Source organism: Marinovum sp. (genome assembly GCF_034669705.1).
Classification (GTDB): domain Bacteria; phylum Pseudomonadota; class Alphaproteobacteria; order Rhodobacterales; family Rhodobacteraceae; genus Marinovum.
Window position 1 is genome coordinate 1 of sequence record NZ_JAXMOR010000028.1, and the last position, 57,120, is coordinate 57,120.

At 65.5% G+C, this 57,120-nt stretch carries 47 protein-coding genes and 1 tRNA gene; 19 read left to right on the plus strand and 29 right to left on the minus strand.

Annotated elements, in window-relative coordinates; genetic code table 11:
• Positions 1–719, minus strand: a 719-nt coding sequence (locus tag VOI27_RS17245; protein ID WP_323766792.1) for a hypothetical protein, incomplete at its 3' end; no start/stop codon positions are given.
• Positions 720–771: 52 nt separating this feature from the next.
• A complete protein-coding gene (locus tag VOI27_RS17250; protein ID WP_323766794.1) occupies positions 772–1,071 on the minus strand; it encodes a metalloregulator ArsR/SmtB family transcription factor in 300 nt (99 codons plus the stop codon).
• Positions 1,072–1,166: 95 nt separating this feature from the next.
• Between VOI27_RS17250 and VOI27_RS17255 the strand changes: the two genes are divergently transcribed.
• From VOI27_RS17255 to VOI27_RS17275, 5 genes are all read left to right on the plus strand, one after another.
• Entirely contained in the window at positions 1,167–1,595 is a 429-nt protein-coding gene (locus VOI27_RS17255) for a YeeE/YedE family protein (protein WP_416374688.1), read from the plus strand.
• Between the two features lie 10 nt (positions 1,596–1,605).
• Positions 1,606–2,046, plus strand: coding sequence for a YeeE/YedE family protein (locus tag VOI27_RS17260; protein WP_323766798.1), 441 nt, complete (start codon positions 1,606–1,608; stop codon positions 2,044–2,046).
• Positions 2,043–2,960, plus strand: a complete 918-nt coding sequence (locus VOI27_RS17265; protein WP_323766800.1) for an MBL fold metallo-hydrolase — start codon at positions 2,043–2,045, stop codon at positions 2,958–2,960. Before VOI27_RS17260 ends, VOI27_RS17265 begins: the two co-directional genes overlap by 4 nt.
• Positions 2,961–3,021: 61 nt before the next feature.
• The gene (locus VOI27_RS17270) at positions 3,022–4,761 is read left to right on the plus strand and encodes a SulP family inorganic anion transporter (RefSeq protein ID WP_323766802.1); all 1,740 of its coding nucleotides are present in this window, start codon (positions 3,022–3,024) and stop codon (positions 4,759–4,761) included.
• 122 nt (positions 4,762–4,883) lie between these two features.
• Positions 4,884–6,275 (plus strand): MBL fold metallo-hydrolase, encoded by a 1,392-nt coding sequence (locus VOI27_RS17275; protein ID WP_323766804.1) that lies wholly within the window; start codon positions 4,884–4,886, stop codon positions 6,273–6,275.
• 197 nt (positions 6,276–6,472) lie between these two features.
• Here the strand turns inward: VOI27_RS17275 and VOI27_RS17280 are convergent, their stop codons facing one another.
• Both VOI27_RS17280 and VOI27_RS17285 read right to left on the minus strand, forming a co-directional pair.
• The gene (locus VOI27_RS17280; RefSeq protein ID WP_323766806.1) at positions 6,473–7,210 is read right to left on the minus strand and encodes a tripartite tricarboxylate transporter substrate binding protein; all 738 of its coding nucleotides are present in this window, start codon (positions 7,208–7,210) and stop codon (positions 6,473–6,475) included.
• 116 nt (positions 7,211–7,326) lie between these two features.
• Complete coding sequence (locus tag VOI27_RS17285) at positions 7,327–8,235, minus strand: LysR family transcriptional regulator (protein ID WP_323766892.1); 909 nt, start codon at positions 8,233–8,235, stop codon at positions 7,327–7,329.
• A 91-nt stretch (positions 8,236–8,326) separates the two neighbouring features.
• Here VOI27_RS17285 and VOI27_RS17290 point away from each other — a divergent pair, with 91 nt between their 5' ends.
• Complete coding sequence (locus VOI27_RS17290) at positions 8,327–8,590, plus strand: hypothetical protein (RefSeq protein ID WP_323766807.1); 264 nt, start codon at positions 8,327–8,329, stop codon at positions 8,588–8,590.
• A 398-nt stretch (positions 8,591–8,988) separates the two neighbouring features.
• On the opposite strand, the gene VOI27_RS17295 is transcribed toward VOI27_RS17290, so the two are convergent.
• The 3 genes from VOI27_RS17295 to VOI27_RS17305 are packed head-to-tail and all read right to left on the minus strand — an operon-like array spanning position 8,989 to position 12,349.
• The gene (locus VOI27_RS17295) at positions 8,989–9,306 is read right to left on the minus strand and encodes a hypothetical protein (protein WP_323766809.1); all 318 of its coding nucleotides are present in this window, start codon (positions 9,304–9,306) and stop codon (positions 8,989–8,991) included.
• The gene (gene ctaD / locus VOI27_RS17300; protein ID WP_323766811.1) at positions 9,303–11,747 is read right to left on the minus strand and encodes a cytochrome c oxidase subunit I; all 2,445 of its coding nucleotides are present in this window, start codon (positions 11,745–11,747) and stop codon (positions 9,303–9,305) included. Before ctaD ends, VOI27_RS17295 begins: the two co-directional genes overlap by 4 nt.
• A complete protein-coding gene (locus tag VOI27_RS17305) occupies positions 11,744–12,349 on the minus strand; it encodes a cytochrome c oxidase subunit II (protein WP_416374689.1) in 606 nt (201 codons plus the stop codon). The genes ctaD and VOI27_RS17305 overlap by 4 nt, the downstream gene beginning before the upstream one ends.
• A gap of 69 nt (positions 12,350–12,418) precedes the next feature.
• Between VOI27_RS17305 and VOI27_RS17310 the strand changes: the two genes are divergently transcribed.
• A complete protein-coding gene (locus VOI27_RS17310; protein ID WP_323766813.1) occupies positions 12,419–12,937 on the plus strand; it encodes a DUF2231 domain-containing protein in 519 nt (172 codons plus the stop codon).
• On the opposite strand, the gene VOI27_RS17315 is transcribed toward VOI27_RS17310, so the two are convergent.
• Positions 12,904–13,416, minus strand: a complete 513-nt coding sequence (locus tag VOI27_RS17315) for a CopD family protein (protein WP_323766815.1) — start codon at positions 13,414–13,416, stop codon at positions 12,904–12,906. The two genes, VOI27_RS17310 and VOI27_RS17315, sit on opposite strands and share 34 nt — an antisense overlap.
• Positions 13,413–14,141: a cytochrome c oxidase assembly protein gene (locus tag VOI27_RS17320; RefSeq protein ID WP_323766817.1), complete on the minus strand. Its 729-nt coding sequence runs from the start codon at positions 14,139–14,141 to the stop codon at positions 13,413–13,415. The genes VOI27_RS17315 and VOI27_RS17320 overlap by 4 nt, the downstream gene beginning before the upstream one ends.
• Positions 14,142–14,817: 676 nt before the next feature.
• Between VOI27_RS17320 and VOI27_RS17325 the strand changes: the two genes are divergently transcribed.
• The 3 genes from VOI27_RS17325 (at position 14,818) to typA (ending at position 18,682) form a co-directional block, all read left to right on the plus strand.
• Positions 14,818–16,365, plus strand: a complete 1,548-nt coding sequence (locus VOI27_RS17325; protein WP_323766819.1) for a trimethylamine methyltransferase family protein — start codon at positions 14,818–14,820, stop codon at positions 16,363–16,365.
• A 105-nt stretch (positions 16,366–16,470) separates the two neighbouring features.
• Complete coding sequence (locus VOI27_RS17330; RefSeq protein ID WP_323766821.1) at positions 16,471–16,803, plus strand: SMR family transporter; 333 nt, start codon at positions 16,471–16,473, stop codon at positions 16,801–16,803.
• A 61-nt stretch (positions 16,804–16,864) separates the two neighbouring features.
• The gene (gene typA / locus VOI27_RS17335; protein ID WP_323766823.1) at positions 16,865–18,682 is read left to right on the plus strand and encodes a translational GTPase TypA; all 1,818 of its coding nucleotides are present in this window, start codon (positions 16,865–16,867) and stop codon (positions 18,680–18,682) included.
• Between the two features lie 155 nt (positions 18,683–18,837).
• On the opposite strand, the gene VOI27_RS17340 is transcribed toward typA, so the two are convergent.
• The 3 genes from VOI27_RS17340 to recA form a co-directional block, all read right to left on the minus strand.
• On the minus strand, positions 18,838–19,122 hold the full coding sequence (locus tag VOI27_RS17340) for a DUF1330 domain-containing protein (protein ID WP_323766826.1): 285 nt from the start codon (positions 19,120–19,122) through the stop codon (positions 18,838–18,840).
• A gap of 1 nt (position 19,123) precedes the next feature.
• Positions 19,124–21,784: an alanine--tRNA ligase gene (gene alaS, locus VOI27_RS17345; protein WP_323766828.1), complete on the minus strand. Its 2,661-nt coding sequence runs from the start codon at positions 21,782–21,784 to the stop codon at positions 19,124–19,126.
• A 323-nt stretch (positions 21,785–22,107) separates the two neighbouring features.
• Positions 22,108–23,184 (minus strand): recombinase RecA, encoded by a 1,077-nt coding sequence (gene recA, locus VOI27_RS17350; protein ID WP_323766830.1) that lies wholly within the window; start codon positions 23,182–23,184, stop codon positions 22,108–22,110.
• Between the two features lie 213 nt (positions 23,185–23,397).
• On the opposite strand from recA, the gene VOI27_RS17355 reads away from it, so the two are divergent.
• Positions 23,398–23,991, plus strand: a complete 594-nt coding sequence (locus tag VOI27_RS17355; RefSeq protein ID WP_323766896.1) for a gamma-glutamyl kinase — start codon at positions 23,398–23,400, stop codon at positions 23,989–23,991.
• 109 nt (positions 23,992–24,100) lie between these two features.
• On the opposite strand, the gene VOI27_RS17360 is transcribed toward VOI27_RS17355, so the two are convergent.
• From VOI27_RS17360 to VOI27_RS17370, 3 genes are all read right to left on the minus strand, one after another.
• Entirely contained in the window at positions 24,101–26,419 is a 2,319-nt protein-coding gene (locus VOI27_RS17360) for an ATP-binding protein (RefSeq protein ID WP_323766832.1), read from the minus strand.
• Between the two features lie 138 nt (positions 26,420–26,557).
• The gene (locus VOI27_RS17365; protein ID WP_323766834.1) at positions 26,558–27,709 is read right to left on the minus strand and encodes an RsmB/NOP family class I SAM-dependent RNA methyltransferase; all 1,152 of its coding nucleotides are present in this window, start codon (positions 27,707–27,709) and stop codon (positions 26,558–26,560) included.
• 303 nt (positions 27,710–28,012) lie between these two features.
• Positions 28,013–28,954, minus strand: coding sequence for a LysR family transcriptional regulator (locus tag VOI27_RS17370; protein WP_323766836.1), 942 nt, complete (start codon positions 28,952–28,954; stop codon positions 28,013–28,015).
• Positions 28,955–29,074: 120 nt separating this feature from the next.
• Here VOI27_RS17370 and VOI27_RS17375 point away from each other — a divergent pair, with 120 nt between their 5' ends.
• Positions 29,075–29,488, plus strand: a complete 414-nt coding sequence (locus tag VOI27_RS17375; protein WP_323766838.1) for a hypothetical protein — start codon at positions 29,075–29,077, stop codon at positions 29,486–29,488.
• Between the two features lie 64 nt (positions 29,489–29,552).
• Positions 29,553–30,194, plus strand: coding sequence for an O-methyltransferase (locus VOI27_RS17380; RefSeq protein ID WP_323766840.1), 642 nt, complete (start codon positions 29,553–29,555; stop codon positions 30,192–30,194).
• A gap of 200 nt (positions 30,195–30,394) precedes the next feature.
• Here the strand turns inward: VOI27_RS17380 and guaB are convergent, their stop codons facing one another.
• The 7 genes from guaB to pdxH form a co-directional block, all read right to left on the minus strand.
• Positions 30,395–31,843 (minus strand): IMP dehydrogenase, encoded by a 1,449-nt coding sequence (gene guaB, locus VOI27_RS17385; protein ID WP_323766842.1) that lies wholly within the window; start codon positions 31,841–31,843, stop codon positions 30,395–30,397.
• Between the two features lie 502 nt (positions 31,844–32,345).
• Positions 32,346–32,783, minus strand: a complete 438-nt coding sequence (locus tag VOI27_RS17390) for a hypothetical protein (protein WP_323766844.1) — start codon at positions 32,781–32,783, stop codon at positions 32,346–32,348.
• 11 nt (positions 32,784–32,794) lie between these two features.
• Complete coding sequence (locus VOI27_RS17395) at positions 32,795–36,457, minus strand: vitamin B12-dependent ribonucleotide reductase (RefSeq protein WP_323766846.1); 3,663 nt, start codon at positions 36,455–36,457, stop codon at positions 32,795–32,797.
• Between the two features lie 640 nt (positions 36,458–37,097).
• Positions 37,098–37,174, minus strand: a tRNA-Pro gene (locus VOI27_RS17400).
• An 82-nt stretch (positions 37,175–37,256) separates the two neighbouring features.
• Positions 37,257–37,736, minus strand: a complete 480-nt coding sequence (locus tag VOI27_RS17405) for a DUF192 domain-containing protein (protein WP_323766847.1) — start codon at positions 37,734–37,736, stop codon at positions 37,257–37,259.
• Positions 37,709–38,239: a cold shock domain-containing protein gene (locus tag VOI27_RS17410; RefSeq protein ID WP_323766849.1), complete on the minus strand. Its 531-nt coding sequence runs from the start codon at positions 38,237–38,239 to the stop codon at positions 37,709–37,711. Before VOI27_RS17410 ends, VOI27_RS17405 begins: the two co-directional genes overlap by 28 nt.
• A 110-nt stretch (positions 38,240–38,349) precedes the next feature.
• Positions 38,350–38,955 (minus strand): pyridoxamine 5'-phosphate oxidase, encoded by a 606-nt coding sequence (gene pdxH, locus VOI27_RS17415; RefSeq protein WP_323766851.1) that lies wholly within the window; start codon positions 38,953–38,955, stop codon positions 38,350–38,352.
• 136 nt (positions 38,956–39,091) lie between these two features.
• Between pdxH and fabI the strand changes: the two genes are divergently transcribed.
• The 4 genes from fabI to trpE all read left to right on the plus strand — a co-directional run bounded on the left by fabI (position 39,092) and on the right by trpE (position 44,163).
• A complete protein-coding gene (gene fabI / locus VOI27_RS17420; RefSeq protein WP_323766853.1) occupies positions 39,092–39,898 on the plus strand; it encodes an enoyl-ACP reductase FabI in 807 nt (268 codons plus the stop codon).
• A gap of 256 nt (positions 39,899–40,154) precedes the next feature.
• On the plus strand, positions 40,155–40,658 hold the full coding sequence (gpt, locus tag VOI27_RS17425; protein WP_323766855.1) for a xanthine phosphoribosyltransferase: 504 nt from the start codon (positions 40,155–40,157) through the stop codon (positions 40,656–40,658).
• A gap of 139 nt (positions 40,659–40,797) precedes the next feature.
• Positions 40,798–42,642 carry a peptidylprolyl isomerase gene (locus VOI27_RS17430; protein ID WP_323766857.1) on the plus strand — a complete coding sequence of 615 codons (1,845 nt, stop codon included), beginning with the start codon at positions 40,798–40,800 and terminating at the stop codon, positions 42,640–42,642.
• Positions 42,643–42,651: 9 nt separating this feature from the next.
• Entirely contained in the window at positions 42,652–44,163 is a 1,512-nt protein-coding gene (trpE, locus tag VOI27_RS17435) for an anthranilate synthase component I (RefSeq protein WP_323766859.1), read from the plus strand.
• A gap of 358 nt (positions 44,164–44,521) precedes the next feature.
• Here trpE and prfB read toward each other — a convergent pair whose 3' ends face one another.
• The 4 genes from prfB to VOI27_RS17455 all read right to left on the minus strand — a co-directional run bounded on the left by prfB (position 44,522) and on the right by VOI27_RS17455 (position 50,842).
• Positions 44,522–45,649 carry a peptide chain release factor 2 gene (gene prfB, locus VOI27_RS17440; RefSeq protein ID WP_323766861.1) on the minus strand — a complete coding sequence of 376 codons (1,128 nt, stop codon included), beginning with the start codon at positions 45,647–45,649 and terminating at the stop codon, positions 44,522–44,524.
• Between the two features lie 107 nt (positions 45,650–45,756).
• A complete protein-coding gene (locus VOI27_RS17445) occupies positions 45,757–48,270 on the minus strand; it encodes a PBP1A family penicillin-binding protein (protein WP_323766863.1) in 2,514 nt (837 codons plus the stop codon).
• A 108-nt stretch (positions 48,271–48,378) separates the two neighbouring features.
• A complete protein-coding gene (locus VOI27_RS17450) occupies positions 48,379–49,590 on the minus strand; it encodes an N-acetylmuramoyl-L-alanine amidase (protein WP_323766865.1) in 1,212 nt (403 codons plus the stop codon).
• 94 nt (positions 49,591–49,684) lie between these two features.
• A complete protein-coding gene (locus VOI27_RS17455; protein WP_323766867.1) occupies positions 49,685–50,842 on the minus strand; it encodes a pyridoxal phosphate-dependent aminotransferase in 1,158 nt (385 codons plus the stop codon).
• Between the two features lie 57 nt (positions 50,843–50,899).
• On the opposite strand from VOI27_RS17455, the gene VOI27_RS17460 reads away from it, so the two are divergent.
• Together VOI27_RS17460 and VOI27_RS17465 are read left to right on the plus strand one after the other, a co-directional pair.
• Positions 50,900–52,210 (plus strand): M48 family metalloprotease, encoded by a 1,311-nt coding sequence (locus tag VOI27_RS17460; RefSeq protein ID WP_323766869.1) that lies wholly within the window; start codon positions 50,900–50,902, stop codon positions 52,208–52,210.
• Positions 52,211–52,235: 25 nt separating this feature from the next.
• Positions 52,236–52,988: a DsbA family protein gene (locus VOI27_RS17465; RefSeq protein WP_323766871.1), complete on the plus strand. Its 753-nt coding sequence runs from the start codon at positions 52,236–52,238 to the stop codon at positions 52,986–52,988.
• Between the two features lie 186 nt (positions 52,989–53,174).
• On the opposite strand, the gene ispG is transcribed toward VOI27_RS17465, so the two are convergent.
• From ispG to hemA, 3 genes are all read right to left on the minus strand, one after another.
• Positions 53,175–54,299 carry a flavodoxin-dependent (E)-4-hydroxy-3-methylbut-2-enyl-diphosphate synthase gene (gene ispG / locus VOI27_RS17470; RefSeq protein ID WP_323766873.1) on the minus strand — a complete coding sequence of 375 codons (1,125 nt, stop codon included), beginning with the start codon at positions 54,297–54,299 and terminating at the stop codon, positions 53,175–53,177.
• 86 nt (positions 54,300–54,385) lie between these two features.
• A complete protein-coding gene (locus tag VOI27_RS17475) occupies positions 54,386–55,684 on the minus strand; it encodes a helix-turn-helix domain-containing protein (protein ID WP_323766875.1) in 1,299 nt (432 codons plus the stop codon).
• 121 nt (positions 55,685–55,805) lie between these two features.
• Positions 55,806–57,041 carry a 5-aminolevulinate synthase gene (gene hemA / locus VOI27_RS17480; protein WP_323766877.1) on the minus strand — a complete coding sequence of 412 codons (1,236 nt, stop codon included), beginning with the start codon at positions 57,039–57,041 and terminating at the stop codon, positions 55,806–55,808.
• Positions 57,042–57,120 lie beyond the last annotated feature (79 nt).

Here is a 57,120-nt window from a genome sequence, read left to right on the forward strand (position 1 = left end):
GGCGGGACGCTCGCAATCAGCGTTCGGTCCGCATGAAACAGGGCGACTACGTCACGCGGCTCGAGTTTCAGGCGGCCGTAGGTTCGTTCGATGAAGTTCGGCTCGAGCGCCGCCACCGCAACCCCGGCGAATTGGCCATCGGTGGACTCGAGGCGACGTGCGACAGGAACAAACCAGCGCGAGACCGACCGGCTCAGGATCGGGCCGCCGACGTAGAAGTCCCTGTTGGCGTCGTCGCGCAACACGCTGAAATACCGCCTGTCCGCGAGCGAGACACGCGGCGTGTCCGGGTAATCGGTGTCGTGGCTGATGTCGCCGTCCGGTCCAATGACGAATAGCGCGCGCACGGTCTCAAGGCGTTCGTTGAGACTGCGAATGAACGTGCGAAATTCTGCGTCGTCTTGCGGGAGGTCCTCGCGTTCGAGCCGAGCGGCGATCGCACGCAATGCAAGGTCGGTCGACTCCAGCGCGGTCCTGCCTTGTTGCGCAAGGAGCGCGCTGATGTTCGCCGCCGCGGTGCGGACGTCGGCCTGCTCGTCCTGCCGTGCGTCGACCACGATCCAGATCGAGGCCACCATGAGCGTTGCCACGGCACCGGCCAGGCCGATCTTCAGGCTCCGGGCATCGCCGGCGAAACGCCGGCGCATCTGGACGCCAAGTCGCCTGATCGCTTGTGTGTTCATACGGCGAATTACACGGCAGGCGGGATCAATACTCAATAGCCTTATCCGTTCAAGTTGCCAGGCAAGTTTCAGTTGACGGTGGACAGCACTAACGCGCGCAATACAGGGCGTGGAGGGTCTCCAGCACCGCCGCGGCTTCATTCCCGGCCAGCCGATAGTAGACCGTCTGGGCTTCGCGTCGCCCCTCGACCAGACCAGCGTCTTTCAGGCGCTTGAGCTGCTGGGACATCGTGGGCTGGGCAACGCCACAGGCCTGCGCGAGCTGGCCAACGGAGAGCTCGCCCTCGACCAGACGGCACAAAATCCGCAGGCGGGCCTCCGAAGCCAGCATCTTCATCAGCTCTGTGGCTTTCCTGATGTCGCCCTCAAGCAGATCGTCTCCCGCCATTACATTCCACCTCTTGAATATTCATGCAGCGATATACATACCGTAGTAGACGGTATCAAGCGCGCGAGGTCCGCGCGACATCACGGAGTCGAGAGATGGAAACTGCATTCACACCCTGGCTGTCGCTCGGCGGCGGCATGATGATCGGCGCATCAGCCGTGTTGCTGATGGCCACGAACGGCCGGATCGCCGGGATCAGCGGCCTGACCTCACGCATCTTTGCCCGCAGCACCGATGGCGAGGCGCGTGGCGTCTCGGCGCTGTTTGTCCTGGGCCTGTTGCTGGCCGCTCCGCTCTGGCTGCTGGTGTCCGGCGATTGGCCTGAGCAATGGGTGCCCGCGAGCCCCATCCTGATGGCGGTGGCCGGCCTGCTTGTCGGCTTTGGCGCCGTCTTTGGCAGCGGCTGCACCTCCGGCCACGGGGTCTGCGGCATCTCGCGCGGCTCGGCGCGGTCTATCGTTGCCACGGCGGTCTTCGTGGCGACCGCCATCCTCACCGTCCTCGTCACCCGTCACCTGATCTGAGGCCCCACCGATGAAACAGATATTTGCCCTAATCTCCGGCCTGATCTTCGGCCTCGGCCTGATCATCTCCGGCATGGCCAATCCTGCCAAGGTGCTGAACTTCCTCGACCTGTTCGGCCGCTGGGACCCAAGCCTGGCTTTCGTGATGGGCGGCGCCATCCTTGTCACGGCGCCCGGTTTCGCCTGGCTTACCCGCGCGCGCAGCCGGCCGTTCTTCGACAGCAAGTTCCGCATTCCGCAAAAGAGTGACCTCGAGCCGAAGCTGATTGTCGGTGCGGCGATCTTCGGAACCGGCTGGGGGCTCGGGGGATTTTGCCCCGGCCCGGCGCTCACCGCCCTTCCCATCGCCGCCACAGGCACCCTCATCTTTGTGCCGTTCATGCTGATCGGCATGTGGGCCGCCCGCCATGTGCCCGACAACCCCTTCTCGCTGAAAGGAGCCACCCAATGAGTGATCCGCTGAAGTCCCGCGTCGTCCGCCATTCGCCCTCGACCGGAGCAGGCAGCCCCGATGTCTGGGGCATCTATGAACCTGACACCGGTTCAATCCAATACATCTGTGCCGATCCGACGACGAAGAAAGCAGCGCTGATCGACGTGGCATGGAACTTCGATCATCGGAACTATCGCTTCTCGACCGAGAGCATGGACCAGGTTCTGGACCTCGTGCGCGAGAACGGTCTGGAAGTTGAGTGGGTGCTCGACACGCATCCGCATGCCGATCACGTGATGGCTTCGGCGCAGCTGAAGGAACGCACCGGCGCACTGAACGCCATCGGGGCTCTGGTTCCCGAGATCGCGAAGATCTGGGCCGATCTTTACAACCTGCCGGATGCCTTCGACCCCGAACGCGATTTCGACCGTCTCTTTGAGGAGGGCGAGACATTCAGTATTGGCGAGCTCGACGTGAAGATCATGCTCTCGCCGGGCCACACACTGGGCTCGATCACCTACGTCTGCGGCGACGCGGCTTTCGTGCATGACACGCTGATGCAGCCCGATATCGGCACCTCGCGCTCGGACTTCCCGGGCGGCAAGACAACCGAGCTCTGGGACTCGATCCAGGAGATCCTGGCGCTGCCGGGCAACACCCGGCTCTTCGTCGGCCATGACTACGGCGGGCCGGACCGCGACGAGCCGATGTGGGAAGCGACGGTTGCAGAGCACAAGGCGAACAACAAGCACGTCAAGGACGGCACCGACCGTGACGACTACATCAAGCGCCGGCAGGAGCGCGACGCGACACTGCCGCTGCCTGACCGCATCCTCGCCGCGCTCCAGGTGAACCTGCGGGGCGGGCGGCTCCCGCCGGCCGAGGATGACGGCAATCATTACTTGAAGCTGCCGGTCAACCGCTTCGACTGAACCTCGGGCGGGTGGTTATCAGGCCACCCGCAAGTTCCTCACTGACCCCGGACCTTTTACCATGTCGTTGTCGCGCTATTTCCCGATCCTTGACTGGGGCCGCAGCTACGATCGTTCTGCGTTCACAGGCGATGCTGTCGCGGCGGTGATCGTCACGATCATGCTGATCCCGCAGTCGCTCGCCTATGCCTTGCTGGCCGGGATGCCGCCCGAGGCCGGGATCTACGCCTCCATCGCGCCGATCCTCCTCTATGCGATCTTTGGCACGTCGCGGGCGCTGGCGGTCGGACCGGTGGCCGTGGTGTCGCTGATGACGGCTGCGGCGGTCGGCAATATCGCCGAAAGCGGCACGGCGGGCTATGTCACGGCGGCGCTGACGCTGGCGGCGCTTTCCGGCGCGATGCTGCTTGCCCTGGGGCTGTTACGCCTGGGCTTCCTGGCCAACTTCCTGTCGCACCCGGTCATCGCGGGCTTCATCACCGCCAGCGGCATTCTGATCGCGGCCAGCCAGTTGCGCCACATCCTCGGCATCGAGGCCGAAGGCCACACGCTGATCGAGATCCTCGCCAGCCTCTGGGCGCATCTGGGTGACGTCAACGTCCTCACCCTCGCACTTGGTGCCTCGGCCACCGCCTTTCTCTACTGGGTGCGCGGCGGGCTGAAGCCGCTTCTGCTGCGTGCGGGCCTCAGCCCCCGGATGGCCGACCTCGGCGCAAAGACCGGCCCGGTTCTGGCCATCGTCGGCACCACGCTGGCCGTCTGGCTTTTCGATCTCGGCGAGCGCGGCGTTGCCATCGTCGGCGAGGTGCCGCAAAGCCTGCCACCGCTCACCCTGCCATCCCTTTCGCCTGACCTGATCCGGCAACTGGCCATGCCAGCGTTGCTGATCTCGATCATCGGCTTCGTGGAATCGATCTCGGTCGCCCAGACCCTCGCCGCGAAGAAGCGCCAGCGCATCGATCCCGACCAGGAACTGATCGGGCTCGGCGCCGCCAACATGGGCGCGGCCTTCACCGGCGGCTTCCCGGTCACCGGCGGCTTCTCGCGCTCTGTGGTCAACTATGACGCCGGCGCCGAGACCCCGGCCGCCGGCGCCTTCACGGCCCTCGGCCTTGCTCTGGCAGCGCTGTTCCTGACGCCACTGATCCACTACCTGCCCAAGGCCACCCTTTCGGCCACGATCATCGTGGCCGTGCTGAGCCTCGTCGACCTGTCGATCCTCAAGCGCGCCTGGGCCTTCAGCCGCGCCGATTTCGCTGCGGTTGCGGTAACGATCCTGCTGACCTTGCTGGCCGGGGTCGAGCTTGGGGTGACGGCAGGTGTCGTCACCTCGATCCTCGTGCATCTCTACAAGACGTCGCGTCCGCATATGGCAGTGGTGGGTCGCGTGCCGGGCACCGAGCATTTCCGCAACGTGCTGCGCCACGAGGTGGAGACCCAGCCGCACGTGCTGTCGCTGCGGGTCGATGAGAGCCTCTATTTTCCGAACGCACGCTACCTCGAGGACCAGCTTGCCGCCTATGCCGCCGACAAGCCGGAACTGACGGACGTGGTGCTGATGTTCCCGGCGGTCAACGAGGTCGACCTCTCGGCGCTGGAATCGCTTGAAGCGATCAACGCCCGGCTCCGCGACGCTGACATCCGCCTGCATCTGAGCGAGGTGAAGGGACCGGTCATGGACCGCCTCAAGCGCAGCCATTTCCTGGAGGAACTGACGGGCGAGATTTTCCTGAGCCAGCACGAGGCCGCGCTGTCTCTGAAAGACGCGGCCGACATCCCGAACAGCGCAACCGGGCGGTAGGCCCACTGCCGGAAATGTTGGTCGCCGGCGACGGCGGCGCAGTCAGCGGAACCTCACCTGTTGAACCGGCCGAATGGGAACACCCTGCGGCAGTCAATGGTTTGTCAGCAGGAGGACCTGAAATGACCCTACGCTTTGAACAGATACTGGCCGACGGGGTCGCCGAATGCTCTTACCTGCTCGGCGACGACTCGGCCCATACCTGCGCCGTTGTCGATCCGCGTCCCGACGTGGAGGTCTATCTCGAGACAGCGCGGCGCTTCGGCATGGCCATCACCCATGTCTTCGAGACCCATATCCATGCCGACTTCCTGAGCGGCGCCCGTGAGCTGGTGGATCGGCTGGGTGGGCAGGCCAAGCTCTATGTCAGCACCGAGGGCGGCGCTGATTACGGCTTTGATCACGAGCCGGTGCGCGACGGGGACCAATTCACCTTTGGTGGCATGCGCATGAAGGCACGCTTCACCCCCGGCCATACGCCGGAGCATATGTCCTACCTGCTCTTCGACGGCGATACCGAGACGCCCTGGGGCGTGCTGTCGGGCGACGCCTTCTTTGTCGACAGCGTTGGCCGGCCGGATCTGCTGGGCGACGACCAGTCCGAGGAGCTGGCCGAGAAGCTCTTTCACACGGTCCGCGACGTCTTCCTGGCGCTGCCAGACGATGTGATCATTTATCCCTGCCACGGTGCTGGCTCGGCCTGTGGGCCGGATATCGGCGACCGGATGTCATCGACCATCGGCTATGAGCGGCGCTTCAACAGCTACGCCCAGATCGAGGATCTGGACGAGTTCAAGGAGGCGATCCTGGGGGATGCACCGCCGGTGCCGACACATTACCCGCGGATGAAGAAGGTGAATTCCGAAGGGCCCGAGGTCCAGCGCAACCTGCCGCGGATCGAACCGATGACCGTGGCGCGCTTTGCCGAGGCGGCAGAGGGAGGCGCGCAGCTTCTCGATGTGCGCGACATGATGGACTTCGGCGCGGGTCACGTGCCCGGAAGCCTCAATATCGGCGCCCGGCCTGAGCTTTCGGTCTGGGCGGGATGGCTGCTCGACCCCGAGAAGCCGCTATACCTCGTCTTGCATGATGACGGCGATCTGTCCGACGTCCTTCGCCTGCTCTGGCGCACCGGTTTCACAAACTTCGGCGGTTACCTCGCCGGGGGGATGGCGGCTTGGCGCGAAGCGGGGCGGGAGTTTGCCCAGATCCCGCAGATCTCCGTGCATGAGCTTAACAAGGCGGAAGATTTGCAACCGCTCGACGTGCGCAAACCTGACGAGTGGGAGGGCGGGCACATCCCCGGCGCCCGACATGCCTTTCTTGGCAAGCTGCGCGAGGAGCTGGAGGACCTCGATCGCTCGACCCCCTATGCCACCTATTGCGCCAGCGGTTTCCGCGCCTCGATTGCCGCGAGCCTGCTGAAGAAGAATGGCTTCGAGCAGGTGCGCAATGTGCCCGGAAGCTGGAAGGCCTGGCAGGCCGCCGACTACGAAACTGAAAAACCGAGTTAAGGAGGACACCATGCAAGATACAGTTCAGATCAACGACCGCTTCACCATCGCCAAGTTCGCGCCCAGAACTTGTTACCCTTGGTGGACACGCCTTCGCACTGACGACCGGAGGTTCACTCTATCCGAGTTCGACTCTGGCCCGTCTCTTTGCAGGCTTACCAACCGGACACTTATGCGAATGGATCGGATCATGTTCCTCAACCACCTGGCAGGGTGCCGCTGGTCTTCCAGTTTGGCGGCCACCTTTCTGGCGCCGCGGGCGAGCGTTCCGGCGTGGTGATGGCCAGAGCCTTGATCGCGCCGGCGTTGATCTGGCCGACGTTCTGGGTAAGCGCGTCGAACTGATAGTCGATGACACCGGCCAGGAGATCGTTCATTGCCTCGGCGGAGCCCTTGTAGGCGACATGTTCCATGTTCAGCCCGGCCGACATGTTGAGCATCTCGCCACTGACATGGTTCATCGTGCCGTGGCCGCCGGAACCGAACAAGATGGAATCCGACCCGGCCTTGGCCTCGGACAGAAACTCTTCGAGCGTGCCGACAGAGGTGCTCTGGGATGCGAGAAGAACGGCGGGGATATAGCCAAGAATGGTGACGTCGTCGAAATCCGCAACCGGGTCATAGCTCAACCCGGGATAGGTGAAGGGCGCGATTCCGTTGGCGGACACGTTGGACAGGAAGAAGGTGTAACCGTCAGGCGCCGTTTCGGCCACTTTGGCCGCCGCGATGGTCGAGGCCGCGCCCGGCAGGTTCTCGACGATGACTTCGGTTCCCAGGTCTTCGCTGACCAGCGGCGCAATCAGTCTTGCCACCAGATCACTGGATCCGCCAGGGGTAAAGCCGACGACAATCCGGATGGTGTTGCTGGGCCAGTCCTCGGCATAGGCTGGTGCGGTCGACAGAGCGGTTACGAGAGCAATCAAGCTGCTGCGCATGTTGTGACGTCTCCTGAATGATGCGCCGCCCTGGAGGCTGTGCGCGATGACCCAAGCATGCCCGGCTGACAGAGCGATAAAAGAGCAAAGAATCGCTATATGTGTGCGCAAAAAGGTTACACACTCGCCCCGAGGTCCGCGAAGGCACGCCGAAAGGTCTCGGCAAGCTTGGCTTGCAGCGGCTCCAGCGAGCCCTTGGCGCGGCTGACCAGCTTGAGGGTCTGGCCCGGCACATGCGGATCGGCCAGCGGCACATGTCTCAAGGCGCCATCGGTGACGTCCGCGACGAGATCGACCGCGGCGAGAATGGTGATCCCCGTGCCTTCGCGGACGAAGGCCTTGCGCAGTTCAACCGAATTCGACACGACAACGACGTTCGGATCGATCCGGGTTTCGGCAAAAGCCACGTCCAGCAGCACCCGAATGCCACTGCCCCGCGGCGGAAGGATCAGCCTCTCGCCAACGCAATCGTTCAGCCGCAGCGCCGGTCGGCGGGCCAGGACGTGATTCGGCCGGACCACGACACCAAGCGGCTGGTGCATGCTTGCCAAGGTCGTGAGAGCGGGATCGCGCGGCAGATCGAAGCTGAGCCCGAGATCGGCATCCCCTGCCCCCACCGCCTGCACAATCTCTTCCGAAGACAAAGTGTCGATCTTGAGATCGACCATCGGGTGCGCCTCGCAGAACCGCGCCGCCGTCGACGCGATGAACGACGACATCAACCCCGAGGCCGCCACCAACCGCACGGTGCCGGCCTGCAGTCCCTTGAGGTCCCGCAGCCGCGCGTCCATCATGTTCAATTCGCTGTCCATTCGGCGGATATGGCTGACCACGACCTCGCCGGCACTGGTCAGCTTCATGCCCCGCGGCAGCCGGTCAAAAAGCGGCATGCCGAGCGCACGCTCGAATTCCAGGATCTGTCGGTTCACGGCCGAGGGGGCAATGTTCAAAATTTCCGACGCCTTGCGGACCGAGCCGTGGCGCGCCACAGCATCGATATAGCGAACAAGTCTGGACTTGAGCATAGAGGGCTCCGCTCTCGGTGGGCCGGAGTTCGGGACAACTTGCGGCAATGCATGTCACATTGGCTGACAGGCCCACCCCGGTAAACCGCAGATGTCTTCTGCCAACTGCGATGCGCATTTACGTGGCGAAGCGAAGCAAGCGTGCAAGCCCCTGTGGACGTTAGCGATTGCAATCAAACTCGCATGGCAAGTAAAACCCGGCATGCACGCTCGGGAAGCCGGTCAAGAAGAGTTGCACGGAGCTTCAGAAATAACGCCACTCAGTCTGTCCGGTGCCGATGCTGACACGCTTTTCGGGGATCATCGCGGCCTGCCCCATCAACAGGACGTCCAGCCCTTTGTTTCGCCGTTGTAGACGATATGAGAACGGTGCTTAGGACCACGGTCAGGTCGCCTCACCTGAGAAGAAACTGATGAACTTCTGCATAGGTGAATGACTATGTCCTTTTACTATGTCACCTGATCCGCCATATCATCACTGACTGTCGTTGGCAGGACGCATACAGAAACGGTCTTGAAATCCGTTGTCCTTTCAGGGGGACCCAAGTTACAAATCCCTGTCCATCCGCCACTATCCCACTGATATCGCTTCATATAGCAAAACTTGTGAGGGGAAGTGCACTTGCGGCATTGCGCCTTCAAATTGCGAGCAATCACTTTACTTCGGCCCCGGCCCGTGGTCGGAAAACACTGGAACGCGGCCGTATCAGCGGTCCTAGCGAACCAATGCAGCCTGGATACCGCCTGCGGTATTCAGAGGCAGTGCGACACCGTCAGCACCGGCATCAGGGTCCAGACCGAGCTGACCAGCGCCACCACCCCGAGGCCGAGGCTGATGTGGCGGATCACCGGATCGGAGGCAGACCAGATCGAGCTGCGCAGCACCCCGATCAGTGCGACCTGCAGCACCAGAACCACCGCCGCCGCCGCGATCAGCAGCCCGCGGCCCGGCAGATCGTCCCCCGCCACCGCCCAGCGGCTCGAGCATAGCAGGCCGTGGAGCCCGTAGATCGCCGAGAACCCCGCCAGCCAGAGCGTCAGCGGCAGGGCGATGCGCAGGATGCTGGTCATGACAGTGCCCCCGGCAGCCCCGCCGCCGCGGCGATCACCAGCGAGGTCAGCACCGTGTAGCTGCACCAGAGCCGCAGCACCCGTCGCGCGCCGTAAAGCGTGGCCGGCGCGTGGCCGGCCTGTTGCCGCGCCGCGACCAGGGCGGTCATCAGCAGGCAGACCGCCTGGTGCAGCAGACCATAGCCCACCAGCACCCAGACCGTGGCGTCATAGGCATGCGCCACCGAGTCAGGCACCTCGGTCAACAGGATGACACCGGCCGCCATCATCAGCCCCAGGCCCAGCGCGGCTACCGTCAGGCTCAGTCGCGCGCCGATCACCGTCAGACCGGCGCCGCCCAACACCAGAAGCGCCCCCGGAAACCCGGGCTCGGCATAGGACGCCGGCGGCCAGTTGGGTGCCACGGTCCAAAGGAAGGCATAGCCGAAGAGCAACGAGCCGAAGAAGGTACCATCGGCCAAGAGCAGGAACAGCGAACCCCACCAGCCGGGCGGGTCCGACGCCTCGGCGGCGGTGCCGAGCGACAGGCCGCGGCCCGCCGGCAAGGGTCCCTCGGGACGGCTGCGCCCGAGGCTCCAGACCCAGTGCAGCGCGCAGGCGATCACCCCGAGCGCCGAGATCGGCACCAGCCAGTAGGCCTTGAGCAGCATGCCGAGAAAGAACAGCCCCGTCACCGCCGACATGACCACCGGCAGCGCAGTATTGCCCGGAAAGACCACGATGTAGCGCGGTCTGGCACTGGCGATATCGATGGTCAGAGTCTCGCGGCGGTTGCGGGACGGATCGCCGAGGTAGCCTTCGCCGCGGGCCAGCTGGGCCGGCAGGTCCGGGGTGTCATAAAGCGGATCGCGCGAACCTATCTGCGGCAGGCTGGCAAAGTTGTAGGCCGGCGGCGGTGTCGTCATCGCCCATTCCAGCGTGCCGGCCCCCCAGGGATCGCGCGAGCCGCGGATCGCCACCAGCGCGTTGATCGCCACGTCGACCAGCACCAGCGCAAAGCCGATGGCCATGACAAAGCTGCTGACCGAGGCGATGAGGTTGATCAGCTCCCAGCCCTGGCCGAGATCAAAGGTATCGATCCGCCGCCGCATCCCCATCAAGCCGGCCCAATGCAGCAGCAGGAAGGTGCCGTGAAAGCCACAGAACACCAGCCAGAAGGCGGTAGGGCCCAGCTTGAAATAGGTCCGTCGCCCGGTAAAATGCGGCATCCAGTAATAGAGCGCCGCCAGCATCGGAAAGACGAAACCGCCGACCAGCACGTAATGCAGGTGGGCGACGATGAAATAGGTGTCATGCGCCTGCCAGTCGAAGGGCACAATGGCCACCATCACCCCGGTCAGCCCGCCGATCACGAAGGTGGCAAAGAAGGCCAGAAGCCAGAGCATCGGCAGGTGCAGCTGTGGCCGGCCCTTGGCGATGGTGCCGATCCAGGCAAATATCTGCACCGCCGTGGGCACCGCCACAAGCGTCGAGGCGGCGGAAAAGAACGCCAGCCCCATGTGCGGAATGCCGGTGGTGAACATGTGATGCACCCAGAGCCCGAAGCTCAGCACTGCCAGAGACACCGCCGCCGCCACGATCCAGCCGTAGCCCATCAGCCTTGTGCGCGCCATCACCGGCAGGATGGTCGAGATCGCGCCCGCCGCCGGCAGGAAGATGATGTATACCTCCGGGTGGCCGAAGAGCCAGAACAGGTGCTGCCACAGCAGCGCATCGCCGCCTTGGGCCACCTGAAAGAACGGCAGGCCGAAGGCGCGTTCGAGCTCGAGCAGGATCGAGCCGAGGATCAGCGGCGGAAAGCCGGTCAGGATCATCACCGCCGTCACCAGCGCGTACCAGGCAAAGATCGGCATCTGCGACAGCTTCATCCCCGGCGCGCGATAGCGCAGCACGGTGACGGTGATCTCGACCGCCGCCGCAATTGCCGAGATCTCGACGAATGTGATGCCGATCAGCCAGAAATCCGGGTTGATGCCCGGCGCGCCGAGGGTCGAGGACAGCGGCGGATACATGAACCAGCCGCTGTCGGGCGCGAGGCCCGCCAGCAGCGCAAAGATCATCATCCCGCCGCCGAAGACATAGCACCAGAAGCCGTAGGCGGTGAGCCGCGGAAAGGCCAGATCGCGGGTGCCCAGCAGCTTTGGCAAAAGATAGACCGCAAGCCCCTCGAAGAAGGGGATCGCGAAGAGGAACATCATGATCGTCCCGTGCATGGTGAAGATCTGATTGTAATGATCCGGCCCGAGAAAGGCCGAGCGCGGCGTCGCCAGCTGCGCCCGGATCAGCATCGCCAGAAGGCCGCCGACCACGAAGAAGAAAGTCGCCACGGTCAGGAACATGCGCCCGAGGTCGGTGTGGTTGACGCTGGTGAACCAGCCTTTCCAGCCGGGGTCCGAGGCCCAGATCCGGGTCAGGGCCCGGTGGCGGCGCAGCGCGTTCATGGTGTCTCTCCCGTCACGAAGGCCTGCCAGTCCGCGGCGTCATGGGCGATCACCTCGAAGCCGTGGTCGCGGTAGCCGCGCCCGCTGAATTCGGCGCTGAGGCCCTGGTAGCGGCCCGGCGCATAGGCCTCGATCCTGAGCGTGTTGACATGGCCCGGCACCGCGTCGAGCTTGCCCGCCAGCCGCGGCACCCAGAAGGAATGCACCACATCCGCCGTGGTGATCGCCACGTCGACCGGGCGGCCGGCGGGAATGTGCAGGATGTCTTCGGTCTCGCGCCCGGGCGCGTCGTCATAGGCAAAGCGCCAGGCCCATTGCCGCGCCTCGGCATGGACGGTGACCACCTCCGGCGCGGCCCGCGGCAGCAACCGCTCGCCCACCACCACGCCATAGGCCAGAAGCGCCGAGAGCACCACCAGCGGCAAGCCGAGGCCCAGCCCGATGACAAAACGCCGCTCGTCGGTGGCACCCGGCGGGCGGCGCCAGGCCCAGACCAGAAGCGCCGCGACGAACAGGCAGATAACCGTTGCACCGGCCAGCAGGACCCACCACAACGTGGCAATGACCGCCGCCGCGGGGCCGGCCGGATGCAGCGTCGACAAGGTTTCTTCGCAACCCGAGAGCGCCAGCAGCGTTACACCGGCACACCCCGACCGCAAAAGGACAGCCCGATGCCGAGAGAGCCCGAAGAAAACGCCATCGACAGCCTGCAGGACCCGATCGCCCAGTCTCCGGGCTATGACGACACCGAGACCAACGTCGGCATCTGGGGCCATCCGATCCATGCCATGAGCGTGGCCTTTCCAGTGGCGCTGACCTTCTGCACCTTCGGCGCCGATGCGCTTTACTGGTGGTCGGGAGAGCTGTTCTGGGCGCGCGCGGCGGTCTGGGCGGCGGGCACCGCATTTCTGTTTGGTCTGGCTGCCGGCGCCACCGGCACCGCCGAGCTGCTGCTGGTGCCCGGCATCCGCGCCCGCGCCCCCGCCTGGACGCATTTCGTCATCGCGGTGATGCTGCTGTCGCTGCTCGGTCTGAACTGGGGCACACGGATGCAGGGCTACGAGAGCGCGATCCTGCCCTACGGCATCCTGCTGTCGGCGTTCAACGTGCTGGTGGTGATGGTGACGGGCTGGCATGGCGGAAAACTCGTGTTCGATTATCGTCTGGGCACGTCGAAGGGCAGCGGCTGACCGCGCGGCTCGTGCAGCCAGTCGGGCAGCGGCACCTCGCCCAGTTCCGGCTTTGCCAGCACCAGCGTCAGGATGCCGAGGATCAGCGCCACCAGCAGCGTGATCGCGACGCCCATACCTTTCGGGCCATGCGGCGCCTTGCGACGCTCCGCCACAGCCACCACCGCATAGCCGACCCAGACGTGAAAGGTGACCAGCAGGGCCACCGCCACCAGCTTGACGAACATCCAGGTGACAAAGACCTCGCGCAGGAAGATCAGCGCCGTGCCAGAGGCGATGGCGATCACCGCCGCCGGGGTGACGCAGAGCGTATAGGCGAAATGGGTGGCCTTGCGCATCCGGGTGTAATCGCTCTGGCCGATCGCCGGGTCGTGCCGCGCCAGCATCAGCGGCAGGGCAAAGAGCCCGGCGCACCACAAGAGCAGCATCGCCACGTGCAGCGCCTTGAGATGCGGGATCACCCCGGTGAGCCAGTTCATGCAGCGCCCTGCCCCCGGCCCGGGTTGGCCGCCGCCTGCCAGCTGCGCCGCGCCAGCAGGGCAATCATCGCCAGATAGGGCAGCATCGCCGGCACCCACATGATCAGCCCGCCGAGTTGCTGGTCGGCGAGCGGCGTCAGCCCCCAGTCCAACGGCGCCAGCGCATGGGCGGCATAGAGCGGTGCCGGCGCAAAGGTCAAAAGCGCCCCGAGCGCGCCCATCTGCATCAGCCCGGCCAGCGCCCAGAGCACCGCCTCGATGCCGACCGCGGCCGAGAGCACCGCGCGCCAGAACCAGATCGCCGAGGCCAGCAGCGTCGTTTGCATCAGCCAGTAGACGGCGATGTCGCCCAGAGCCGCGTCATAGGCCGCCGGCTGGTGCCAGCCCCAGAGCACCGCGGTCGAGACCAGAAAGGCCAGCCCCGGATGCGCTGCCCGCCGTGGCAGGGCCGCCGCCAGCAAGGGGGCCGCCACGGCGACCAGCAACACATGATGCACCACCCGGGCCGAGAACAGCGCCACCGAGACCGCGCAGATCGGCGAGACGAAGGCCACCGCCAGCACCGCGACCCCGGCCAGCCCCTGCGGGCTGCGCCGCACGATCAGCGCGGCCAGTGCGAGGACGGCCAGCAGCAAAGGGTCAAGGTTCCAGACCAAGAGCGCCTGCGCCGGGAGGGGGGCGGCGCCGCAATAGCTTCCCGGCAGGATCTCGAGGGGCATCAACATAGGGGTTCCACTTTCGGCCTGCGGGGCGGGCAGCAGGGCTTTGAGCGTGTCGCATGTTACCGTCGAACTATTGCGCAATGCGCTTCGGTCAACAACTGTCGCAACACAAGGAGCCGGATTTTTGCAGGCGATACGGTCTCTTCCGCGAAGGGTGCGGCCGATCCCGCGCCGGACCTGATCCGGCGCCTCTCCCTCTAGGGTCCCGCGACGGCCAAGAGCAAACACCCCGGCCCGGAGCAAGGGCGCAGCCCGCACGTCTTTGGCAGACACGATGCAGGAGGCCAGCGGCTGGCTTCCCCAACGCATCAAAGCCAGTTATCCCCGGCACGCCTTTGGCGTGACAGGTGGCCGCTTTGGCTGCGGCAGGCGCGTCGGTGAGCGCGCATGCGGGCTTTACATGCTTGCCATGCAGAACTGTCGCTCTGGCGCCCCGCAGGCCGCCACGGGTCAGGTTCAGCGTCGCCGCGCGCCGAAAGCGACGCCATGTCGCAAACGGGCCAGACGCCGCGGGCATTCCGCGCAAAGCTCGCGGGATTGGCGGGAGCGCGTGGATGACCGGCAGGGAATGCCTTCACATCATCACTTGCAGGACCATCGGCGCCGGCCGGGGTCGTGCCGCACGCGGCAGGCCCCTAGGGCGCTGAGCCCACCCCTTCCCTCTCCGCCGGAGCCCGACATGAAAGACCACCCACAGACCAAACCCGCCCGCATGGGCGGCCGCGCCGCGCGCCGCGCGGCCCGCGCCGCCAAGCTCGCCGAGCATCTGCGGCCGATCCGCCCCGGCATGGCCGGCGGCACCCTGCGGCCGCTGACCGCGCCGCAGATGGCGCGCATCCATGCCGCCGCGCTGGAACTGCTCGAGACCGTCGGCCTCGCCGATGCCCCGCCCAGCGGCATCACGGCGCTGACCGGCGCCGGCGCGGTGCTGGGCACCGACGGCCGGCTGCGCTTTCCAGCGGCGCTGATCGAGGACACCATCGCCAGCGCCAATCGCGCCATCACCCTGCATGGCCGCGACCCGAGCCAGGACCTGCAGCTCGGCGGCACGCGGGTACATTACGGCACCGCCGGCGCGGCGGTGCACATGGTCGATCACGACGGGCGCAACTACCGCGAAAGCACCCTGCAGGACCTGCATGACGCGGCGCGGATCGCCGACACGCTCGACAATATCCATTTCGTCCAGCGCCCGATGGTGCCGCGCGACATCCCAGACCCCTTCGAGATGGACATCAACACGCTCTATGCCTGCGTCTCTGGCACCACCAAGCACATCGGCACATCGTTCACCGAGGCCGCCAACGTCGGCCCGGCGCTCGAGCTGCTGCATCTGGTGGCCGGCGGCGAGGAGGCCTGGCGGGCGCGGCCCTTCGTGTCGAACTCCAACTGCTTTGTCGTGCCGCCGCTGAAATTCGCCACCGAGAGCTGCCTCGTGATGGAGGCCTGCATCCGCGGCGGCATCCCCGTCCTGCTGCTCTCGGCCGGACAGGCCGGTGCCACCGCCCCCGCGTCGATCGCCGGTGCCATCGTGCAGGCGACGGCGGAATGCCTGGCCGGGCTGGTCTATGTCAACGCGGTCAAACCCGGCCACCCGGCGATCTTCGGCACCTGGCCTTTCGTGTCGGACCTGCGCACCGGCGCGATGTCCGGCGGCTCTGGCGAGCAGGCGTTGCTGACCGCGGGCTGCGCGCAGATGCACGCCTTCTATGACCTGCGCGGCGGCGCGGCGGCGGGGATCGCCGACAGCAAACTGCCCGACATGCAGGCCGGCTGGGAGCAGATGTGCTCGAACGTCATGGCGGGGTTGTCGGGGCTGAACATGGTCTACGAGGCGGCGGGGATGCATGCCTCTCTGCTGGGCTTCTGCCACGAGAGCCTGATCCTCGGCGACGACCTGATCGGCCAGGCCCTGCGTTGCGTCCGCGGCATTGAGGTGACCGAGGATACGGTCTCGGTCGAGGTGATCCGCGAGGTCTGCCTCTCCGGGCCGGGGCATTACCTCGGCACCGATCAGACCCTCGGGCTGATGCAGACCGACTATGTCTACCCGGCGCTCGGCGACCGGTCCTCGCCCAAGGAATGGCAGGAACTGGGGCGGCCCGAGCTGCTGGTCAAGGCCACGGCGCGCAAGCTCGCGATCCTGGCCGAGCGCGCGCCCGCGCGGCTGGCGGCGGAGGTGGATGCGGCGATCCGGGCGAGGCTGCCGATCCACTTGCCGGCGTAGCGGTTTTGTGAGAGGCCGGGACCGGGGGCCAGCCCCCGGACCCCCGCGGTATTTTTGAACAGAAGAAGCCGGGGGATCGTGTCCAGTCTGAAAGGAGCCTGTGGGATGCCAGCCTATCTTGCGCTCGTGCTTGCCGTCGCGGCGGAAACCGTCGGCACCTCGGCGCTGCAGGCCAGCCAGCAGTTCTCGCGCTTCTGGCCCTCGGTGCTGGTGGTGGTGGCCTATGCGCTGGCCTTCTACCTGCTGGCGCTGACCCTCAGGACGATCCCGGTGGGGGTGGCCTATGCGCTCTGGTCGGGGCTGGGGATCGTGTTCATCGCGGTGATCGGCGCGCTGGTGTTCCAGCAGAAACTCGATCTGCCGGCGGTGATCGGGATGGGCATGATCATCGGCGGAATTGCCGTGATCCAGCTGTTTTCCGCGGCCGCGACACATTAGGTCTGGCATTTCGGGGCGCGCGGCGATAGGTGGCGCGCAACTCCGACATAAAGGCATCTCGATGGACCTTCGCAATATCGCGATTATCGCGCACGTTGACCATGGCAAAACCACACTCGTTGACGAGCTTCTGAAACAATCCGGCGCCTTCCGGGCCAACCAGGCCGTGGACGAGCGTGCCATGGACAGCAACGATCTCGAGCGCGAGCGCGGCATCACGATCTTTGCCAAGCCGACCTCGGTCGAGTGGAAGGGCCACCGCGTCAATATCGTCGACACCCCCGGCCACGCCGATTTCGGCGGCGAGGTCGAGCGCATCCTGTCGATGGTCGATGGCGTTGTCCTGCTGGTCGATGCGGCTGAAGGCCCGATGCCGCAGACCAAATTCGTGACCTCCAAGGCGCTGGCGCTGGGGCTGCGGCCGATCGTGGTGCTCAACAAGGTCGACAAGCCCGATGCCGAGCCGGACCGCGCGCTCGACGAATGCTTCGACCTCTTCGCCTCGCTCGACGCCAATGACGACCAGCTGGATTTCCCGCATATGTATGCGTCTGGCCGCAACGGCTGGGCCGATCACGAGCTTGACGGGCCACGCAAGGACCTGACCGCGCTCTTCGATCTGGTGCTCAACCACGTGCCGGCCCCCAAGCAGATCAAGCATCGCGACGAGGACTTCCGCATGCTGGCCACCACCCTGGGCGCCGATCCCTTTGTCGGCCGCATCCTGACCGGCCGGGTCGAGACCGGCAAGCTCAAGGTCGGCGCCACGGTGCAGGCGCTGTCGCGCATCGGCCAGAAGATCGAACAGTTCCGCGTCACCAAGATCCAGGCCTTCCGCGGTCTGGGCCAGCAGGACATCGAAGAGGCGCAGGCCGGCGACATCGTCTCGATCGCCGGCATGTCCAAGGCCACCGTGGCCGACACGATCTGTGCGCTGGCCGTCGACGAGCCGCTCGATGCCCAGCCGATCGACCCGCCGACCATCACCGTGACCTTCGGCATCAACGACAGCCCGCTCGCGGGCCGTGACGGCAAGAAGGTGCAGTCCCGCGTCATCCGCGAGCGGCTGATGAAGGAAGCCGAGAGCAACGTCGCGATCAAGATCGCCGACACGCCGGGCGGCGAGGCCTTCGAGGTCTCGGGCCGCGGCGAATTGCAGATGGGCGTGCTGATCGAGAACATGCGCCGCGAGGGGTTCGAGCTGTCGATCTCGCGTCCGCAGGTGATCATGAAGGACGACAACGGCACCCGCATGGAGCCGGTCGAGGAAGCCACCATCGACGTCGATGACGAATACTCCGGCGCGGTGATCGAGAAACTGACCGGCGCCCGCAAGGGCGAGCTGGCCGAGATGCGCCCGGCCGGCGCCGGCAAGACCCGGATCATCGCCCATGTGCCCTCGCGCGGGCTGATTGGCTACCACGGCGAGTTTCTCACCGACACCCGCGGCACCGGCGTGCTGAACCGCGTCTTCCACGGCTGGACGCCGCACAAGGGGCCGATCCCGGGCCGTCGTGCCGGGGTGCTGATTTCGATGGAGAACGGCGAGGCGGTGGCCTATGCGCTGTGGAACCTCGAGGATCGCGGCAAGATGTTCATCGGCGCCCAGGCCAAGGTCTATCAAGGCATGATTATCGGCGAGCATTCGCGCGAAAACGATCTGGAAGTGAACCCGCTGAAGGGCAAGAAGCTGACCAACGTGCGGGCCTCCGGCACCGACGAGGCAGTGCGGCTGACCACGCCGGTGACGCTCTCGCTGGAAGAGGCGATTGCCTATATCAACGACGACGAGCTGGTCGAAGTGACGCCCACCTCGGTGCGTCTGCGCAAGCGCTTCCTTGACCCGCATGAGCGCAAGCGGATGTCGAAGGCGGGCTGAGCCGCCTAGCAGTCTGGAAACGGCAAAGGCCGGGCGTGATGCCCGGCCTTTTCGCGTTTTTGTGGGGGGAGACCCGAGATCCCTGGTGTGGCGGTGGGTTGGAAACCCACCCTACGGCGTGCGCAGGGTGATTTCTTTGACCCACCGTTCGCCTCTCACACGCCTTCGACGATGATCAGGTCGCGTTCCGAGGCGCCCTTGGCATGGCTCAGCGCCTCCTGGTAGGCCGTGGAATGATAGCAGTCATGCGCCGCCTGCAGCGAGGGGAACCGCGCCACCACGTGGCGCGCGCGGTCTTTGCCCTCGAGCGTCTCATGCGCCCCGCCGCGGGCGAGAAACTCGCCACCGTGCGCCGCAATCGGCACGCCGGCCAGCTTGGCGTAGCGGCCATAGGCCTCTTCATCGGTCACATGCACATGGGCGATCCAATATGCGCTCATCCTATCCTCCCAGCACGGCCTTGGCCGCCTCGATTGCCTTGCTTGCATTCTCGGCGCTGGCACCGCCGCCCTGCGCCATGTCAGGCCGGCCACCGCCGCCCTTGCCGCCAAGCTGCCCCACCGCCGCGCGCACCAGATCGACCGCCGAGACCTTCTCGGTCAGGTCCTTGGTCACCCCGGCCGCCACCGCCGCCTTGCCGCCGGTGTCGGCGATCAAGAGGATCGCGGCCGAGCCCAGCTTTTCCTTCTGCGCGTCGATCAGCGGCGGCAGGTCCTTGCCGGTCACCCCGGTCAGCACCTGCGCCACGAAGGGCACGCCGCCGATCTCCTCGACCGCGGCCTCAGGCCCCTGCGCCCCGCCGGACATCGCCAGCTCGCGGCGCAGGTTGGCCACCTCGGCCTGCAGCGCCTTGCGCTCGTCCAAGAGCGCGCGCACCCGTTCGGGCACCTCGTCGGCTTGCGCCTTGAGCTCCAGCGCGGTCTCCGCCAGCCGGTGGTCCTGCGCCCGCAGGTAGTCGAGCGCGGGCTGACCGGTCAGCGCCTCGATCCGCCGCACCCCGGCCGAAGACGCGCTGTCGCCCAAGCAGACAAAGGCGCCGATATCGCCGGTCTGGCGCACATGGGTGCCGCCGCAGAGCTCGATCGAATAGGTCGCCTTGTCAGAACCCTTGCCGGAGCCGTCCTTGCGGCCCATCGAGACCACGCGGACCTCGTCGCCGTATTTCTCGCCAAAGAGCGCCTGGGCACCGAGGCCACGGGCGTCATCCGGCGTCATGATCCGGGTTTCGACCGGGGCGTTCTGGCGGATATAGCGGTTCACGTCGCGCTCGACCCGGGCGATCTCGTCGAGGCTCAGCGCCTTGCCATGGCTGAAATCGAACCGCAGGCGGTCGTCGGCATTGAGCGAGCCGCGCTGCGCCACGTGGTCGCCGAGCGCCTCGCGCAGCGCCTCGTGCAGCAGGTGGGTCGCCGAGTGGTTGGCGCGGATCGCGCTGCGGCGGGTATGGTCGACCTTGAGCTCGAGCGCGTCGCCCTTGGCCAAGGACCCCTCTTCCGGTGTCACCCGATGGGCAAAGAGCCCGCCGGCCATCTTGCGAGTGTCGGCGATCACGCCCTTGCCGCCCGGTTTCAGGTAGTGACCGCTGTCGCCCACCTGGCCACCGGATTCGGCATAGAACGGCGTCTGGTTGACCACCAGCCAGCCCGCGTCGCCGGGCTCCAGTGTCTCGACCTCGGCGCCGTCGCGCACCAGTGCCAGCACCTGGCCCTCGGCCGCCTCGGTGTCATAGCCAAGGAAATCGGTGGCGGCGTGTTTGTCGGCGATGTCGAACCAGATCTCGGCATCCTTGGTCTCGCCGGAGCCGGCCCAGGCGGCGCGCGCTTTGGCCTTCTGCTCGGCCATGGCGGCATCGAACCCGCCGGTGTCGACCTCGCGGCCTTTTTCGCGCAGCGCATCCTGCGTCAGGTCGAGCGGGAAACCATAGGTGTCATAGAGCTTGAAGGCGGTCTCGCCCGGCAGCGGCGCATTCTCGGGCAGGTCCGACAGCTCATCATCAAGCAGTTTCAGCCCGCGGTCGAGCGTCGCCTTGAAGCGGGTCTCTTCCAGCCGCAGCGTCTCCTCGATCAGCGCCTGCGCCTGGCCAAGCTCAGGGTAGGCCGCCCCCATCTGCCGCACCAGCGCCGGCACCAGCCGGAACATCATCGGGTCTTTCGCGCCCAACAGGTGCGCATGACGCATGGCGCGGCGCATGATCCGGCGCAGCACATAGCCGCGGCCCTCGTTCGAGGGCATCACCCCGTCGGCCAGCAGGAACGAAGTCGAGCGCAGGTGATCGGCGATCACCCGGTGATGCACGTTGCCCGGCCCGTCGGGATCGGTGCTCGACACGTCGGCGCTGGCCTCGATCAGGCTGCGCATCAGGTCGGTGTCGTAATTGTCGTGCTTGCCCTGCAGGAGCGCGCCGATCCGTTCCAGCCCCATGCCGGTGTCGATCGACTGCATCTCGAGCGGGACCATCGAGCCGTCCTCGAACTGCTGGTTCTGCATGAAGACGATGTTCCAGATCTCGATGAACCGGTCGCCGTCCTCTTCCGGGCTGCCCGGAGGGCCGCCCCAGATATGCTCGCCGTGATCGTAGAAGATCTCGGTGCAAGGGCCGCAGGGCCCGGTCGGACCCATCTGCCAGAAGTTGTCGGAGGTGGCGATGCGGATGATCCGGTCCTCGGGCACGCCGACCTTCTTCCAGATTTCAAAGGCCTCGTCATCGGTGTGGTAGACCGTGGCCAGCAACCGGGTCGGATCGATGCCGAAATCGCGGGTGATTAGCTCCCAGGCGTAGGGGATCGCCTCGGTCTTGAAGTAGTCGCCGAAGCTGAAATTTCCCAGCATTTCAAAGAAGGTATGGTGCCGCGCGGTATAGCCGACGTTGTCGAGATCATTGTGCTTGCCGCCGGCGCGGACACATTTCTGGCTGGTGGTCGCGCGCTTGTAATCGCGGGTCTCGACGCCGGTGAAGAGGTTCTTGAACTGCACCATGCCCGAGTTGACGAACATCAGCGTCGGGTCGTTGCGCGGCACAAGCGGGCTCGAGGGCACGACCTCATGGCCGTTCTTGGCAAAGAAATCGAGGAAGGTGGAGCGGATGTCGTTCAGCGTGGCCATTGGGTCATCTCTTCTCAAGGTCGGCGCAGGTGTATCGCCCTGCCCCGGCACTGTCCATAACCGGTTGGCCGGAGGACCGAAACGAACGGCCCGGACGATGGACCGGGACCGAAGTGCTCGGAAGCGCAGATCCGAACCGACGCGCCCGGAAGAACACGCTTGGACGAACAGGGCTGAAACGATACAGGTTTGAAACGATACAGGGCGCAGCCGTCGCTACGCCCTGTTCCGGGTATTCTCGGCCCTGCGTCAAGGACCGGGGGGTTTCTGCAGTCCCCGTCTGCGCCTGTCGAGGCCTCGGGCCTGCTGCGCTGACCGGAGGCTCAGGCCTCCATCACGTCCTCATCGGACTTGTCCTCGGGCGGCATGTCGAAATCGAGGCCGTGGGCGGCGCGGATCTTGTCCTCGATCTCCAGCGCCATGCGCTTGTTCTCGCGCAGGAAGGTCTTGGCGTTCTCGCGCCCCTGCCCGATCCGCTCGTCACCATAGGAGAACCACGCGCCGGACTTGTCGACCACTCCGGCCTTGACGCCGAGATCGAGTAACTCGCCCATCTTCGAGATGCCCTCACCATACATGATGTCAAATTCGACCTGCTTGAACGGCGGCGCGACCTTGTTCTTGACCACCTTGACGCGGGTCTGGTTGCCGACCACCTCGTCGCGATCCTTGATCGCGCCGATACGGCGGATATCCAGACGGACCGAGCTGTAGAACTTCAGTGCGTTGCCACCCGTGGTCGTCTCGGGCGAGCCAAACATGACCCCGATCTTCATCCGGATCTGGTTGATGAAGATCACCATGCATTTCGACCGGCTGATCGAACCGGTGAGCTTGCGCATCGCCTGGCTCATCAGCCGGGCATGCACGCCGACCGAACTGTCGCCCATGTCGCCCTCGAGCTCGGACTTCGGGGTCAGCGCGGCGACGGAATCGACGACCACCAGGTTGACCGCACCGGAGCGCACCAGGGTGTCGGTGATCTCGAGCGCCTGTTCGCCGGTATCCGGCTGAGAGATCAGCAGCTCGTCGAGATCGACGCCCAGTTTCTTGGCGTATTGCGGGTCAAGCGCGTGCTCGGCGTCGACAAAGGCGCAGACGCCGCCCTTTTTCTGCTCTTCCGCAACGCAATGCAGCGTCAGCGTGGTCTTGCCCGAGGATTCGGGGCCATAGATCTCGATGATCCGGCCCTTCGGCAGCCCGCCGATCCCGAGCGCGATATCGAGGCCCAGCGAGCCGGTCGAGGTCGCCTCGATATCGGGCAGCGCGTTCTCACCGCCGAGTTTCATGATCGAGCCCTTGCCGAACTGACGTTCGATCTGGGCCAGGGCGCTGTCGAGCGCCTTTTGCTTGTCGGGGTTGTTCTTTTTGCTCATCGAGAGAAGATCTGCCGTTGCCATGCGTTCGGGCCCTTATTCCATACCGCCTCGCGAGCGGCAATGCCACCAAATGTTCTTGCCTTGTTCCTAGATGCGACCAAAACAGGAACATTTCAAGTTTATTCTGATCCTGCCTCACTGTTTCGCAGAAACGTTAAAGAGAGGTTTACGGCGGATTTCCGCCCGCCTATGCTGCGAAAACACCGTGAGACGCGCTTCAAGAGGGTCGTGCAAGTGCTTGTATTCTGGAAGGAAAGACTGGCGTTTCTAGCGGTTCCAAAGACCGGCACTTCGGCCTGGGAGACGGCGCTCGCGCCGCGCGCTGACATAGCGATCCTCAACCCGCCGGACCTGAAACATGCGCCGGTCTATCGGTACAACCGCTTTTTTCGGCCGATGTTCGAGAAGATGGGTGCGCCGGACATGGAAACCCTTGCGGTGATGCGCGAGCCGATTTCCTGGCTGTCGAGCTGGTACCGCTACAGACAGCGGCCCTTCATGGCCGGCAAGCCGAATTCGACCGAGGCTCTGAGCTTCGACGAATTTGTCGAGGGCTACTGCAAGGGCGAGCGTCCCGGGTTTGCCAATGTTGGCAGCCAGGCCAAGTTCCTCGAGCCGCGCCCCAATGGCACTCGGGTGACCCACCTGTTCCGCTATGAGGACCAGCAGAAACTGATTGATTTTCTCGAGGATCGGCTATCTGTGTCCCTCGATCTGCCGCGTGAAAACGTCTCGCCGGAAATGGCGGTATCGCTCTCACCGAAAACCGAGGCAAAGCTGCGTCGGAAATGCGCGGCGGAATTCGAGCTCTACGCATCGATTTCCTGACCCGCGCGACGGTATTGCACCCCTTCCCCGGCGCCGTCGGTCGCCCCGGCCCCAGTGCCGGGGTTTCCATGCCGGCCATGAGGTCCCGGGTCAGGCCCGGGACGGGCGGTCAGTGCAACTGCCGCTGCACCGTGTCGGTCAGCTCCACCAGCGAAAACGGCTTTGGCAGGAAGGTGGAATTCGGGATCGCCGCCTGGTCGTCGTGAAAGCTTTCCTGGGCATAGCCCGACACAAAGACCACCTTGACCTCCGGCCTGTCTTCCAAGGCCTGTCGCACCCAGCTCGGCCCGTCGAGACCGGGCATCACCACATCGGTGACAAAGACATCCACCTCGACCTCCGGGTCGCGCAGCATGTCGAGCGCCTCTTCGGCCGAGGCCGCCTCGAGCACCTTGAAGCCGCGCATCCGCAGGGCCCGGCTGGCGAAGGCCCGCACCGGTGCCTCATCTTCGACCAGCAGGATCACGGCATCATGTTCCGGGCTGCTGCCGGCCTCTTCTTCATTCATCGGACAGGCCGCATCCGCCGCCGGTTTCTCGCTGAAGACCGGAAACAGCAGCGAAAAACAGGTGCCCTTGCCAATTGCCGAATCGACAAAAATGAAGCCGCCGGTTTGCTTGACGATGCCATAGACGGTCGATAGCCCGAGGCCGGTGCCCTCGCCGGTCCGTTTGGTGGTGTAGAAGGGCTCGAACACCTTCTGCAGCATGTCGGCGGCGATGCCGACGCCCATGTCCTGCACCTTGACCAGCACATATTCGCCCGGCGGCACAGAGGCCCGGTCGCGCTTGAGCGGGGCCTCGAGCGTGAGACCCTCGGTCGTGATACGGATTTCTCCTCCCTCCGGCATGGCGTCCCTCGCATTGACCACGAGGTTCATCAGTACCTGTTCGAGCTGCCGCTTGTCGGCGCGGATGGTGCGCAACACCGGATCATGATCAAGTGCCAGCACCACCTTTTCGCCCACCAGCCGGTTCAGCAGGTGAGTCAGATCGGCGAGGGTGTCTCGCAGGTCGAGCACCTCGGGGCACAGTGTCTGCTTGCGCGAGAAGGCCAGCAGCTGCCCCACCAGCGCCGCGGCGCGGTTGGCGTTCTGGTTGATCTGCACCAGATCGCCGTAATTGGGGTCCCCCTGGTCGTGCCGCAGCAAGAGCAGGTCGCAATGGCCTGAAATCGCAGTCAGAAGATTGTTGAAATCATGTGCGACGCCGCCGGCCAGTTGACCGATGGCCTGCATCTTCTGGCTCTGGACGAATTGCGCCTCGAGTGTCTTGAGCTCGGTCGCGTCGTTCAACACCGCGATGATCGACGGCTCGCCATCTTCGAAGACGCGATTCAGCACGACCTGAACAAAGACCTCGCGGTCGCGGCGGATGATGCGCAGGAACTCGGATTGCTTCTGTCCGCGACCGGCCGCGGCATCGCGCAGCCAGTCGGTAACCGGGCGGCCCAGACCCTCCATCAGGTCGGCCAGTTTCTTGCCAGTGACCTCCTCGGCGTTGAGCAGCTTGAGCGCCTCGTGGTTGGCGCGGGTCACCACGCCGTTTTGCGACACTTTCATCAGCGGCACGCTGAGATGGTCGAAACTGGTGCTGCTCTCGCTTTCGGCCGGGGGTGGCAGGAAAAACAGCTCGCGCCGGCCGCCGTTGAGAGGCACTTCGCTGACCAGCCGCGCCACCGGACCACTGGCGGTGTCGAGCGAGATCACCTTGCCATTCTCGGGCAGATCACTGCTGAGCCGGTCGAGCGCCGAGATCCGCTTGCCGATCAGCTTGCGCGCGGCCGCGTTCATGAACAGGATCGTGCCGCCACGGCCGACCGTGACCCGTGGAATAAGCCCGGTTTCGGCCTGTTCGGTGGCGGTGGCCCGGCTCTCCTCGATCCGCCAGAGTCGCAGGCCGGCGCCGATGTCATGCACCGAGAGCGCCACCTGTCCGTTGCGGGTGCTGACCGTGTCAGTCCCCACACCGTGGGCCTCGGCCTTCTTTTGCAGACGGTAGACCACGCTGGCGGGGTTCGCCATCAGCCCGCGCAGAAGCCCGGCCACGCTGCTGATTTCACTGGTCTCTGGCGCCGTATTCTCCGCCGCCTCTTGAAACCGACTGGCGGCGGCAGCGTTGAAATGCTGGATCTCGCCCTCGGCGTCGGCCACGACGGTGACCGCGGGATCGCCGGCAAAGAGCCGCGAGACCTGTTTCAGCAGCCGATGCTGGCCGCGCTTGCGGACCACCGATCGCCCGTGCAGCACCAAAGCCGACAGAAAGATACCGACGCCAAGCGCGAGGGTTCCAAGGGCCGGAATGCCATCCGGCAAGGTCCCCGAGACGCCAATCAGGACGATCGAGGCGGCAATGAGGTACAACGGCCGCCGATCGCCCTGTTGCGGGTGCTCCACCTCCGGGGGTTCGGCGCTGATCCAGTCTGCCAACTCGGCTCTCCAGGCTAATCTCGGTTCGCCCCCATTACACATGGCGATCCTTAACTGCGGGTTAACCGATGACAGCTACAGTCCTTGTCAGACAGACCTTCGAAGCAGTCTCACCCTGAAGTTGAGTGGAGCACAGGTTTACAGATGTTTCAACAGTGCCACATAGAAGCCGTCGCCGCCGTCCAGCAGCCGGAACTGCCGCTCGCGGACCACGTGCCAATCCGGGTGGCGGGCCTGGAAGGCGGCGATCCGGTGGGAATTCTCCTCGGCAAGCAGCGAGCAGGTGGCATAGGCGAGCGTGCCGCCGGCGGCGACATGCGGCACGGCCGCGTCGAGCACTTCGTCCTGCATGGTGCAGAGCTCGGCCAGGCGGTCTTTGGTCAGACGCCACTTCGCCTCGGGCGCGCGCCGCCAGGAGCCGCTGCCGGAACAGGGCGCATCGCACAGCACCATGTCATACGTGCCTCTCGGTTCAGGCAAAATCGCGATCTGTGCGCCGGCGCGTTGGGCGCGGGCCGGGATCTCGGTCATGCGGGCGGGATCAATGTCATAGGCGGTGACCTCATCGCCGGTGCGGGCTGCCACCGCAAGCGCCTTGCCGCCCCCGCCGGCGCAGAAATCGAGCACGCTTTGCCCGGGCTGCAGATCGAGCAGATCGACAACTGCCTGTGAGCCCGCGTCCTGCAACTCGACCAGACCGTCGCGATAGGCGGAGGAGAGATGCACCCGACGCGCGCCCTCGGTCACCTGCAGAGCCGTGGGAGAAAGCGGGTGCGGCTGCGAGACGATACCCTCGGCGTCAAGCGCCGCCCGGGCCGTTTCGAGGTCGGATTTCAACAGGTTGACGCGAAGGAATACTTCGGCCCGGTCGCGCAGGAGGCGGGCCTCGGCCTCGGCCTGATCGCCCAGCGACGCGGTGAAATGCGGCCAAAGCCAGTCCGGCAGGTCGCGGGCCTCCGCCTCGGTCGGGCCGCGAAAGGCGGCCCGTTCCACTTCGGTCACCGGTGTGGGCATGAAGCGGTCGCCGGTGAAAACCGGGTCGACCGGCATGTTGGCAGCACGCAGCGCGCCGAGCATCAATCCGCGGCCGGTGACCGCCCCGCCGAGCGCCCCGTAGGAGCGTTTGCGGCGCAGCGCGTCGAAGACGAGATCGCGGATCGCGGCCCGGTCCTTGGAGCCGGCATAGCGATTGCCACGCGCCCAGCGTGTCAGCGCCTGCTCGGCCGGCTGCCCCGCCAGGATCGTGTCGAGCAGTTCGCCTGCCGTCTGGACCCGTGCTGCCGGCGTCATCCGCAGACCCGGTCGTTGAGGCGTTCTTGCGGAAATCGCCCGTCATGCATAGGGTGAAAGATTGCTTTTTTAGTTTTGATTTTGCTCACTTAATTCACTCCATCGCATCAACTGGGATCATCCGCACCTTCAGACCGCAGGTCTACACTCGGAACGGTCTGGAGGGAAGGCCACCTCTGAGCGTTGAAAACGGCCGCGCGGTTGGACCAGCGGCCCCGGTTCCCGATGTCTGTGACGGTCGGTGGTAGAAACGGCAGGTCTCGAATTGCGCTCCAAACAATGCGGGCCGCCCTTGGGCCAGCCTCACTCGGCGTCCTCGAGAGGGCGCAACACGTCCGCGACCTGTCGCCGCATCCAGACATGGGCCGGGCTGGAGGTGTACCGACGATGCCAGACCTGAACCAGCTGGACCGACGCCACCGGGACTGGCGGACGCAAGACATCGAGACCGACCGACGCGGCGACCTGATGCGCCAGTGTGGTGGGGAGGAGTGCGATGAGATCGGACCCGGCAACCGCGCGGTATACACCCGAAAACACCGGCATCGTCATGACCACATGCCGGTGCCGTCCGACCCTGGCCAGAGCCGCATCGCCCATCGCCCGCTCGTTTCCCTCGGGCGAAAACAGCACGTGGCCAAGCTCGCAGAACAGCTCGATCGGCATGACGTCGCCGGTGACCAGCCCGGCCTGCCTGAGCCGCGGGTGCCCTGACCGCGCGACCACCGAGAAGGAGGATCGGAACAGCGGTTGGCTGTCCGTCCAGTCCGGAAACCGCGTTTCGGGGATAAGCGCAAGGTCGACCTCGTATCGCTCAAGCGTGTCCACGTAATTGTCTGGGACCAGGTCGACCAGATGCACGCGCATCAAGGGGGCCACCGTCTGCAGCCGCTCGGCCAGACCCGGCAGGAGCATCTCGGCGAAGAAATCGCTGCCCGAGATCCGAAACCGATGCTGCGCCGTCAACGGATCGAAGGGCCCCGGCCCCGCGATGAGGCGTCCGATCCGGTCCAGCACCTCGCGCAACTCGGCCTCGAGCGACAGCGCATGATCCGTGGGCTCCAACCCCTGCCCCCGGCGGAAGAACAACGGGTCGTCCAATGCGGCCCTCAATCGGGCCAACGCCGCGGAGACCGCCGGTTGCGACAGGCCCAGCCGCTTGCCCGCCTTCACCGTCGAGTGCTCTTGCAGCAGCGCATCAAGGACGCGCAGCAGGTTCAGATCGAAGCTCGATAAATTAGCCATGGTTATATCAGTAATATGATCAATCGATTTCTCATATAGATTTCTGATCGGTAATCTGCGGAAAACGATCCCCCCCGGCCCGACAGCTGGCCGCGGCCCCCTCAGGAAAGGAAGAGACCGATGAAATCGATTGCAACCTGGTTCTTTGGCACGGGCGCGCTCTTTGCGCTGTGCGGCATGGTCTGGGGCATCCAGATGTCCGCGACGCAGGATCACACGCTCTCGCCGGCACATGGTCACCTGAACCTGATCGGTTTCGTCGCGATGTCGGTCTTTGGCGCCTACTATGCGCTGACCCCTCGGGCCGCCGCGGCGCGCATCGCGTCAATTCACTATGGTCTGGTAACGGCGGCGGTGCTGGTACTGACACCCGGGATCGTTCTGGCGATCACCGGTCAAGGCGAGACCGTCGCCAAGCTGGGCTCGGTCCTTGCGGTGCTGTCCATGGCGATTTTCGTCTTCGTGGTCTTGCGGCACGGCGTCGGAGCGACGGATCAGATGCGGGCCGAACCCCACGCGCAGCCGGCCGAATGACCGCTCGGGGCTTGGCAGCGGGGCATGCAGGCAGCCCCGATGGCTTTGGGGCGAAGGGTCCACAATGACACTCGATCATTATCCTGCCACCCGCGCTGTGCTTGACGCTCTGCACGCGGCCGCCGCGCGAGACGCCAGGCGTTGGCGTGACCGGACCGGCACCACCGATGCCACAGTCAACGCCGGCGGCGGCGGCGCGCTGGTTCGGCTGGGAGAGTTCTACCTCGCCGTATCGCCCGACGAGGGGCGCCTGCTCTATATCCTCGCCCGTGCGATCAAGGCCGGCAGGATCGTCGAATTCGGCGCCTCCTACGGCATAAGTTCGCTCTACCTCGCGGCCGCGGCGCGGGACAACGCCGGCACCCTGATCACGACCGAGGTGCACCCGGACAAATGCGCCGCGCTGCGCGCGACTTTCGCGGCCACGGAACTGGCAGATGCGATCACGCTGCTCGAAGGCGACGCGCGCGAGACCTTGAGACCCGTGTCCGGACCGATCGACATGCTCTTTCTGGACGGCTGGAAGAGCGCGTATCTGCCGATCTTCGAATTGCTGCGCCCCAGTCTACGAGCCGGCGCGCTGATCGTTGCCGACAATTGCACCCATGCCGCCGCAGCCGACTACCTGGCGGTGGTCCAGTCGCCTGCCTCCGGCTGCATCACCTCGGTCCGCGACAGCATCGCGATCAGTTGCGTGTTGCCTTGACTGGCGGTGGGGTTCTCGGACATCCCGTATCCAGACGGTGCGGGCGAGGACGCGTATTCCGAGCGCATCGGCTGGCGCGCTCGGCGGTCGGTTTGTGCTCAGTGACGGACCTGATGCGCTGTCCGGAGCCGGGCTGTTCCGGATGTCATCGTATCTGTTCCGCCACTGCGGGGCTGCGCAAGAGGTGCCTCTCCCGCTGATTATCCGACGCGATAATTCGGCGATTCCCGCGTGATCTGAACGTCGTGCACATGGCTCTCGCGCAGGCCCGCGCCGGTGATCTTGACGAAGCTGCAATTGCTCCGCATCTCCTCGACCGTGGCGCATCCGGTATAGCCCATGGCGGCGCGCAGACCGCCCACCAGCTGGTGGATCACCGCGCCGGCCGAGCCCTTGTAGGCGACCTGACCTTCAATCCCCTCGGGCACCAGCTTGTCACTGGCGGCGTCCTTCTGGAAGTAGCGGTCGGCCGAGCCGCGCGCCATGGCGCCGAGGCTGCCCATGCCGCGGTAGGCCTTGAACGAGCGGCCCTGATAGAGGATCACCTCGCCCGGGCTCTCGTCGGTGCCGGCGATCATCGAGCCGACCATGGCGCAGGAGGCGCCGGCGGCGATCGCCTTGGCGAAATCGCCCGAGAACTTGATGCCGCCATCGGCGATCACCGGCACCTCACCGGCGGCCTGGGCGCAATCCATCACCGCGGTGAGCTGCGGCACGCCGACGCCGGCGACCATGCGGGTGGTGCAGATCGAGCCCGGGCCGATGCCGACCTTGACCGCATCGGCGCCGGCATCGATCAGCGCCTTGGTGGCCTCGGCGGTGGCGACATTGCCGGCGATCACCTGCACCTCGTTCGAGAGCTGCTTGGCACGTCTGACCGCGTCGATCACCCCGGCGGAATGGCCATGGGCGGTGTCGATCACCACGATGTCGACGCCAGCATCGATCAGCTCGCCGGTGCGCTCGAAGCCCGCGTCGCCCACCGAGGTGGCGGCGGCGACACGCAGACGGCCCAACGCATCCTTGCAGGCGGTGGGGTTGAGCACCGCCTGTTCGGTGTCTTTCAGCGTCAGCAGGCCGGTCAGCTTGCCCTTGCCGTCATGCACCAGCAGCTTTTCGATCCGGCGCGCCTTCATCAGCGATTTCGCCTCTTCGAGGTCCGCCGGCTCGGCCAGCATGGCGAGGTTGTCGGTGGTCATCATCACCTTGACCGGCGTCGCATCGCTCGAGGCGAAGCGCATATCGCGGTTGGTGAGGATGCCGACCACGTGGCCGGCTTCGTCGACCACCGGGAAGCCGGTGAAATTATAACGCTCCACCAAGGCCTTGGCATCGGCCAGGGTCTGGTCGACGCGGAGGGTGACGGGGTTGTAGACGATGCCGCTCTCGAAGCGTTTGACCCGGCGCACTTCGCGCGACTGGGCTTCGACGCTGAGGTTCTTGTGGATCACGCCGATGCCGCCGGCCTGGGCCATGGTGATCGCCATGCGGCTTTCGGTGACGGTGTCCATCGCCGAGCTGAGCAGCGGGATGTTCATCCCGATGGCGCGGGTGACCCGGGTGGTGGTGTCGGCGGTGTTGGGCAGGACATTGGACGCAGCCGGAACCAGCAGCACATCGTCAAATGTCAGAGCCTCACGAATCTCCATTCGGCGGTCCTCTTCAAGTAGCAGCATTTGACGCTTCCCTATTTCACGGGTTCCGGGAAAAGGAAAGACCCCCGCGGCAGGCTGCGGGAAAATGCCTGTCGCGGGGGCTGTGGAAAGTCGGGGTAATTCTGTGGATGGATGTGTGTGAGAGCAGAGGGACGTGGCAAGAACGACAAGATTTCAAAAGGTTGGCCAATGGGGTAAATGTGTGCCGGCCTGTGGGTATGTATTTTTCAGCGGTTTAGGATGCGGCGATTTGGCCGCCGCCGGGGGGCGGTGGGTTGAAAACCCACCCTACGGCGGCGCGCATGACACAGCAGGTGAACATCGGACTGTAAGGCGCTGAAATCACGCGACTCCATAGCACCAAGAAAAGAAAAAGGGGCGCCGGGGCGCCCCAGTTTCACGAACCAGGCTCATCATTCCACCGCTCGACTGGTCATCGCCTGCGGCCCGGCTGTGCAAGGGGCGAGCGCACCCGCCCTTGAAAATTGAATCGGCCTTATAGGCGTTCGCACAAACGGAGCAAAAGACCTGCCCAATCCGTAAATTTTTGGCTCTCAAGCCACAGGCCGACCTTCGAGCCTCTCGCTTGACGCTGGAGTTCGGATTTAGACGCCCCCTTCTCCGCTGCTTGCTTCAAACCGACCAGAAGCTTCTGCCCATCCCGCGTCAGAAGGATTTTATCTATCAAGTCAGAAAACTCTGCCCCACTGACAAACGTGACGTCTGTTATTTCAAGGTCCGTAACCTGTTGGCCTCGAAAAACCTGACTACCGCCGTATTGGTCGATATTTTTTACCCTGATTTGGTCTGACTTTTCTGCTGAAATCAGCGTATCGATCCCGATACCCCTGACGTTTTCGATGGACACTTGAGAACAATTCTCCAATCGAATACCAGTCGACCGTCTTGCTGTATCGCTGTCTTCTATAGGCATCATATAACCTCTCAGCTACACCCCGACGTCCCGCCGCAGGTGTTGCACTTCATGCAGGTGCCGTTGCGCACCAGCGTGTAGTTGCCGCAGTCGCCGCAGGGGTCGCCTTCGTAGCCCTGCATCTTGGCCTTGACGCGGGCGTCCATCGACACCGCGCCGCTGGCCACTGCGGTTGTGGTCGTCACCGTGGCCGCAGTGGTGCCGCCGCCCTTGCGAACTTCCGGAACCAGGGTCTGGAGGGCCGTGACCGGATTGTTCGTCTGACCGCCCCGGAGCACAATCAGCTCCTGGGGCAGACGTTTGCGCAGGTAGCCGGACGAGCTGATCTGTTTCAGCACTTCCAGCGATTTGGTGGCCGCACTTTCGCTGACCTCGGTGACGTTGGGCTGCCCCTCCTCGACGCCGCGGCCCAGATCGTCAAAGCTGGCGCCCTCGGGCTTCACATGGGCCAGATCGGTGCGGTCCAGGTAGGACACCGCCAGCTCGCGGAAGATGTAGTCGAGGATGGATGTGGCATTCTTGATCGAGTCGTTGCCCTGCACCATGCCGGCAGGCTCGAACTTGGTGAAGGTGAAGGCGTCGACGAATTCCTCGAGCGGCACGCCGTATTGCAGGCCCACCGAGACGGCGATGGCGAAGTTGTTCATCATCGCGCGGAAGCCGGCGCCTTCCTTGTGCATGTCGATGAAGATCTCGCCCAGGGTGCCGTCGGCATATTCGCCGGTGCGCAGATACACCTTGTGGCCGCCGACCACGGCTTTCTGGGTATAGCCCTTGCGGCGTTCCGGCATCTTTTCGCGCTCGGACTTGATGATCTCCTTGACGATGATCTTCTCGACGATCTTTTCGGCCAGCACCTGCGCCTTTTCGGTCTGTGTGCCGGTTTCGAGCACCTCGGCCGCCTCTTCGTCATCCTCGACCAGCGCCGCCGCCAGCGGCTGGCTCAGCTTGGAGCCGTCGCGGTAGAGCGCGTTGGCCTTGATCCCCATCTTCCACGAGCGCTCGTAGGCCGCCTGGCAATCCTCGATGGTGGCGTCATTGGCCATGTTGATGGTCTTGGAGATCGCGCCCGAGATGAAGCTCTGCGCCGCCGCCATCATGTCGATGTGGCTGTTGACCGAGAGGAACCGCTTGCCGCGCTTGCCGCAGGGGTTGGCGCAGTCGAAGATCACGTAGTGGTCTTCGCTCAGATGCGGCGCGCCTTCGAGGGTCATCGTGCCGCAAACGTGGTCGTTGGCGGCCTCGATGTCGGCGCGGGTATAGCCGAGGTGGCGCAGCAGGTCGAAGGTCGGGTCGTTCAGCTTGGCCGCCGGGATGCCGAGGACCGAGGTGCAGAAGGCCTCGCCGAGGGTCCACTGGTTGAACACGAAGCGGATGTCGAAGGCCGAGGCCAGCGCCGCCTCGATCTTCTCGATCTCGGTGCTGCCGAAGCCGTGGCCGATCAACGAGGTGTGGTTGATGCCAGGCGCATTGCCGAGGCTGCCGTGACCGACGGCATAGGAGATGATCTCTTCAATCTGGGAGGAGGAATATCCGAGCTTCTCCAGTGCCGCCGGAACCGAGCGGTTGATGATCTTGAAGTAGCCACCCCCCGCGAGCTTCTTGAACTTCACCAAGGCGAAGTCCGGCTCGATGCCGGTGGTGTCGCAATCCATCACCAGACCGATGGTGCCGGTGGGCGCGATCACCGTGGTCTGGGCGTTGCGATAGCCGTGCTTCTCGCCCAGCCGCAGTGCCTCGTCCCAGGCGCCCTTGGCCATCTCGACCAGACCGTCCTCGGGGCAGTTCACCTGGTCCAGCGCCACCGGGTTGATGGCAAGCCCCTCATAGCCGGTGGTGCGGCCATAGGCGGCGGTGCGGTGGTTGCGGATCACCCGCAGCATGTGCTGCGCATTGCGCTCGTAGCCCGAAAAGGCACCGAGCTCGCCGGCGATCTCGGCCGAGGTGGCATAGGCCACGCCGGTCATGATCGCGGTGAGCGCGCCGCAAAGCGCCCGGCCCTCTTCGCTGTCATAGCCGTAGCCCATGTTCATCAGCAGCCCGCCGATATTGGCGTAGCCGAGGCCGAGGGTACGGAAGTCATAGGACAGCTGGGCGATTTCCTTGGACGGGAACTGCGCCATGGTGACCGAGATTTCCAGCGTCAGGGTCCACAGGCGCGTGGCATGCACGTAGTCCTCGGACTGGAACTTGCCGTCCTGATAGAAGGTCAGCAGGTTCATCGAGGCCAGGTTGCAGGCGGTGTCGTCGAGGAACATGTACTCGGAACAGGGGTTCGAGCCGCGGATCTCGCCGTCTTCGGGGCAGGTGTGCCACTGATTGACGGTGTCATGGTACTGGATGCCCGGATCGGCACAGGCCCAGGCGGCGTGGCCGACCTGCTCCCAAAGTTCGCGGGCGTCGATTTCCTTGGCGACCTTGCCGTCGGTGCGGTTCAGCAGCGCCCATGTGTCGCCGCTCTTGACCGCCTCGAGAAAGGCATTGGTGACGCGGATCGAGTTGTTGGAGTTCTGGCCGGAGACCGAGGCATAGGCCTCGCTGTCCCAGTCGGTGTCATAGGTCGGGAACTCGATGCTGGAATAGCCCTGGCGGGCGTAATCCAGGACCCGCTTGATATAGGTCTCGGGGATCATCACCTGCTTGGCCGAGCGGATCGCGCCCTTCAGGGCGTCGTTTTTGGTGGGGTCATAGGCGTCTTCCACCTTGCCGTCCCATGCGCCGATGGCCTCGAAAATGCCGTTCAGCATCTTCTCGTGCATCTTCGATCCTGCGACGATCGACGCGACCTTCTGCTCTTCCTTGACCTTCCAGTTGATGAATTCCTCGATGTCCGGGTGGTCGGCATCGCAGATCACCATCTTGGCGGCACGGCGCGTGGTGCCACCGGACTTGATCGCGCCGGCCGCGCGGTCGCCGATCTTGAGAAAGCCCATCAGGCCGGAGGATTTGCCGCCACCCGACAGCGCCTCGCCCTCGGCACGCAGGCTCGAGAAGTTGGTGCCGGTGCCGGAGCCATACTTGAACAGCCGCGCCTCGCGCACCCACAAATCCATGATGCCGCCGTCGCCGACCAGATCATCGGCCACCGACTGGATGAAGCAGGCATGCGGCTGCGGGTGCTCGTAGGCGCTCTTCGAGCGGGTCAGCTTGCCGGTCTTGTAGTCGACGTAATAGTGGCCCTGACCCGGGCCGTCGATGCCGTAGGCCCAGTGCAGGCCGGTGTTGAACCATTGCGGGCTGTTGGGCGCGGCGCGCTGGGTCGCCAGCATGTGGCGCATCTCGTCGTAATAGGCCTGGGCGTCGGCCTCGGTCGAGAAATAGCCGCCCTTCCAGCCCCAGTAGGTCCAGGCGCCGGCGAGCCGGTCGAACACCTGCTTGGACGAGGTCTCGCCGGTGCGCGGGGTGTCGTCATTGGCGGGGACCGACCGCCAGAGGAACTCGGGCACATCCTTTTCACGCACTTTCTTCAGCTCGGTCGGCACGCCGGCCTTGCGGAAGTATTTCTGCGCGATCACGTCGCTGGCGACCTGGCTCCAGGCGGCCGGCACTTCGACGTTGTCGAGGCGAAAGACGATGGTGCCGTCAGGGTTGCGGATTTCCGACGCGGTGGTCACGAAGTCGATCTCTGCGTAGGCGTCCTGCCCTGCCTTGGTGAACCGTCTGTCGATTTTCATCTCTGTCTTGCCTCTTACCCTGTGGTCCCGGCCCAGCGCCGTCGCGGCCGTGCCGCCAGAAAAATATGTCGCACCCCTGCCCCCGCCGGTGCCGGCGGCGCGTCGAGCCCCTGACCGGGGCGGTCTGACAGGGCCATCCGCGGCCCCGTGGCGTGTGTAGGTTGCTGTTCGTTCCCGCCGCTCTCATCCACAACATCTTGTGTACTTTTCGGCGACCTCCACAATTTGACGTATTCAGCCCTAGAGCGTCAACATCGAAATTTCATCTCAAACGGGCAAAAATGCCTTGACCGTCTGCCCCACTGACATGTCCCCGATTCAGCCTCGGATTACGCACAAGATTACCCACAAGCGGGGGGCAAAATTTTGTCCAGTTTTTCAGGCGGTTTACCGGCACGCGCCGTAACGGAACCCAGGGTTTATCCCCTGCCCCCGCCGGGTTTTGGAGGAAAAGTTATTCGCATGTGCAGAAAAATTCGCAAGGCCCGCATCCATGCGCAAAAGTCACATCCTGCCGGCGCAATGCGCAGCGTGTCTCGGGGTCCACCCACCGGCTGACCACTATATCTGGTGGTTCCCAGAGTCATCCGCTGTGATGTGAATCACTTGGAAGGACGTCATTTGGTGTGATGTGGGTGAATGGTCGGGACGGCAAGATTCGAACTTGCGACCTACGGTACCCAAAACCGTCGCGCTACCAGGCTGCGCTACGCCCCGAAACCGAGGGCTTCTTAATCCGACCGCGCGGCAAAGAAAAGCGCAAAGGCACCTGCGCGCGACGAAAGCCTTGCCGGCGGCCTCAGCAGGGCCAGGCGACACCGGTTTGCGGCAGGTCGGCATGGCGCACCAGGGTGCCGGGCCCGATGCCCAGCTTCTCGGCCAGCCCGCCGTTGATCTCCAGCACGCTGCGAATCGGAACGTCGCTCGAAATCGAGGTGGTGTCATGCGGCACCGCGTTGGCATGCACCTTCTTCACCACGCCGCGGCGGTCGATAAAGATCATGTCGAGCGGGATATAGGTGTTCTTCATCCAGAAGCTCACCGGCCGGGTCACCCCGTAGATGAACAGCATGCCCGCGCTGTCGGCCATGTCCTTGACGAACATCAGCCCACGGCCGCGCGACGCGAAACTGTCGGCGACCGAGACATCAAAGCTCACCACCCCGCGCTCGCCGGCCAGTTCGATCTTGCCAGGCTGACAGGCGGCACTGGCGACCTGTGTCAGGGCAAACAGGGCAAGGACCGCCGCGATCAGCCGTGTTTCAATCCGCTTTCCCATGGGCATACCTCAACCGCCATCCGGCCGCGCTTGCCCTCGATGGCGCGCAGACCCAGAGCCTCACCAGACTGCACGTCGGACAGGCCGGAGCGGCGCAGAACCTCGACATGCAGGAACACGTCTTCCGGTCTACCAAAGACGTTGGCAAAGCCAAAGCCTTTTGCCTTGTCGAACCATTTCACCCGCGCGGGCTCGAGTTCGGCGGCGGCGATGATCTCGGGATCGACGATCTCGAAGTCGGCCAGGGGCGGCGAGCCGTCATCTTCGGGCGGCTGGATCTCGACCACCGCCACGGCCTGAATGCCGCGCGGGGTCTCCTGTATGTCCACAACCACATGCGCGCCATCCGCCACGGAGCTCTGCCCGTAGTTGCGCAGCACGTTGGAGTGCAACAGGATGTCAGGCCCGCCGACATCGGCCACCACAAAGCCGAAGCCCTTCAACGGATCGAACCATTTGACCCGGCCCTCAACCCGCCTGGGCTGGTGTTCTACTTGTTCCAAAACGCACTCAGTTCTTTCTCATCCCGGTTAACACTTGCAATCAACCCATCGTGAAATGCAAGCCCATATCCCTGATATAGCGGCGAAATGCATTTCACGTTACGCAAAATTCAGGGGTTAAGTCGTGAAATTTCCCAGCTTTCTCCTTGTGATTGACGCCGCCAGACAAAGCGGTCGTGCAGGCGAAAGGCGCCGTCCGCCCAGAACTCGATCTCGACCGGGGTGATCCGCCAGCCGCCCCAGAACGGCGGCCGCTCGGGGTCGGAGCCCTTTTGCGCGGTGACCTTGGCAACCTCGGCCATCAGCGCGCTGCGCGAAGCCAGCGGCCGCGACTGATCCGAGGCCCATGCCCCCAGCCGGCTCTTGAGCGAGCGCGACTTGTAATAGGCATCCGCCTGCGGCCCGTCCTCGCGGCTGACATGGCCGCGCACCCGGATCTGCCGGCGCAGGCTCTTCCAGTGCATCACGAAGGCCGCGGTGCCGGTGGCCTCGATCTCGCGGCTCTTGGCGCTGCCGTAATTGGTATAGAAGACGAAGCTGCCCTCTTCGATATCCTTGAGCAGCACCATGCGGGCATTGGGCAGGCCCTGCGCGTCCACCGTGGCCAGCGCGATGGCATTGGGGTCATTGACCTCGGTCTTTTCGGCCTCGGCCAGCCAGCGACGCGAGATCTCGAACGGGCTGTCGCCGGCGAATATGCCTTTGCGTTCCGACATGGATCGGCTCCTTTTCACGGTAGTCTAACGGTTTTATATCGCGTCGTCGCCGACGCATTCGAGAGTTCATGCCCTTGATGGATAGGGTGCAATGCCATAAGCGTGACATTCGAGACACTTGAGCGGAGAATGCGAGATGTCAAATACGCTGATGGCCGGCAAACGCGGCCTTATCATGGGGCTGGCGAACGACAAGTCGATTGCCTGGGGCATCGCCAAGGCGCTGGCCGATGCGGGCGCCGAGCTCGCGTTTTCCTATCAGGGCGAGGCGCTCAAGAAACGGGTCGGCCCGCTGGCCGCGCAACTGGGCAGCGACATCGTCCTGCCCTGCGATGTGGGCGACGAGGATTCGATCGATGCGCTCTTTGACGGGCTCAAGGAGCGCTGGGGCGAGCTGGACTTCATCGTCCACGCGATCGGCTTTTCCGACAAGAACGAGCTTCGCGGTCGCTATGTCGAGACCAGCCGGGCGAACTTCACCCTGTCGATGGACATCTCGGTCTACAGTTTCACCGCGGTGATGCAGCGCGCCGAGAAGATGATGAAGCCCGGCGCCTCGGCGCTGACGCTGACCTATTACGGTGCCGAGCGGGTGATGCCGCATTACAACGTGATGGGCGTGGCGAAGGCGGCGCTCGAGGCCTCGGTGCGCTACCTGGCGGAAGATCTGGGCAAGGACGGCATCCGGGTGAACTCGATCTCGGCCGGCCCGATCAAGACGCTGGCGGCCTCCGGGATCGGCGATTTCCGCTACATCATGAAGTGGAACGAGTACAACTCGCCGCTGCGCCGCAATGTGACGATCGATGACGTGGGCCGCTCGGCGCTTTACCTGCTGTCGGACCTGGGCTCCGGCGTGACCGGCGAGAACCTGCATGTGGACGCGGGCTATCACGTGGTCGGCATGAAGGCGGTCGACGCCCCGGATATCACCAAGGGGTAATTGTCGGCGGCCCGGATTCAGGGCCGCAGCCCGCCGGTCTCTCGGCATTTGCAGGGCAACCGCCTGCCGGCAGCACGTTGCAGGCAAAGTGCGAGAGGCCAGCGGCTGTCCACCCCGTCGCACCCAAGGTGCGCCGTTAGTGCCGGCGCGCCTCCGTGACGGGCAGCCGCAGGCCCGGCTCGCGCAACAATTTCCAACCGCCAGCTTCCTTTTTCCGGACCGTTCAGCTAGACGCGAGAAAAACGGAGGGCCGGAGATGAGCGATCGTCTGCCACATGAAAAAGGTTTTCACGTCAGCTGGGACCAGCTGCACCGCGACGCACGGGCGCTGGCCTGGCGGCTGGACGGGCACGGCCCCGACGATGGCGGCTGGCGCGCCGTGGTGGCGATCACCCGGGGCGGCATGGCGCCGGCGATGATCGTCGCGCGAGAGCTCGATATCCGCATGGTCGATACGATCTCGGTCAAGAGCTACAACCACCAGGAACAGACTGAACCCAAGGTGATCAAATCCCCCGACATGGATGTCGTAGGCGACGGCACCGGGGTGCTGGTGATCGATGACCTGGTCGACACCGGCAAGACCATCGAGGCGGTCCGCACCCATATGCCCAAGGCCCATATTGCCACGGTCTACGCCAAGCCGATGGGCCGGCCACAGGTCAACAGCTTTATCACCGAGGTCAGCCAGGACACCTGGATCTTCTTCCCCTGGGACATGGCGCTGCAATACGTCGAACCCTACCGCGGCAAGGACTGAGACGGGCTCGTTTCCCCGGCACGGCCCCGGGCGAGGAGGGCCCGAACCGGGCCGAAGAGCCGCCCTGCCCCTCTTGCCCCTGCCCCGGCCTGCGCGTAGACACGTCTCGCAATTAAGGCGGTAACAGCAGGGGCAGATCATGGCCAAAGGCAACAGCATCTCCAAGACATTGGTCTGGATTCTCATGGGCCTGCTCTTTGTCGGGCTGGCGGGCTTCGGCGCCACCAACCTCTCGGGCACGGTCCGCTCGGTGGGCGCCGTCGGCGACACGCCGATCAGCGTCGATGACTATGCCCGCGCCCTGCAGAACGAGATGCGCAGCGTCCAGGCCGAGACCGGCCAGGCGCTGACCTTTGCCCAGGCCCAGGCGCTTCAGATCCCCCAGCGCGTGCTGAGCCAGTTGATCACCACCACCGCGATCACCAGCGAGGCCGAGAGCCTCGGCGTCTCGGTCGGTGACGAGACCGTGGCGCAGGAGCTGATGGGCATCTCCGCCTTCCAGGGCGCTGGCGGCAGCTTCGACCGCGACACCTATCGCTTTGCACTGGAGAACGCCGGTCTCAACGAGGCCGAGTTCGAGCAGGACCTGCGCGAGGAGACCGCCCGCGCGCTCCTGCAGGCCGCCGTGGTCTCTGGCACGCCGATGCCTGACACCTATGTCGAAACCCTGCTGGGTTTTGTCGGCGAGACCCGCGCCTTCACCTGGGCCGCGCTCGACGACAGCGCGCTAGAGACCCCGGTGCCGGCCCCCACCGAGGACGAGCTCGCCACCTTCCACCAAGACAATATCGCCTCTTACACGCGCCCCGAGAGCCGCGACATCACCTATGCCTGGCTGACGCCGGAAATGCTGCTCGACACCGTCGAGGTCGACGAGACCACTCTGCGCGAGGCCTATGACGAGCAGACCGACCGCTTCAACCAAGAGGAACGCCGGCTGGTCGAACGGCTGGTGATGCCCGACACCGAGGCCGCAGAGGCCGCCATCGCCCGCATCGAGAGCGGCGAGAGCGATTTCGAGGCCGAGGTCACGTCGCGCGGCCTGCTGCTGCCCGACGTCGACATGGGCGATGTCACCCGCCGCGACCTGGGCGCCGCTGCCGAGGCGATCTTCACCGCCGAGGTCGACGACGTGGTCGGCCCCTTCGCTTCCGATCTCGGCCCGGCGATCTTTCGCGTCAACGGCGTGCTGCCGGCCCAGGCGACCTCCTTCGAGGAGGCCACCCCGATCCTGCGCGAGCAGCTGGCCCAGGACCGCGCCCGCCGGGTGATCGACAGCCTGATCACCGATATCGACGACCTGCTCGCCGGCGGCGCCACGCTCGAGGAACTGGCGGAGGAGACCGAGATGGTGCTTGGCCAGATCGACTGGACGCCGCAGAGCGACAACGAGATCGCGGGCTACGACAGCTTTCGCGAGCGCGCCGCCGCGGTCAGCACCGAGGATTTCCCAGAGGTCGCGGCCCTGGGCGACGGCGGCATCTTTGCCATCCGCCTCAACGGCGTGAACCCGCCCGAACCGCAGCCGCTCGATGAGGTGCGCGCCGCCGTCGAGACCGACTGGACCCGTGCCGAGACCGAGCGCCGCCTGCTGGAGCGCGCCGAGGCGCTGGCGGCAGACCTCGGCGAAGGCAAGACCTTCGAGGGCCTCGGCCTCTCGCCCACCACCGTCACCGGCCAGACCCGCTCGGGGCAGCTTCCGAACCTGCCGGCCAATACGCTGGAGCAGGTCTTTGCCCTCGACACCACCGGCACCCTGACCCTGCCGCACCAGGGCCGCGCGGTGATCCTCCGGCTCGACGCGATCACCGCCCCGGATTTCGACAGCCAGGAGAACCAGGTGATCCTGCAGGCGCTGAACCAGCAGGTGAACTCCGGCCTTTCCAATGACATGTTCCAGGCGCTGGCCAGCGACATCCAGACCCGGGTCGGCATCTCGATCGACCAGCAGGCGCTGAACGCCGTTCACGCCAACTTCCAGTAAGGACGCAAGATGGCCCTGACGCCCGACTTCGACGGTTTTGCCAAAGGTTATGCCGCGGGCAAGAACCAGGTGGTCTATGCCCGGCTTGCGGCCGATCTCGACACGCCGGTCTCGCTGATGCTCAAGCTGACGGGGGCGGCGCGCGATGCCTTCATGCTGGAATCGGTGACCGGCGGCGAGGTGCGCGGCCGTTATTCGATCATCGGCATGAAGCCCGACGTAATCTGGCAGTGCCATGACAAGAAAGCCCGGATCAACCGCGAGGCGCGCTTTGACCGCGACGCCTTTGTCCCCGTCGACGCCGATCCGCTGAGCTCGCTGCGGGCGCTGATCGAGGAGAGCCATATCGACCTGCCGGCTGATCTGCCGCAGGCCGCCGCCGGGCTCTTCGGCTATCTCGGCTATGACATGATCCGGCTGGTCGAACATCTGCCCGACGTGAACCCCGACCCCCTTGGCCTGCCCGACGCGGTGATGATGCGGCCTTCGGTCATTGCCGTGCTCGACGGCGTCAAGGGCGAGGTTACCGTCGTGGCCCCGGCCTGGGTGCGCGAGGGGCAATCGGCAAAGGCCGCCTATGCCCAGGCGGCGGAGCGGGTGATGGACGCGGTGCGCGATCTCGAGCGTGCCCTGCCCTCGGAAACCCGCGATCTCGGCGAGGCGGCGGTGATCGGCGCGCCGCAGTCGAACTTTTCCAAGCCGGATTACCTGGCCGCGGTCGAGAAGGCCAAGGAATACATCCGTGCCGGCGATATCTTTCAGGTAGTGCCGTCGCAGCGCTGGACGCAGGATTTTCCGCTGCCGCCCTTCGCGCTCTACCGGTCGCTCAGGCGCACCAACCCTTCGCCCTTCATGTTCTATTTCAACTTCGGCGGCTTTCAGGTTGTGGGTGCCAGCCCCGAAATCCTGGTGCGGGTGTTCGGCCGCGAGGTCACCATCCGCCCGATCGCCGGCACCCGCCCGCGCGGCGCCACGCCGGAGCAGGACGATGCGTATGAGGCCGATCTGCTGGCCGACAAGAAGGAGTTGGCCGAACACCTGATGCTGCTCGACCTCGGCCGCAACGACACCGGCCGGGTGTCGAAGATCGGCACCGTGCGGCCCACCGAGGAGTTCATCGTCGAGCGCTATTCGCATGTGATGCACATCGTTTCGAACGTGGTGGGCGAGCTTTCCGAGGACCACGACGCCCTGTCGGCGCTGCTCGCCGGGATGCCGGCCGGCACGGTCTCCGGCGCGCCCAAGGTGCGGGCGATGGAGATCATCGACGAGCTGGAACCGGAGAAACGCGGCGTCTATGCCGGTGGCGTCGGCTATTTCAGCGCGGGGGGCGACATGGACATGTGCATCGCCCTGCGCACCGCCGTGGTGAAGGACGAGAAGCTCTATATCCAGGCCGGCGGTGGCGTGGTCTATGACAGCGATCCCGAGGCCGAGTTCATGGAAACGGTCAACAAGTCCAAGGCGATCCGCAAGGCCGCCGAAGAGGCCGGGCGGTTTACCGGCAGCGGCAACGGCTGATCTGCGGCCGGCTATGTCGGGCGGTGTGGCACGGGTTTTTTGTGTTTGGAACCAGCTTCTCGGCCGCGAGGTCCCGGCTCAAGGCCGGGACGGCGGCGGTTGCTCAGTGCTTAAGGAGCGTCAGAGCCGCGCATCGACGGGCCGCGGTGCGGCGATCCGACGATTGTGACGGAGCACTTCATGTTCGCCAAGCCCGTACGACCGACGATCGTCTCGCTGGAGGCAGCCAAATCACCGCGCCGTCCGGGCGGCATCATGCCAGAGGCATGCCTTCGGCATGACGATGCGCGGCGGGCTTGCAGCCCGCTGTTAACGCGCCTGCGTCATCCTTCAGGTTACACCAGGCATTGGGCGAGCCTCAGTCCTCGCCCTGCGCCTCCGCCCGGCTCTTGCCCGACACGTCCATCGCCAGCGTCGCGGCCATGAATCCATCAAGATCGCCGTCCAGCACCCCCTTGGTGTCAGAGGTCTCGTGACCGGTCCGCAGGTCCTTCACCATCTGGTAGGGCTGCAGCACGTAGGAGCGGATCTGGTTGCCCCAGCCGGCATCGCCCTTGGCCTCATGCGCGGCGTTGATATCGGCATTCCGCCGGTCGAGCTCAAGCTGATAGAGCCGCGATTTCAGCGCCTTCATGGCGATGTCGCGGTTCTGGTGCTGCGATTTCTCGGACGAGGTCACCACGATGCCGGTCGGATGGTGGGTGATCCGCACCGCCGAGTCGGTGGTGTTGACGTGCTGGCCACCGGCGCCCGAAGAGCGGTAGGTGTCGATGCGGATGTCAGAGGGGTTGACCTCGATCTCGATATTGTCATCGACCACCGGGTAGACCCAGACCGAGGAAAACGAGGTGTGCCGCTTGGCCGCCGAATCGTAGGGCGAGATCCGCACCAGACGGTGCACGCCGCTCTCGGATTTCAGCCAGCCATAGGCATTGTGGCCCGAGATCTTGTAGGCGGCGGACTTGATCCCCGCCTCCTCGCCAGAGCTTTCCGACTGCAGCTCGACCTTGTAACCCCGCGCCTCGGCCCAGCGAACATACATTCGCGCCAGCATCGCCGCCCAGTCGCAGCTCTCAGTGCCGCCGGCGCCGGCGTTGATCTCGAGGAAGGTGTCATTGGCATCCGCCTCGCCATCCAAGAGCGCCTCAAGCTCCTTCTGCGCCGCGCGGTCGCGCAGCGCCACGATCGCCGCCTCGGCCTCGCTCACGACCTCCTGGTCGTCTTCCATCTCACCCATCTCGATCAGCTCGAGATTGTCAGACAGCTCCTGCTTCATGCTCTCGTAGGCGGCGACCTTGTCCATCAGGATCTGCCGGTCGCGCATCAGCTTCTGCGCCTTCTCGGGATCGTTCCAGAGGTCCGGATCCTCGGTCATGGCGTTGAATTCTTCCAGCCGGTGCGGCGCGGTCTCATAGTCCATTCGCTGCGCCAAAAGCGCCAGCGACTTCTCGATTTCAGCAACCTTGTTCTGGATTTCCGCGCGCATGTCTCTTCCCGGCTTGAGGCGTTTCAGACCTGCCTGATACCAAGCCCCCGGCCCATGGACAAGCCACCGGAGCCGCGCACCCGGCCCGGACGGGCCGGGGCACGCGCTTAATAGAGCCCGCCCGAGGACAGCGTGCCGAAGCTGGCCTTGGGGCCAACAACGGCTTTCCGGCCGGTCGATGTGGTGACCTGCTTGCTGGTGTTGCCCGGCGCGATCTGTTCGAAGTTCGACCCCATGGCAAAGCCGCCGTCGAAGGTGATGCCAAACACCGGCTCCTCGCCCTCCCGGAAACATTCATTGACCACGTTCGGCCCCGAGGCGCCGTCGGAGAGCCGCGCGCCGGAGAAGCGGTCGATCTTGATGAACTGGCAGGCCGGCGGCACGCTGAACTTGCCGCCGCCGTATTTCTTCACCGCCTCTGACATGAAGCGCTGGAACACCGGGCCGCAGAAGCCACCGCCAGAGGCGCCACGGCCAAGGCTGCGCGGCTGGTCGTAGCCGATGTAGCAGCCCGCCACCACGTTCGAGGTGAAGCCCACGAACCAGACATCCTTGGCGTCATTGGTGGTGCCGGTCTTGCCGGCGGTGGGCACCGGCAGGTCGACATAGTTCGAGGCGGTGCCGCGCTCGACCACGCCCTGCATCATCGAGGTCAGCTGGTAGGCGGTGACCGGGTCCATCACCCGCTCGCGGTCCGACACGATCCGCGGGCCATAGCTGGGCGCGATCGAAGGGTCGGCGCAATCGGTGCAGTCGCGGGTGTCGTGGCGATAGACGGTCTTGCCATAGCGGTCCTGCACCCGGTCCACCAGCGTCGGTTCGACCCGCTCGCCGCCATTGGCGAACATCGCATAGGCCGCGACCATCTTGAACAGCGTCGATTCCTGCGCCCCGAGCGCATTGGCCAGCACCGGGCTGAGACGGTCATAGACGCCGAACCGCTCGGCGTAGCTGCCGACCACGTCCATGCCGACCTCCTGCGCCAGACGGATGGTCATCAGGTTGCGCGACCGCTCGATGCCGGTCCTGAGCGGCGTCGGGCCATAGAACTGGTTCGAGGCGTTCTTGGGCCGCCAGACGCCCTGTGGCGTGTCGATCTCGATCGGCGCGTCGACGATGATCGTCGCGGGCGTATAACCGCTGTCGAGCGCCGAGGCATAGACGAAAGGCTTGAACGACGAGCCGGGCTGGCGCTGCGCCTGTGTGGCGCGGTTGAACACCGAATGCTGGTAGGAGAATCCGCCCTGCATCGCCAGCACCCGCCCGGTGTTGACGTCCATCGCCATGAAGCCGCCCTGCACTTCCGGCACCTGCCGCAGGGTCCAGCGGAGGAAGTCGCCGGTGCCGTTGTCGCCGGTGGTCATCCGGCGGACATGAACGATGTCGCCGACCTTGAAGTTGTCCTGAAAGCTGCCCCGGATCCACTCGATGTCGTTGCGCGGCACCGCATGGGGCGCGTTCTCGTCCTCGCCGACGCCCTCGATGCCAAGCCGCAGCTGCTGGTCCTCGACCGCCAGCACCACCGCCGGGTACCACGGGCTCTCGAGGGTGACGTCACGCGCCACCCGCACATCGGCCAAGGCCTCGCGCCAATTGTCGACCTCGGCGGCATCGATGCTCTTGCCGGTGCCGCGCCAGCGGCCGAGGCCGCGGTCATACTGCTCAAGCTGCTTCTGCAGCGCATGGGCGGCGATCACCTGCATCTCGGGGTCAACGGTGGCGCGCACGGTCAGGCCGCCGGAGAAGAACTCGCCCTCGCCGAAATCCTCCGACAGCTGACGGCGGATCTCGTCGGTGAAGTAGTCGCGCGGCGGCAGCGCGGTCTTGAAGCTCTCGAAATCGCCGTTCTGCACCGAGCGCAGCGGCTGGGCGACCTCGTCGCGGTAGACGGCCTCGGTGATGACGCCGTTCTCCATCATCTCCTCGAGCACGAAGTTGCGCCGCTCGAGCAGCCGGTCCTTGCGCCGCACCGGGTGGAAATCAGACGGCGCCTTGGGCAGCGAGGCGAGGAAGGCGGCCTCATGCGGCGCCAGCTCGCCAAGGGTCTTGTTGAAATAGGTCTGCGCCGCGGCGGTCACGCCATAGGAGTTCTGGCCGAGAAAGATCTCGTTCATGTAGAGCTCGAGAATGCGGTCCTTGGGCAGGGTTTCCTCGAGCCGGGTGGCGAGGATGATCTCCTTGATCTTGCGCTCGATCCGGCGGTCGCCGGAGAGCAGGAAGTTCTTCATCACCTGCTGGGTGATGGTCGAGGCGCCACGCACGTTCTGGCCGCGCGACTGCACCGCCTGCACCGCCGCAGCTAGGATGCCGCGGGCGTCATAGCCGCCGTGCTCGTAGAAGTTCTTGTCCTCGGCCGAAATGAAGGCATCCTTGACCAGATCGGGGATGTCCTCGGCCGGGGTGAACAGCCGGCGTTCCTGGGCGAACTCGTCGATCATCCGGCCTTCGCCGGAGTAGATCCGGCTGATCGTCGGCGGGGTGTACTGGGCCAGCGATTCGTGGCTCGGCAGGTCGCGGCCATAGACCCAGAAGATCGCGCCGATCGACAGGGCCACCGCGGCGGCCCCCATGGTCACCACGGTGAAAATTCCGCCAAAGAAAGAAAGGATGAACCTCAGCACCGCGCGCTCCTGCTGGTTTAGAGGGCTTATATAGGGCCGATGCGAAGGGGGGTCAAAACACAAACCCCGTTATGATCGCCGATCGCGGAAATCAGCCAACCGCGCCGATCACTTTCGCCTGAGCGGCGCGATGGTGGCATCCGCACGGGCCCAGGCTAGGATGCCGTCGCGGATGCCGGTGGCCATCTTCAGCCGCCATTGCGGGTCCTGCAGGTTCTCGAGATCGCGGTCGGTCGAGAGGAAGCCGACCTCGACCAGCACGCTTGGTATGTCGGCGGCCTTGAGCACCGAGAACCCGGCCTCGCGCAGCGGGTCCTTGTGGATCTCGCCCACCGCCGCGCCGATGGCGTCGACCATGGCGCGCGCCAGCAGCACCGAGCGCGGGCCGTTGTCCTGCCGTGCCAGATCCATCAGGATCTCGGCCACCTCGTCGTCCGATCCGGTAAGGTCGACGCCGGCCAGCAGATCGCTGCGGTCGTGGCGTTCGGCCAGCGCCGCGGTGGCCTCGTCGGTGGCGGTCTCTGACAGGGTGTAGACCGAGGCGCCATGCGCCACCCCCTCTTCGATCGCATCAGCATGCAGCGAGATGAACAGGTGTGCGCCGGCGCGCCGGGCAATCGCGACGCGGGCCTCGAGCGAGACGAAATGATCCTCCTCGCGGGTCATCACCACCTCGATGCCGCCGGCGCGCAGCAGCGCTTCCTTGACGTCGCGCGCCAGCTGCAGCACCAGGTCGCTTTCGCGGTAGCCGCCGCGAAGCGCGCCGGGATCGATGCCGCCATGGCCGGGGTCGAGGACCACGGTCAGCACATCCGGCACGCCCCCCGCCTCGGCCCGCAAGGCCGGCTCCGGCATCACCCATTGCGCGCTCGGCACGGCACCGGTGGCGGCATCGAACGCCGCGCGTCCGGCCTTGTCGAGCGTCAGCCGCAAGAGCGCGCCAGCGGTGGTATCATCGATCTCGAGCGCGGCGGTGCGCAGGGTCAACGGCGTCGCAAGCTCGGCCACGAAGCGCGACCAGCCGGGCTGCAGCGCACCGAAACGCACGGTCTCGAGCAGTTTCGACTCGAAGGCCTCTGGCGTCAGCCCGGTCCAGTCGACCTCCTGGAAGTCGAGGATCAGCCGGTCGGGATCGGCCAGCGTGTAGGCCCGCCAGGGCACCCCCTGCGAGAGCCCGAATTCCAGCGTCAGATCGCCGCCGCGGACGACACCGGTCTCCTCGGCGTCGATCCGCGCCAAGGCGCCAAACTCCTGCGCCGTGGCAGCCGTGGTAAAAGCGGCCAGCGCGACGGCGCAGGCGGAAAGGAAATATCTGCTCATGCCGAGGCCCCTTGCTGCACGGGTCTCCTGCCCGCGTTCCGGCGGCAATCTACCACGCATCGGCCCGTCGTACAGCCCTCTTGCGGCGCCGCGTTCACGCCCGCGTCAGGCCGCGTCCGGCCATGAACCCCGACAACCGCGCCAGCCCTTCGCGGATGTCGGCGGTGCTGCGGGCATAGGAGAACCGCAGTGTGCCGCCGCCGCGCACCGGGTCGAAATCCAGCCCCGGCGTCACCGCCACCCCGGCCTCGTCGAGGATCGCGCGGGCAAAGCCGAGGCTGTCGTCAGTCAGGTGGCTGACATCGGCATAGACGTAGAAGGCACCATCAGGCGGCGCGATCCGGTCGAAGCCGGCCTTGGGCAGCCCCTCGAGCATCAGCCGGCGGTTCTCGGCATAGACCGCGAGGTTGGCGCGCAGCTCGGTGTCGCAGTCCATCGCCGCCAGCGCCGCCACCTGCGCCACATGCGGGGCGCAGATGAACATGTTCTGCGCCAGCCGCTCGATCTTGCGCACGTGATCTTCGGGCACCACCATCCAGCCGACGCGCCAGCCGGTCATGCTGAAATACTTGGAGAAGGAGTTGATCACATAGCAGTCGTCGGTGATCTCCAGCGCGGTGACCGCCTTGGCCTCGTATTCGATGCCGTGGTATATCTCGTCCGAGATGAAGGCCGCGCCCTTGGCCTGCGCCGCCTGGATCAGCGCCGTCATCGCCGCCCGGTCCAGCATGGTGCCGGTCGGATTGGCGGGCGAGGCCACCAGCAGGCCCTGGATGTCGAGGCCGGCAAAATCCTCCGGCACCGGCTGCAGGCGATGTTCAGGACGTGTGGCAAGGTCGACCGGCCGCAGGGACAGCCCTTTGAGGATCTGGCGATAGCTCGGATAGCCCGGCGCGCCGATCGCCACCCGGTCGCCGGCATCGAACAGCGCGGTGAAGGCCAGCAGGAAGGCGCCTGATGAGCCCGGCGTGACGATCACCCGCGCCGGATCAAGCGTGACCCCGTACCAATCGGCATAAAGCCGCGCAATCCGGGCGCGCAGCGCCGGCAGGCCCAGCGCCACGGTATAGCCCATCGGATCGCTCTGCATCGCCCGGCCCACGGCGTCGCGTGCGCCTTGCGGCGCGGGCGTTCCGGGCTGTCCGACCTCCATGTGGATGATGTGGCGACCCGCCGCCTCGGCCTGCCGTGCGGCCTCCATCACGTCCATCACAATGAAGGGATCGACCTCACCGCGCCTTGAGTCTCGCATGCAATTCTCCCAAGCTCTGCCCGGAGGCGGTTTTCCGGGATCGAAGCGGGGAGGTCAATGCGGATACTGAGACAGGCTGTGGCGGCGCTCATGCTCTGGGCGCTTTTCGTCGTGCCGGCCAAGGCGGCCGGGCTGATCCGCGATGCCGACGTGGAATACGCGCTGACGCAGCTGGCCGCGCCGGTGCTGCGCGCCGCCGGGGTGCCGTCGAACCTGCGGGTGCTGGTGATCGATGATCCTTCGCTGAATGCCTTTGTCGCCGACAACCAGCATATCTTCCTCAATTCCGGGCTGATCATGAAGCTCGGCAGCGCCGAGGCGCTGCAATATGTCATCGCCCATGAGGCGGCGCATATCTCCAACGGTCACCTCGCCCGCCGCGCCGGCAATGCCCGCGCCGCGCGCACCGCCGCAGGCCTCGGCATGGTGCTGGCCGCCGCCGCCGCGGCCTCTGGCGCACCCTCGGTCGCCACCGGCATCGCCGCCGGCAGCCAGAGCGCGGCGCTGCGCCAGTTCCTCGCCCATACCCGCGCCGAGGAAAGCTCGGCCGATGCCACCGCGCTGCGCAGCCTGCTGCGCGCCGGGATCGACCCCAGAGCCGCGCTCGAGGTGCATGACATCTTTCGCGGCCAGGAGGCGCTGAGCGCCACCCGGCAGGACCCCTACATGCGCTCGCACCCGCTGACCCGCGACCGGATGCGTGCGGCGCAGGGCTTTGTCGCCGGCAACGCCGGCCAGACCCGCAGGGACCCCGGCGCCGCCTATTGGTTCGACCGGGCGCAGGGAAAGCTCTCGGCCTTCCTGCGCGCGCCGAGCTGGACCCTGCGGCGGGCGAACTCGAGCCTGAGCCCGGACATCGCCCTGATGCGCGAGGCGGTGGCGCATCACCGCAGCTCGAACCTGAAGAAATCTCTGGCGGCGATCGACCGGGCGCTGGCGATGCGCCCCAAGGATGCGCTCTATCTCGAACTCAAGGGGCAGATCCTGCTCGAAAGCCGGCAGTTCGGGCCGGCAGTGCAGGTCTATGCCGCGGCCGCCAAGATGGCGCCGAACGAGGCGCTGATCCTCGGCGGGCTTGGCCGGGCGCAGCTGGCCGCCGGCGATCCCGGCGCCGCGCTTGCCGTGCTGGAACGCGCCCGGGCGCGGGATTTCCGCGACCCCCGCATCCTGCGCGACCTTGCGGTCGCCTATGCCAAGACCGGCCAGACCGGCATGGCGTCGCTGGTCACCGCCGAGCGCTATGCGTTGCAGGGCCGGCTCGAGGATGCGCGGTTGCATGCCACCCGCGCCGAGGCGCAGCTGCCGCGCGGCTCGGGCCCTTGGCGGCGGGCCGAGGATGTGCTTTCTGCCACCAGACACCTGCGCTGAGGCGCCAGACCACAGGGGATCCCCAATGTATCGTTTTCTCACCTCCACCGCCCTTGCCGCAACGCTGCTGGCCGGGCCGGCGCTGGCCACCGATCTGACCGACATGACCGAGGCCGAGAGCGCCGCCTTCGGCGCGGCGGTGCGCGCCTACCTGATGGAGAACCCCGAGGTGATCATCGAAGCGGTCAACGCGCTCGAGCAGCGCCAGCAGGCGGCGCAGGGCGACCGCGACGTCGATCTGATCGCCGCCAACCGGGGCGATATCTTCGACGACGGCTTCAGCCATGTGGGCGGCAATCCCAAGGGCGACGTGACGCTGGTCGAGTTCATCGACTACCGCTGCGGCTACTGCCGCAAGGCGCATGAAGAGGTCAAGGAGCTGATCGAGAGCGACGGCAATATCCGCTTCATCGTCAAGGAGTTCCCGATCCTCGGGCCGGACAGTCTGGAAAGTTCGAAGTTCGCCATCGCGGCCGGCGAAGTGGCCGGCGAGGACGCCTATATGGCGGCCCATGAGGCGCTGATCAATTTCGGCGGCACGGTCAACGAGGCGGCGCTGCGACGCCTGGCCGAGACCCTGGAGCTCGATGCCGCGGCGGTGCTGGCCGAAATGGAGAGCGACACCGTGGCAGAGCGCATCGCCGAGACCCGGGCGCTGGCGCAGCGGCTGCAGATCAACGGCACGCCGACCTTCGTGCTCGACGAGACCCTGCTGCGCGGCTACCTGCCGCTCGACGCCATGCGTCAGGTGGTGGAAGAAAGCCGCGCCGAGGGCTAATTCGCCGCCGGGCCGGCGTGAATCTGGCGGTGAGGCCCCGGATCAGGTCCGGGGCGGTGTTCGGAGGGACCGCTGGGCCTGCGTGATGTGGTCGGGAGAGTTCGGGGGCTCTGCCCCCGGCCTGCGGCCTCCTTCGGGACTATTTTCGGCCAGAAGAAGGGCTCGGTCGGGGGAGGGCTGCGGCGGTTACTCCGCGGCCTGGGCGGTGGCGGCTTCGAGTTCGGCGGCCTTCTTTTCCACCTCTTCGACGATGTGCTCGACCATCTGCTCGTTTGACATCTTGTGGCTGGCCTTGCCGGCGAGATAAACCATGCCGCTGCCGGCGCCGCCGCCGGTGAAGCCGACATCGGTCATCAGCGCCTCGCCGGGGCCGTTGACCACGCAGCCGATGATCGACAGGCTCATCGGCGTCTTGATGTGCTCGAGCCGCTGCTCGAGGATCTCCACCGTCTTGATCACGTCGAACCCCTGACGGGCACAGCTCGGGCAGGAGATGATGTTGACGCCGCGGTGGCGCAGGCCCAGCGACTTGAGGATCTCGAAGCCGACCTTGACCTCTTCGACCGGGTCAGCCGAAAGGCTGACGCGGATGGTGTCGCCGATGCCCATCCACAGCAGGTTGCCAAGGCCGATGGCGGATTTGATCGTGCCCGAGGTCAGCCCCCCGGCCTCGGTGATGCCGAGATGGATGGGCGCATCGGTGGCCTCGGCCAGCGCCTGGTAGGCGGCGGCGGCCATGAAGACATCAGACGCCTTGCAGGAGATCTTGAAGTCGTGAAAGTCGTTGTCCTGCAGCACCTTGATGTGATCGAGACCGCTTTCGACCATGGCCTCGGGCGTCGGCTCGCCGTATTTCTCCAGCAGGTGCTTTTCCAGCGAGCCGGCGTTGACGCCGATGCGGATCGAGCAGTTGTGGTCGCGCGCGGCGCGGATCACCTCCTTGACGCGGTCCTGCGAACCGATGTTGCCGGGGTTGATCCTCAGGCAGGCGGCACCGGCCTCGGCGGCCTCGATGCCGCGCTTGTAGTGGAAATGGATGTCGGCGACGATCGGCACCGGGCTCTCGCGACAGATCTCCTTCATCGCGCGGGCCGAGGCCTCGTCGGGCACCGAGACGCGGACGATGTCGGCCCCGGCCTCGGCCGAGCGGATGATCTGGTCGAGCGTGCCGCGCACGTCGGTGGTGATGGTGTTGGTCATGGTCTGCACCGAGATCGGCGCGTCGCCGCCAACGGCCACGTTGCCCACCATGATCTGACGGCTCTTGCGGCGGTAGATATTGCGCCACGGACGGACGTGATTGAGGCTCATGGCGGGATTCCCGAAGCTGAAGGCATGTGCCCGCAACCTAGTCAGCCCGGGCGGTAATGCAATGCGTCAGAGGGTATTCGGCGGGGTTATTCGCTGTCCGCCTCCGGCGCCGGCGTGGCGACGCGCAGGTTGAGCTGGGCCACCATCTTCTCGAGGTCGCCGTCGCTGGCGGGATCGGCGGGCTGGTAGCGGTCGGTCAGGCTGGCGGCTGCCAGCGCCACGTTGGAGGTGACCGCGCCACGCGGGCCGGCGGGCCCGTAGGTCTGGCCGTTGACCGCAAAGTAGACCGCGCCGGAGGCGCCGACTCGCAGCGTCGCCGGCTCTTCGCCCTGCGGCACGTCATAGGTGTCACCGGCGTTCATCACCGCCTCGTAGAGCACCGAGCCGTCGGCGGCGCGCACCCGCACCCAGGCCGGCCGTACGGCGACCAGCTGGACCCCGGGTTTCGGCGCTTCGAGCACCTGCGGCAGGGTGCTGGCGACCTGCTCGGCCACCTCGGTCATCACCTGCTCGAGCGGCACATCGCCCGACGCGGCGGCGCTGGCGGTCACGATCGAGGGCGCGCGTTCGCGGCTGGCATTTGCAAAGCTGCCCACGCGCGAGGGATCGAGCGTCGAGATCGGCGCATCACGGGCGATCATCACCGGCACGTCCAGCGCCTGCGGCCGGTAGAGCCGGTCCAGCGGCTCGCCAGAGGGCGGCGCGAAGACGCCGGCGCCGCGGGTCTCATCAGGGTCGAGGCTGTCGCCTTCCGGGGTGATCCGCCCTGCCCCTTCGAGCGGGTCGAGTTCCGCCAGCGCGATCGGCGTCTGGTCGACCGGGGTGAGCTGCACCCGCTGGATCTCCTGCAGCACGCTCCAGCCACCATAGCCGATGCCGGCGATCAGCGTCAGCAGCACCGCCATCGAGCCGATGGCGCCGGGTTCGATCTGCGCCAGCAGGCTCTCGCCGCGCGGGGCGAAGGGCATGTGCGGGTCCTTGAACAGGTCACGCTCGCCGGCGGGTTTCTGCGGCAGCGTCTGGCCGGGCTTGCGCTGTTGGCTCGAGGCCTCGGCCGACATGCCATGGGCGGTGGTGAAACCGCTTTCGAAACAGAATTTCTGAAAGGTGGCGTCGGGGTCCATGCCAAGATAGCGCGCATAGGACCGCACGTAGCCGGCGATGAAGCCGGGGGTGTCAAAGGCTTCGGGATCGCAATTCTCGATTGCGGCGATATAGGAGGCCTTGATCCGCAGCTCGCGCTGCACGTCGAGCAGCGATTTGCCCATCGTGGCGCGTTCGCCGCGCATGACATCGCCAAGACGCAAGGCGAAGTCGTCAAACCCCTTCGGGCCGACGGTATCCTCGCCTGGCGCAGTGCCGCGCCTCAGTTTGCGCCCTATCATGCCCATCTGCCCCGTTCTTCGATGCCCTGACCATTCCCCAACGGATCAGGACGATTCGTGTCGCCCTATATGTTGCTAGAAGATTAGCACGTAGCGCTAACAATGGCAGGGTCAAATACGTCTAGGCACTCAGGTCGGCACGATTCAGCGCACAATGCGACCAGAGATCGTCCATAGCACGTACAAGTGCATCGATCTCGCGCGGGCCATGCACCGGCGAGGGCGTGAACCGCAGCCGCTCGGTGCCGCGCGGCACGGTCGGGAAGTTGATCGGCTGGACATAGATGCCATAGGTGCCGAGCAACATGTCCGACAGCTTCTTGGTGTGCACCGGGTCGCCGACGATCACCGGCACGATATGGCTGCCGTGGTCGATGATCGGCATGCCCAGCCCCTTGAGCCGCAGCTTGAGGATCTTGGCCTGGGTCTGGTGACGCTCGCGCAGCGCCTGGTCGGTCTTGAGGTGACGCACGCTGGCCGCGGCCCCCGCCGCCACCGCCGGCGGCAGCGAGGTGGTGAAGATGAAGCCCGGCGCATAGGAGCGGATGGCGTCGCACATCTTGTGGCTCGCCGCGATATAGCCGCCCATCACGCCATAGGCCTTGGCCAGGGTGCCGTTGATGATGTCGAGCCGGTGCATCAGACGGTCACGCTCGGCCACGCCGCCGCCGCGCGGGCCGTACATGCCGACCGCGTGTACCTCGTCGATATAGGTCAGCGCGCCGAATTCATCGGCCAGGTCGCAGATCGCCTCGATCGGGCCGAAATCGCCGTCCATCGAATAGACTGATTCAAAGGCGATGACCTTGGGCGCCGCAGGATCGTCGGCCTCGAGCAGCTCGCGCAGGTGGTCGAGATCATTGTGGCGGAAGATCCGCTTGGCGCCACCGTTGCGGCGCACGCCCTCGATCATCGAGGCATGGTTGAGCGCGTCGGAATAGATGATCAGCCCGGGAAACAGCTTGGGCAGAGTGCTGAGCGTGGCATCATTGGCGATATAGGCGCTGGTGAACAGCAGCGCCGATTCCTTGCCGTGCAGGTCGGCCAGCTCGGCCTCGAGCCGCTTGTGATACACCGTGGTGCCCGAGATGTTGCGGGTGCCGCCAGAGCCTGCGCCGGTTGCATCGACCGCCTCGTGCATCGCCGCGAGCACCACCGGGTGCTGGCCCATGCCGAGGTAGTCATTGCCGCACCAGACGGTGATCGGCTGTTCGCTGCCATCGGGCTTGCGCCATGTGGCATGCGGGAAATGGCCCTGCTTGCGCTCGATGTCGATGAAGGTCCGGTAGCGCCCCTCTTCGTGCAGACGGCCGAGGGCCGTGTCGAGTTTCGCGGTATAGTCCTGCTTCTGGCTCACCGGGGCACCTCCGTTTGCGTGGGGCCGCGGGCCCTGCGTCCGAACAAGACCGCCGCAGGGGCAGTCAAATTCACGTTCC

What these genes read in the sequence shown, in the direction of transcription:
- VOI27_RS17250 (WP_323766794.1), bottom strand. Translation starts at nt 1,071, where the DNA reads ATGGCGGGAGACGATCTGCTTGAGGGCGACATCAGGAAAGCCACAGAG.
- gpt (WP_323766855.1), top strand. Translation starts at nt 40,155, where the DNA reads ATGAGCGATCGTCTGCCACATGAAAAAGGTTTTCACGTCAGCTGGGAC.
- recA (WP_323766830.1), bottom strand. Translation starts at nt 23,184, where the DNA reads ATGGCAACGGCAGATCTTCTCTCGATGAGCAAAAAGAACAACCCCGAC.
- VOI27_RS17375 (WP_323766838.1), top strand. Translation starts at nt 29,075, where the DNA reads ATGAAATCGATTGCAACCTGGTTCTTTGGCACGGGCGCGCTCTTTGCG.
- pdxH (WP_323766851.1), bottom strand. Translation starts at nt 38,955, where the DNA reads ATGTCGGAACGCAAAGGCATATTCGCCGGCGACAGCCCGTTCGAGATC.
- VOI27_RS17315 (WP_323766815.1), bottom strand. Translation starts at nt 13,416, where the DNA reads ATGAACTGGCTCACCGGGGTGATCCCGCATCTCAAGGCGCTGCACGTG.
- VOI27_RS17465 (WP_323766871.1), top strand. Translation starts at nt 52,236, where the DNA reads ATGTATCGTTTTCTCACCTCCACCGCCCTTGCCGCAACGCTGCTGGCC.
- VOI27_RS17290 (WP_323766807.1), top strand. Translation starts at nt 8,327, where the DNA reads ATGTCTTCTGCCAACTGCGATGCGCATTTACGTGGCGAAGCGAAGCAA.
- VOI27_RS17430 (WP_323766857.1), top strand. Translation starts at nt 40,798, where the DNA reads ATGGCCAAAGGCAACAGCATCTCCAAGACATTGGTCTGGATTCTCATG.
- VOI27_RS17330 (WP_323766821.1), top strand. Translation starts at nt 16,471, where the DNA reads ATGCCAGCCTATCTTGCGCTCGTGCTTGCCGTCGCGGCGGAAACCGTC.
- typA (WP_323766823.1), top strand. Translation starts at nt 16,865, where the DNA reads ATGGACCTTCGCAATATCGCGATTATCGCGCACGTTGACCATGGCAAA.
- VOI27_RS17405 (WP_323766847.1), bottom strand. Translation starts at nt 37,736, where the DNA reads ATGGGAAAGCGGATTGAAACACGGCTGATCGCGGCGGTCCTTGCCCTG.
- VOI27_RS17265 (WP_323766800.1), top strand. Translation starts at nt 2,043, where the DNA reads ATGAGTGATCCGCTGAAGTCCCGCGTCGTCCGCCATTCGCCCTCGACC.
- VOI27_RS17280 (WP_323766806.1), bottom strand. Translation starts at nt 7,210, where the DNA reads ATGCGCAGCAGCTTGATTGCTCTCGTAACCGCTCTGTCGACCGCACCA.
- VOI27_RS17450 (WP_323766865.1), bottom strand. Translation starts at nt 49,590, where the DNA reads ATGAGCAGATATTTCCTTTCCGCCTGCGCCGTCGCGCTGGCCGCTTTT.
- VOI27_RS17275 (WP_323766804.1), top strand. Translation starts at nt 4,884, where the DNA reads ATGACCCTACGCTTTGAACAGATACTGGCCGACGGGGTCGCCGAATGC.
- VOI27_RS17365 (WP_323766834.1), bottom strand. Translation starts at nt 27,709, where the DNA reads ATGACGCCGGCAGCACGGGTCCAGACGGCAGGCGAACTGCTCGACACG.
- VOI27_RS17320 (WP_323766817.1), bottom strand. Translation starts at nt 14,141, where the DNA reads ATGTTGATGCCCCTCGAGATCCTGCCGGGAAGCTATTGCGGCGCCGCC.
- VOI27_RS17310 (WP_323766813.1), top strand. Translation starts at nt 12,419, where the DNA reads ATGCCGAGAGAGCCCGAAGAAAACGCCATCGACAGCCTGCAGGACCCG.
- VOI27_RS17270 (WP_323766802.1), top strand. Translation starts at nt 3,022, where the DNA reads ATGTCGTTGTCGCGCTATTTCCCGATCCTTGACTGGGGCCGCAGCTAC.
- VOI27_RS17325 (WP_323766819.1), top strand. Translation starts at nt 14,818, where the DNA reads ATGAAAGACCACCCACAGACCAAACCCGCCCGCATGGGCGGCCGCGCC.
- alaS (WP_323766828.1), bottom strand. Translation starts at nt 21,784, where the DNA reads ATGGCCACGCTGAACGACATCCGCTCCACCTTCCTCGATTTCTTTGCC.
- VOI27_RS17340 (WP_323766826.1), bottom strand. Translation starts at nt 19,122, where the DNA reads ATGAGCGCATATTGGATCGCCCATGTGCATGTGACCGATGAAGAGGCC.
- fabI (WP_323766853.1), top strand. Translation starts at nt 39,092, where the DNA reads ATGTCAAATACGCTGATGGCCGGCAAACGCGGCCTTATCATGGGGCTG.
- trpE (WP_323766859.1), top strand. Translation starts at nt 42,652, where the DNA reads ATGGCCCTGACGCCCGACTTCGACGGTTTTGCCAAAGGTTATGCCGCG.
- ctaD (WP_323766811.1), bottom strand. Translation starts at nt 11,747, where the DNA reads ATGAACGCGCTGCGCCGCCACCGGGCCCTGACCCGGATCTGGGCCTCG.
- ispG (WP_323766873.1), bottom strand. Translation starts at nt 54,299, where the DNA reads ATGAGCCTCAATCACGTCCGTCCGTGGCGCAATATCTACCGCCGCAAG.
- guaB (WP_323766842.1), bottom strand. Translation starts at nt 31,843, where the DNA reads ATGGAGATTCGTGAGGCTCTGACATTTGACGATGTGCTGCTGGTTCCG.
- VOI27_RS17260 (WP_323766798.1), top strand. Translation starts at nt 1,606, where the DNA reads ATGAAACAGATATTTGCCCTAATCTCCGGCCTGATCTTCGGCCTCGGC.
- VOI27_RS17295 (WP_323766809.1), bottom strand. Translation starts at nt 9,306, where the DNA reads ATGACCAGCATCCTGCGCATCGCCCTGCCGCTGACGCTCTGGCTGGCG.
- VOI27_RS17395 (WP_323766846.1), bottom strand. Translation starts at nt 36,457, where the DNA reads ATGAAAATCGACAGACGGTTCACCAAGGCAGGGCAGGACGCCTACGCA.
- VOI27_RS17475 (WP_323766875.1), bottom strand. Translation starts at nt 55,684, where the DNA reads ATGATAGGGCGCAAACTGAGGCGCGGCACTGCGCCAGGCGAGGATACC.
- VOI27_RS17370 (WP_323766836.1), bottom strand. Translation starts at nt 28,954, where the DNA reads ATGGCTAATTTATCGAGCTTCGATCTGAACCTGCTGCGCGTCCTTGAT.
- VOI27_RS17285 (WP_323766892.1), bottom strand. Translation starts at nt 8,235, where the DNA reads ATGCTCAAGTCCAGACTTGTTCGCTATATCGATGCTGTGGCGCGCCAC.
- VOI27_RS17460 (WP_323766869.1), top strand. Translation starts at nt 50,900, where the DNA reads ATGCGGATACTGAGACAGGCTGTGGCGGCGCTCATGCTCTGGGCGCTT.
- prfB (WP_323766861.1), bottom strand. Translation starts at nt 45,649, where the DNA reads ATGCGCGCGGAAATCCAGAACAAGGTTGCTGAAATCGAGAAGTCGCTG.
- VOI27_RS17455 (WP_323766867.1), bottom strand. Translation starts at nt 50,842, where the DNA reads ATGCGAGACTCAAGGCGCGGTGAGGTCGATCCCTTCATTGTGATGGAC.
- VOI27_RS17390 (WP_323766844.1), bottom strand. Translation starts at nt 32,783, where the DNA reads ATGCCTATAGAAGACAGCGATACAGCAAGACGGTCGACTGGTATTCGA.
- VOI27_RS17255 (WP_416374688.1), top strand. Translation starts at nt 1,167, where the DNA reads ATGGAAACTGCATTCACACCCTGGCTGTCGCTCGGCGGCGGCATGATG.
- VOI27_RS17380 (WP_323766840.1), top strand. Translation starts at nt 29,553, where the DNA reads ATGACACTCGATCATTATCCTGCCACCCGCGCTGTGCTTGACGCTCTG.